Here is a 57671-nt window from a genome sequence, read left to right on the forward strand (position 1 = left end):
TTTTCTTTATTGCATAAAGCTTATACAACAGCGAATGAGAAAGGCATTAGTGTAAAAGTTGGCAATATATTTAGTGGTGATCTTTATTACGATCCCGATGAAGATATGATCCCCGCACTTGAACGTTTTGGGGTATTAGGTATTGATATGGAAGTGGCGGGGCTTTATGGATTGTCACACCAACAAGGTATCGAATCATTAGCCATTTTAACGGTATCGGATCATTGTTTAACCGGTGAAGAAACAACGGCCGAAGAACGCCAACTCTCTTTTAATAATATGATCGAGCTCGCGTTAGAAACCGCCCTCAATTAGGTTTAAAGCCATCCTTTGAACCCTTAGCATTTCACTTATGGAATGACATAATGAATAATAAAATTACTTTAACAGCTATCAGTTTTCTCGCCAATTTTATTATGGCGGGCTTTGCGACCCAATTTGGGATGTTGATTGAACCCATAGCTGAGAAATTTGCCGCTAATGTTAACGAAGTTGCATCAATCTTTTCATTGCTCAATGGTGGTGCTCTCGCGGGGACGATTGCAGCATTTTTCTTTATTGAAAAAATGGGTATCAAAAGAATGACCTTGATAAGTTACAGTCTGGTTGCTCTTTCTGCTCTGGCTTTACATCTAACCAGTTCTCTACAAGTTGTGATGGTAGCAATGACCTTAATTGGTTTTTGTGGCGGTATCGGTTTATGTATTGCTGGTACGATTGTGGTGTCTGTGTGGCAGGAGAAATTACAAAGCACAATGTTAGTGGTGCAAGATGCGACATTTAATATTGCAGGCGTTATTTTTCCATTGATAACGACTTATGCATTAACAAGTTCATTATCATGGAGTTATAGCTATTTAGCCGTAGGTTTAGTGGCGTTCGGTACAGTCATTATTGCCTTGTTCACTCATTTCTCTATTTGCGAGCAATCTTCTACAACACAAGAGAAACAACAGTCTGAATGGAATCTCGGCATTATTAGTGGAGGTATTGGTTTATTTTTAGGAATGCTGGCTTTATATACTTTTTTAACTTGGGCACCTTTATTTGTAAAACAAAAATTTGATATTCCGTTTGAAGATGCCGGTAATATTATTACCCAGTATTGGTCCGCTGCGCTAATTGGGGCGTTAATTTCGACTGTGATTGTGACTCGTGTAAAAATTCACCATTTCTTAGTCGGTATTATTGCTTTAGCTATGGTGATCACCGCTGCCATTGTCAGTACCAATAATCTTAATTGGATAGCTTATTTAACCTATGGTTATGGTTTTGTGTGTGCTGCTCTTTATAATGCATTTATTGCTTATGGCGTGTCTTTTGTAAAAAAAGCTAGCAGCAAAAATGTGTCATATATTCTTATTAGCGGAAGTGCAGGGGCGATGTTTAGCCCAGCCATCAGTTCTTTCTTTGAACGTATTATCGGATTACAAACAGTGATGTATGTGATACCTCTGCTTTACGCAGCGATATTTATGCTATTGATCGTTTCAAGTCGGATGAAATCGGCTATGGAACAACACTCGCCATCCGTAAGTTAATTTACCTGTGCATCCATCCCACACTCGGTTGTTAAATTAAGTCGAGTGTGGGTTATGTTGAAAGCGGTTATATACCTGCTTCAACAAATTTCTTGAGTGCGTTGAGATCACAAATCCGAATGCCATCTTTTTTCCGCTCAATTAAGCCTCGTTCCTCAAGATTTTGTAGCGCCCGACGGTAGACTCGGTCGGTAGTGCCAAATCGTTCAGCCTCTAAATAACGTTTACTAAAGCCATCTACGGGCAAGTCATTTAAGTATTCATGGTAAATATCAAATGCCACGTTATAACTGATGGGATAGAGCAGTCGCCGAGTAAAAATATCCACTGTGTCTTGGTAGTCAATCGCAATTGCACTAGCGAAAAATAGCGCGAGTTGAGGATGCTGACCGAGGCAATGTTGTAGTTTTTCAGCGCTAATCAACATGATTTCTAAGGGTTCACTGGCAATAATGTCTAGTTGACAGTGGTACTGGGTGAAGAACTCCATTTCGCCAAACAGTTGTGAATCACAATCAATAGTACCTAATTGAAAACACCGACCATTTCTCGCGGTATGGCCGAGCGATACTCGGCCTTGCTTCACCAATACAAGTGATGCCATCGCTTCTCCCTGCGTCATGAGGTGAGCGCCTTTTTTGAGCATTTTTATTTCGCTGATGCAGCTAAGTACAACCGCTTCAATAAGTGGATAGTCTTGCTCCCATCGCTGGCTATAACGTCCTTTCGATAAAGGTTTTAGCTGCATCGACTATGATCCTCTTACTGTGTTCTAAATTGCGACCTTCTATAGCATTATCATGATAGGCGGTCAAATGGACGAAAGGATTTAGGCGGCTACTAAAGACATTTTCATCATACGAACTGAAGGGCAGTGGTTTTCGCGACATTTAATTGAATCGCAGAGATAAGAGTGCCCACTTTTTATTTCCGTCATGTATACTAGGCGCCGCCAAGGGGTGTTTGTTGTGCATTAATGTTACTCTGATTTTAACGTTAACGGCTGCAAACTGAGATGTCATCTGACGAACCCTTAGAACCTGATCCGGCTAATACCGGCGTAGGAATGGGCCAATCAACAGCACACTTCTGAATCGCTTATTCGTTGCCGGATCTCAAACATTATATTTGAGGTCCTATGTCAAACCGTAAAACGTCAAACCATCAATCTCCATTTTCAACCGTATCGCCAAGCTTATTTTTAGCCCGAGCGCCGCTGGCGTTAGCCATCGCTGCAGCGATGAGCACCCCTGTTTTTGCACAAACTGACGCTATTGACAGACCCGATCCCAGCACTGAGATGGAAGTCATGGTGGTGACGGCGGATTTTCGCAGTTCAAGCTTAGAAAAAATGCCTTCAAGCATTACCGTTATCGACAGTCAAAAAATTCAGGATGAAAGTGCGCAACACTTTGAAGATCTGCTTAATTCTATCGCCAATTTTAACTGGTCAGGTGGAAGCTCTCGGCCGAAATATTTTCAAATTCGCGGCGTAGGTGAGCAAGAGCAATACCAAGGCGCACCTAATTCTTCCGTGGGTTACATCATAGATGATATCGATTTATCCGGTATTGGTATGGTGTCGAGCATGTACGATTTACAGCAGGTCGAAGTGCTTCGTGGACCGCAGGGGACGCGTTACGGCGCGAATGCCTTAGCGGGATTGATTTATCTGAAGAGTAACGATCCAACTGATGTGTTTGAGCATGGCGGCGAAGTGTCGTTAGGCGATGATGATTTACGCACTTTTAGCGGGTTTAGCTCGGGCCCATTAACGGATTCTGGCAAGCTGCTTTATCGTGTGTCAATGCAGCAGCACCAGCAAAATGGTTACCACGATAACCTGTATTTAGACCGTGATGATACCAATGGTCGCGATGAATTCAGCGGCCGCGCTAAGCTGCGCTGGTATGCGACTGATGATTTGCAGTTTGATTTAACTGTGCTGCATGCCGATTTTGATAATGGCTATGATGTATGGAGTTTAACCAATTCACCAACCCAGACAACATCGGATCAACCGGGTGTCGATAGCCAACGCACCACTGGCGCGGGTTTTAAAGCGACCTATTCCGGCGCCGAAACCTTTGAGCTAACCTCGTTAACGTCCTTTGCGAATACCGATCACCATTACAGTTACGATGGCGATTGGGCTAACTCAGAATATTGGGCCTCTAAGCAATGTAATGATGACAATGGCAATCTGGCGCCGTGTCAATACGATTATTTTTGGGATAAAACGGGTCAGCGTAAAACCGTGTCGCAGGAGTTTCGCCTAAGTTCTACCGAGCAGGGCCGTATTTTTGCAGAGAGTACTGATTGGTTGCTTGGTGTGTATGCCATGAATCTGAAAGAAGATAACCAATTGTATTCTGAGTACAATACTTCGCTAGATGAAGTCTTAGACTCAGAGTATGAGGCGACAAACTATGCACTGTTTGGCCAGCTTGATACGGATTTGGGCTCAAATTATGCTTTATCTGTGGGGCTACGTTTAGAGCGTCGCAACAGCCATTACTCTGATACGAATAACGATAATTTCGACCCGAGCGAAACTATGTGGGGCGGTCATATTGCTGTGAGTAAAGTGCTGAACGACTCACACAATGCTTATGTCCGAGTCGCACGCGGTTACAAGGCGGGCGGTTTCAACATGACTTTGCCAGTCGAATTGAACGATAAAAAAGAGTTTAGTACTGAGACGCTCTATAACTATGAAATCGGCCTTAAATCCCATTGGTTAGCGGGACTTATCGATACTAATTTGGCGCTGTTCTATATGGACAGACAAGATCAACAGGTGGCTGCATCACAGCAAGATCCCGATAAACCACAGCGTTTTATCTTGTTCACTGAAAATGCAGGCAGTTCGAATAACTATGGCGCTGAGTTAGATGCAACCTGGTATGCCACGGATAATCTGCAAGTTTACTCAAGCTTAGGTTGGTTAGAAACGGCCTACGGTGACTATCAGTATCAGGACAAATATGGCACTGAGGTGGATTTAACTGGCCGCGATCTAGCCCATTCTCCACACGTTACCTACAGCCTTGGCGGGACTTATCGTGCTAATTCGGGTTGGTTTGCTAACCTGAATCTTAGCGGTAAGAGTGAATTCTATTATTCAGACAGCAATGAATCCCGCTCTGAACCCTACACTATCGTCAATGCACGCGTAGGTTATGAGGCGAGCGCATGGTCGGCATATTTGTGGGGACGCAATCTGTTTAATGAAGAATACGGTGTGCGTGGCTTCTATTTTGGCAATGAGCCAGATAACGGCTGGGCGGAAAAGCAATATATTCGTTACGGCGATCCGCGTCAGATTGGCGTAACCTTTAACGTTAAGTTTATGTAATAGCTCATTTTAAAGTGAGTATAATCATTTAAGTGTTAATTGAACTGTAGCCCAGTATTTGGGCTACAGCCTTACTTCAGAATATCAAGGAATTAAAATGAAACTGACCGCAGAAATTAGCATGTATCCCTTTAATGAAAATTACCTCGATCCTATCAAGTGGTTTATTGGCCGCGTGGATAGCTATCCCAATATCGAGCGCGTGACTAATGCGATGGCAACTCAAGTGTGCGGCGATTATTTAGATGTGATGACTATGCTGGCGACCGAGATGCAAGCTGCCCATGAGAAGTGGGGCAAGGCAGTATTTGTGTGTAAGTTTATCGGTGGTGAGCTGAATTTAGCCCACAGCGAATAATGATTGACCGCCATGTAAGCGACAAATAGGCAATGAGAACAACACTATGACAGATTTATGGTTAACCTTGGTCGAGAGCGTTAATACGGCCTTTGGTGAAGTCCATGTGATGACCGTATGGGAAGCCCTCGCGGTGTTGCTGGCGATGGCATATTTACTGCTGGCGATGAAGGCCAGTGTGTGGTGCTGGGCGGCGGCCTTTGCCAGTACCGCCATTTACACTGTGTTGTTTTGGAAGGTGTCGCTACTGATGGAGTCTGTGCTTAACGTCTATTACATGGCAATGGCGCTCTATGGATATTGGCTCTGGACCCAAGGTGGTGATAAGCATCAAGGAGTAAAAGTGACCACTTGGCCATTGAAAACCCATTTAAAGTTGATCACAGCGACGGGCGTGATTTCGCTTTTGGTTGGTCACGGTATGGCGACGTATACCCAAGCCGCATTCCCGTATCTAGATGCGGCGACAACCTGTTTCGCCGTGATGACGACTTATTTAGTGGCAAAAAAGGTCCTTGAGAATTGGCTTTATTGGGTGGTTATCGACATAGTGTCGATTTACCTTTATCTCAGCAAAGGCTTGATGCTGACATCCTTGTTATTCGTGCTTTATGTGGGTCTGGCGGTCGTGGGGTATTTCCTGTGGCGAACCGCGTTAGCCGACGCCCGTGAAGCTAATACCTTGAAGTTACTCAGTTAATGCTCGATATAAACGCCTCGATGCATCGCTCAGTGGGCGAGCCATTCAAAGCACTTTACCCCATACTCAAAAGTGCTGGGCTAGTTAACGTGTTAAGTATTCATGAGCTTGCGGGTGGCTTAAGTAATCACAACTATAAAATCACTACGCCCACAGGCAGTTATGTGTTGCGGGTGAATGCCGATGCGGCGGACAGTTTTTGCAACCGCCAGCAGGAGCGTTTTTACTGGCAGCAATTGGCTCAAGCTAAAGTTGCTCCTGAACTGTTGTGGGTGAGCGAAGATGAGCGTTATTACCTCAGTGATTTTATTGAAAGTGATTATATTGAAAGTGACGATATTGAAAACGAGGTCTTAATCCACTGGCCAGCGTTAGAGCGCCAAACGAGTGCTGCTGATTTTGTGCTGGGGCAATCGACGTTTAATTATTTACAGTATCCGGCAGCAGAACAAGAAACGTATCCTAACCAAGCCCATTGTTTGCTATTGGCGTTATTGCTGCAATTACGCGATCTGCCTACAGGGCCTTATGCTATTAGTATCACTGAGCAGTGGCAGGAATATCACCAGCAAATGCTTGCCTATCAGGCTTCTGCAACATTTAGTGAGCCAGTATTAAGGCGTGCTGTGCCATTGAAGCAGGGTAGTGATATTGGTGATAGCAATACTCGTGATTGGAATGAGCGGGTGGCTAAGCTGCTTGCAATTCAAATTGAAATCAAACATTGGTGTGATGAGTTAGCAGCCTGCATAATCAAGCCGCAGTTTTGCCATCGCGATCTTAATCCCCATAATTTGTTACTCAAAAATAACCGCTTGTGTTGTATCGATTTTGAGTATGCGACGGCGTCGCATCCACTGTGTGAGTTAGCTGTAGTGTTAGCGACCCATGGGTTAACGCCCTATCAGCAAAGTGTGTTGGTGAAACAGTATCTGAGTGGACATCCTTATGTTACTGCACAAGCCGTAACGGCAGTACCTGCCGCTATTGACATGTATTGGGTATTTGCTTGCTACTGGGCATTATTGATGGCAGCGCAAACAGAACCCTGTCGTAGCGCCGACTACCTTGCTTGGTTTGATTGCTTCTGGCCGCTGATCACCCCCAAATAGCCATTATTGCGTGTGCTTAGTTTCCATCTGATGATAATGGCTCATTCCCTTATGGCATTGACCGCTCGATTGGTGGGACATGCGGGTAGAACATACTGAAAACCTTTATTAGACAAACTTGTTTGATATAAAAAGCAACTTTATATAGTCTCAAGCGTCTTATTAGCAACAATTCTAGGATGGATTATTCAGTATGAAAAAAGGCGTGATGCTACTTGTGTGTCTCTTAGGCTTAAGCGCCTGCTCCACTAAATTCAGTTACCATTTCCTCGACTGGGCCATCGGCTGGGAGCAAGAGGATTATGTTACCTTAGATAAATCTCAGCAAAAGGCATTCGATTCCCTCATTGAAAAATTTGTCATTTGGCACCAATCCAAAGAGTTAGCTCATTATGTGGTGCAATTGACCGAAGTCGAAAGCCTCATAAAAACCAATACGTTAACGCCAGTGCTATGGGCAGATCATGTGAATATTGCTAAGCGGCATTGGTTTCGATTGTTTGAGTTCGCCTTGCCCGAGCTTCTACCTATCATAATGTCTTTGTCCGATGAACAGGTGAAGCAGATCCTCACAAAATTACGGGAGGAAGAGCAGGAGCTCGTTAAAGAATTTGCGGGTAAAACCCCTGAACAGTTACAAAAAGATGCCGATGAAAACCTTCAAACCCAATTTGATGATTGGCTTGGAAGTGTAACTGCGGAGCAAAAAGTGCTTATTCACCAATATAATCAACAGCGTTTATCCACCTTAGATATGTGGCTTGAGTACAGACACGAATGGTTACGCCAGTTTGAAGTTGCATTGGGTCAGCGCGCCGATAAAACATTATTAACCGAGCGTTTGACCTTGCTGATGACGCAGCCCGATGAGCTTAAGTCAGAACAACATAAAGTGTTTTTACGTAAAAATACTGAGGGATTTGGGACTTTGTTGTTGGCGATGAATGCGAGCTTATCGAAACAGCAGTCTAAGCATTTTTATAAAAAGTTAGGTGGACTCATTCAAGATCTCAAGGAACTGAATCAAGAAGCGATTGAAAAAGAAGCCTAGGCCATGAAAGATTTATTGCCTTGCTTGGGTCTATTCCTGCAAGCCAATAAATCAGCCTACTAACGACTAAATAGAGACCTTATGCCACTCGTATCCCTTTATCAGAAACTGCTCAATATGAGCCGCTATTTCGAAGGCTTAGCGCCATTAGCCCTTAGGATTTACCTTGCACCTGTGTTAATGCAAGCAGGCTATAACAAGCTCGCTCACTTTGAAGATACGGTTGCTTGGTTTGCCAATCCCGATTGGGGTTTAGGCCTGCCAATGCCGGCGGTAATGGCAGGACTGGCGGCGGGAACTGAGTTCTTTGGCGCTATCTTGTTACTGCTTGGGCTCGCGACGCGACTGATTTCTATCCCTTTAATGGTCACTATGTTGGTCGCCGCATTGACTGTGCATTGGCCAAATGGTTGGTTAGCGATTGCCGATGGTAGTTCTTGGCTAGCCAACGACAGAGTGCTTGAGGCAGGGGATAAACTGATAAAAGCCAAAGAGTTATTGCAGGAGCACGGTAACTATGACTGGCTGACCAGTTCAGGTAATTTTGCTGTGCTTAATAATGGTATTGAGTTTGCGATCACCTATTTTATTATGTTGCTGGCGCTTTTTACCTTAGGCGGTGGTCGTTACACTAGCCTAGATTATTTCATCGCTAAGCGCTGTGGGATTAAGTAAGCTTTTCTTAAACGGACCCAATTGTTAACTGTATCGGATTTTCAAGCGCATTTAATTTTGAAGCCCACTCGATTGTTAAGTGCACTCAACAAGTTAAATCCCACTCAAGCGGTGGGATTTTTTTATGCCTCTTTGTCAGCAATTTGCTATGCTTGAGCGCAATTTATATCGAACTAGGATAAGAACTTGGACGCTATTGAACTTTTACTCACTCGCCAATCAACCCCACGATTAACTGCTCCTGCTCCAGATGCGAGTCAATTAAAAATCATCTTAGATGCTGCCATTCGTGTGCCAGATCATGGCGCCCTAGCGCCATGGGAATTTATTATTGCCGTAGGAAAAGGGTTAGATACTTTGGCTGATATCTTTGTTGAGGCAGCGAAAGCGAACGGCGCCGATGAGGATTTTGTCAATAAAGCTAAGGGCATGCCAATGCGCGCGCCTATGGTGATTACTGTCGTGGCGAAAACGCAGCAACATCCTAAAGTCCCCGTGCTTGAACAGCTCATTGCAGCGGGTTGCGCGACCATGGCGATGCAGCAGGCGGCCTTTGCCTTAGGTTTAGGTGCCGTGTGGCGTACAGGGGATTTTGCCTTTGATGCGAATGTGAATATTGCTTTAGGTCTTGAGCCACACGATCAAATCGTCGGCTTTTTGTATGTGGGTACGCCAGCCGTTACTGCTCCTAAGAAACCGCAAAAGGACGGCAGTCAGTACGTCCGTTATTTATAAATCCGCCTCTATTTTTAGTGGAGAAATTCTATGCAAGTTGCGCGTACTCCTAGACTCATCCTGCGGCAGTTAACCCCAGCCGACGCTTCTTTTATGTTAGTCTTGCTCAATAGCCAAGGCTTTGTAGAGAATATCGGGGATAGAGGAGTACGCACACTTGTGCAGGCTAAGGATTATATCGTCAATGGACCGATGAAAAGTTATGCCGAGTGCGGTTTTGGTTTTTATGCTGTAGTGCTCGCCGAGAATGGATTCACCATTGGCATCTGCGGTTTAATCAAACGGCCGACACTGGACAATGTCGATATAGGTTATGCTTTTTTGCCGCAATATTGGGGCAAGGGCTATGCATTCGAAGCGGCTAAAGCCGCTTTTGACTTAGGTAAAAGTTTAGGTATTGAGCGTATTGTCGCGATTGTGAGCGCCCATAATAGTGCTTCAAAAGCTTTGCTGAACAAACTTGGATTACACTTTGAGCGTTGTTTGCAGCTTAGTGATCATGATGCGCCTGTTGAACTGTTTGGTTAACGTTAACGTGTTGTTTATATAGGTTTTTATTTTGTTGTAATTCCGTCTTCTTTATTCTAGAATTTCGCAAAATTTATCGTTGAGATATGGCAATCATATCTCTTATCGACGCCCCTCGAAAATCAGGCTCACTTAATCCCTCCTTGAGCCCTTGAGTACAGCAAAAGCGTAGCCCTTTTTTGGATGTAGCATAATGGTTTCGCAATTAAGTGAAGCAATGCTGGACGTGATCGCTGATGCCTTGGTAGACAAAGGCTATATCTTTTTATCTGACTTAGTTCCTCTCTATATTAGCCAAGTACTATTGGAAAAAATTCAATCAACTGAAATATATGAATTAAAAGCTGCCTCTATTGGTCGAGGTTCTGAACAGCACTTAAATCCAGACATTCGCCGTGACAGAATACAGTGGCTAGAAGAGCAAAATGAGCCCGATGCCCAGTATCTTGAGTTGATGACACAACTCAAAAATGGCTTGAATCGTCGCTTGTTTATGGGCTTATTCGATTATGAAAGCCACTATGCGGTATATCAGCCTGGGGCCTTTTATAAAAAACATGTTGATGCACTTAAGGGCAGCCAAAATCGTATTTTAACCACAGTGTTTTTCTTAAATCCTGACTGGAAAGCGGCAGATTGTGGTGAGTTGATTATCTATGATGAAGCCGATATTGAGATTGAGCGCATCGCGCCTAAAATGGGCCATTTTGTGATTTTCCTCAGTGAGCGTTTTCCCCATGAAGTGACCAAAACCTTGGCCCAGCGTAATAGCATTGCGGGCTGGTTTAGGGTCAGTAACAGTGTTCATGGCTTTTAACTTCGCCTTATAACAAACGCCTAAATGCTGCCCACAGGTTTAGGTGTTTTTGCTCTTGATTGTCGCTTTTGGTCATAGTCATCACCAATCACCAATCACCAATCACTTATCGCGACTGCGCAATGTCATTGGCTATTTCTCGGATATTGATTGGCCATCACTGCGTGTTCTTCCGCAGCAGTATTTATTCCAACCTGTTTTAACTACCTTCTACTCATTTTTTCAAATTTTTTTACACTCTTAAGCTTTAGGTAATCTAAGCCACCGAAAATGGAATGAATTTGTCCAATCATGCTGAAAATAGGGTATTTTTTTATTCTCGTTTAATGTTAGGCTAGATAAAAACGTGCGCTACAACACACTTTTCTATCATCTAACGGAGGCGATACTGTGGGCTGTGAAGATAACTTAGGTTGTTTAAGTGGTGAGCATATTGTACTTGAGCCCTTATCTTTGTCCCATGTGGCGGCATTGAGTCTCGCCGTGACAGATGGTCAACTTTGGCGTTTATGGTTTACCAGTGTCCCTGAGCCAACTGAGATGAAGCTCTATGTAGCTAAAGCACTCGAAGAAAAAGCGCGGGGCCTGAGTTTTCCCTTTGCGGTGCGGGATAGAGTGTCAGGGGAAATCGTCGGATGCACGCGAATTTGCAACTGGGAGTCTGATAATCGCCGTCTTGAGATTGGTTACACTTGGTATGCAAAACGTGCCCAGCGCACTGGGATTAATACTGAAGCTAAACTGCTGTTATTGACCTTTGCTTTTGAAACCTTAGACGCCATTGCCGTTGAGTTCCGTACTCACTGGCATAATCAAGCTTCGAGACAAGCCATTGCAAGACTGGGCGCTAAGCAAGATGGTGTATTGCGAAATCATAAGATTCTTAAGGACGGCACGATCCGCGATACCGTGGTGTATTCCATTATTGATACCGAGTGGCCAACGGTGAAAAACAGTCTGCAATTTCGATTGCGACAACGACCGTCAACACTCTAATGATAAATAGGAAATGCCCATGGCAAGCATCATAACTCGAGTAGATGTGACTCATGTCCATGAGGTTGCAGTGTTATTCAATGAGTACCGACAGTTTTATGGGCGTAGGGATGATCTCGCGGCTGCGGAGCAGTTTATTCATTCAAGAGTGTCAGATGGCTCATCGGTGATATTTATAGCTAAGGATAATCAAGGGCTTGGATTAGGTTTTGTTCAAATGTATCCCAGTTTTTCATCGTTACGTTTGGCCCCTATGTTGATCCTCAATGATGTGTATGTGACTCAACATGCCCGATGTGTCGGTATTGGGCGGGCATTAGTGCTACAGGCCGCCAGTTATGCCAAAGCGCATAATATGAGTTATTTGATGTTAGAAACACAGCAAAAAAACCAGCGCGCGCAGGGCTTGTATGAAGGTTTAGGGTTTGTGCGTAACCAAGATTTTTATATCTACGAACTTGAGCTCCACCGAGGGCTTGAGTAGGTTTATTTATGGCGATTAAAAGGAAAAGTAACATGTTAACTCAGGTAAAAACGTTAGTATTAGGTGGTTTAGTCTTAAGTGCCAGTACTGCAGTTTGGGCTGATGAAGCAGAAAAAGCGTTTAGTAAAGAAGCCATTGAATGTGCCGCTTACTATCAAATTAGCTCAGAAGCCATTGGGGCGATGAATGCACCGCAAATGCAGGCCGTGGGTGAGCGTTTAAAAAGTTCTAAAATTGAGTCTGAGAATTTAGCTAAGAAATACAGCTCTGAAGCAGAGGTCACTCAAGCGGTTGCCGATGCTAAAGCCCGTCAAATCGAGAGCTTAGGTGGGTCAAGCAACTTAGGTGCGTTAATGGGTAAATATAAAGAAGAATGTAAAAACCTGTTAGCCGATCCACAAAAGCGCTTAAATTATTGGACTATGGCGACTATGTAATCGTAGGTTTTAGTCAGGGTAATCGTTTACGGATTGTGAAGAGAAGGAGCCTGATGGCTCCTTTTTTTCGTTAAAGTACAAGCACTAAGGAGCTGATGGGGTCATTCATATTGAGTCGGTTTCCCCATAGATTTTAGCCTCGTTTGGTTTAGGGGCTTAGAACCAAGTTGCTTATTTTCGCTTGGCTGCAACTCAACCGCAGTTTTTAGGGTCTTAGTTACATGGTCAAGTATTTAAGCCTTGGGTTTAAATTCTCCCCAGTTTTAAATTCTTAATTCAGTTTACGATATTCAAAGATAATCACATATGAGTACTAAATGGGAGCACTATGGTATTAACAATAATGGCAGCGACTGTTTTGAGTGCTGGAGTCTGTGGCTACCATTTAATCTATGGTAAGCGGGTTTTATTGGCGCCGCTCTTGAAGGCAAATGTGTCACAGCAAAGCAAGCAAATGCTACTGTGCTTATTTCACTGCCAATCGGTATTTTTTGTGGTTTCAACGGCTGCACTTTTAGCCTGTGCACTAAAGGTGATCCCTGGGATGTATGCCTTTAGCCTGTTGTTATTCCTCGGGATGAACTATGGGATCTTTGCGATTTGGCAGTTTTACATTGCCACTCTGAGTCCACCCAATAGTGGCCAGATGATCATAGTGCAAGCGCTGATTTTCTTACTCATTGGTATTTTGGCTATGCTAGGGCCACTCTTGTCTGCCGCGTAAATTGCTCATGATAGTTTGTAAATCATCGCGATTGAAGCATCAGAGTTTGAAAAACAAACAGCGAATTATGGGGTTAATTGAATACCGTATTGGGCGGCGAGTTCAGCGAGTTTACCATTATTAATGAGCAGTTCAATCCAGTGTGAGAGCCTTTTGCTATCGAGCTGTGAACTGGGGTTGAGTAAAATGCCATTGGCGTATTTTTGGTCCCATTCATCTGATATTAAAAGTAATTTCCTCTCTTCTGGATGAGCCTTTAAATAATACTGTAGGTAAGAGTTAGTCACGGGCGCTAGGTCGGCGCGTTCACGTAGAATGCTTTCGATAGAGGCGTTATTGTGACTGACGAACAAGGGGCGAAATTGTTTTGCCAGCGTGTTCGCATCGGTTTCAAAGTGGGCAAACTGGTAGTGATATCCTTTGATGAACGCAATTGACTTGTTGGTTAAGTTTTTGAAATAGCTTTGGTTATGAGCTTTAGTTTTAAGTGCAATAAAGACTTCACCATCTATCATATGTAGCGGAATAAAATGAGTCGCTATTTTTTGCCATCCCCAAGCGGGATTCTCAAAGAGCATCATGTCGAAGCGACCTAAGGAATAGGCTTTATATCTGTGCTCAATACTGGTGACGGCAAATTTAAAGACAACTTCTTGTTGTACTTGATTTAATGCATTAATGATATCGAGTGTGAGACCTGTGTAACGGCCGTCTTGTTGTTGATGGACATAGGGAGCAAATTGATAACCACCGACATGAATTGTCGGAATTGACTTGGGAATCGCTGGCGACTGAACTTTATCTTGGGCGATAGCCGTGGTAAATGCGCTAATGCTTAAGGCTAAACAAAAGAGTAGACGACACAACTGGCTCAATATCATAGTCACCCCTTGTTATTTTTAGCATGAATGATTTTTTACAAGTATACACAATTTAATTTGTTCAATGCTGTCGATAAAGTGCGAATTTTAAATCTGTCATAGTAAGCTAGCGCAAACAGGATGAGGGAGATTTCACATTGAGCAAGATAAAATCTCAAGTGTGTGGTTGGGTTGAACAGGGACATATCACGCAAGAGCAGGCGAATAAGCTTTATCGACAGGTGACAGTCTTGCCGGATGGGTCGAGTTGGCGTCGCTTAATCGCTCATTTATTACTCTGGTTCGGTGCGTTAAGTTTTGCCTGTGGGGTGATTTTTTTCTTTGCCTATAATTGGCAATCTTTGGGGCGATTTGCCAAATTTGGACTGATTGAAGTGGCGATAATACTCGCTATCAGCGCATATGCTTGGCTCTATTATCGTGCCAACATTTATTCCCCTGTTAGTTCTTATCGTAAAGATAGCACTTTTGGTGCGACGAGCGCCAATGGCGTGCTACTGGCCGCAAGTGTGTTAGTTGGTGGCTTATTAGCGTTAGTTGGGCAAACCTATCAAACGGGCGCCGACCCTTGGCAGTTATTTGCGCTATGGGCATTTGTTATCTTACCCTTTGCTTGGGTGGCGGGATTTGATGGTTTATGGCTGTTGCTGGTGGGACTGCTAAACCTTAGCATAGGGATATTTCTGGATTCCTTTTCCCATTTCTGGGGATTATTTTGGGGCGCTCAAGGACAATTGCTGATCTTTATCTGTTTGAATTTATTTATCTATTATGCTTTTGTACTTTTAGACCACAAAGTCGCGGGGCGCTGGCATGCGCCAATCCTTGAATATGCCTGTTCATTGTTTGCTATGGGCTGTTTTACTTGGTTAATCACTTGGCTTATTTTCGACGATTTCCTTGAACGTGATAGCTTCAGTACTGGGATCTTCTGTGGTTATTTTACCCATCTGATATTCGGATTCGTTATTTTTCGTTATAGATTACCACGCATATATCCCTTGGCCTTGGGCGGTTTTAGCCTGATTGCCGTAGGCGCCGCGTTACTGATAAAGCTGATGTTTGAGGATAATGACCCCATAGGTGGATTTTTGTTTATTGGGCTTTATATCATTTTGGCAAGCACAGGTTTGAGTATTTGGTTGAGGGAGCTAAGCCGGAAACTTAAACCACAGTTTGTAAGAATCGCCACCCAAGGGAGCGTGGGCGTGGGAGATGTTCATGAGCAACAATAATGGTTTACAGGATAGCGAAATGATCACTCGACCCTGCACTGATAGTGTTACGTCAATCGACGCTTCGAGTGAATTAAGTCTAATCAAACACTGGCAAGCTTTGTATGCCGAAGGCAATGTTAGTGCAGCTCAAATGCCAGAAGACCATGATATCCCTTGGTATATTGCCACTATGCAGGCGTTTGCTGCTTGGATAGCGGCGTTGTTTTTATTGAGCTTCATGATGGCAGTGTTTGGTGCCATTTTTGAGCATGTTGAAGAAGATGTCATTTTATTTATCGGCTTAACCTATTTAGCCTTGGGGATTGGGCTGTATTTTTTACCGCGGCAACAGATTTTTATTGAACAATTTGCTTTTGCTGCCTGTTTGAGTGGTTTGATCAGTGTGGCATGGGGATTATTTGATTTAATTAACAATGATTTTAGCCTCACATGGTATCTCTGTATGGCGGGTATTACATTGTTATTGTGGGGCTTGATTGCCCATGGGCTAGCCCAGTTTGTATTCGCTTTTTGCTTAAGTTGGTGTGTGATTGGCCTGATGGCAAAATTTGAACTGCTCAATTTTAGCCCGAGTCTTTTTGCCGTAGTCATTAGTCTAGTGTTATTAAATATCAATCAGTTCGGGCGTCATTATCGCAGGGCTCGGATGCTCATCTATGGTTTCGCACTCGCGTTGCTTTCGTTGCAGTTGATGCACGCTTTTAGTATGGACAGTATTTTTGAAGCCTTATTTAGCCCTTGGCAGCAAAGCCTATGGCTGACACTGACTCATCTGTTGATTATTTTCGCTATTTGCGGATTTTTATTGGTGACAATCTTGCGCGAGCGCCAGCAATCACTAAGCTCACCAGCGGCGCTAGGATGTGTTATCGGTTTAGTCATCGTTAGCGGTTTATCCTTACCTATGCAGGGTTTATCAACGGCTATTCTATTGATCTTGCTTGGTCATTATTGCAACGAGTCTTGGTTGAAAGGTATGGGAATGGTGTCGGCGCTGTTATTTGTCAGCGGGTATTATTATTCCCTAGAGACGACTCTGTTACTTAAATCTGGTTATTTGATGGGCTTAGGCGCCTTGCTGTTGGTGGCAAGGTTAGTGATGTGGTGGTTATTTCCTGCCAATGAAAATGCCAAGGAGACTGTGTGATGGGCAATGTGATGGGAAAACTGTCGGCTTCACATAAATGGGCGCTTGGGCTCGTATTATTCACAACAGTGGCGATTCTCGCTGGCGTGAATTGGCGCATTTTCAAATTCGAACAACTGCTTAATCACGGCCAAGTGGTGCGTTTTGCATTAGCACCGGTCGATCCGCGCTCATTAATGCAGGGTGATTACATGGCGCTTGAATATGCAATCGCGCGCGATGTGCGTAGCGCCTTAGCGCCGCAACAAATGCAGGGGCAGTTATTGCTGGCTGTCGATGGGCAAAAAGTGGCGCGTTTTGTGGACTTTTATACCGACCAAGCACTCGGTAAAGATCAATTACGAGTGCAGTTTCGTGTCCGTGGTAATCAAATTAAATTCGCATCGAACAGCTTTTTCTTTGAAGAAGGACAAGCCGATCATTTTAGTGCAGCAAAATACGGTGAGTTTAGAGTGAATTTGCAAGGTGAGTTACTGCTCGTCAGTTTACTCGATGAAAAGCTTCAGCCCTTATAACCCAGTGTCATGATTGTCAGGATTGTCATCCATTTGTTCTGCTTACTTGATTAACCTTGATTTATTTCTAGCCGCACTGTGTAGTGCGGCCAGCATCTCCCGTACTGCTTTCTTCCTAGTTCTGATCGCTAAATCGCACGAATAATACCCACCTTAAGTTGCAACTTTGATGCAACCAATTTGTAACCTTGACCGCCTATAGTATTGTCAGTCTTCGAGGTGATATCACCTTGAAGCATCTAAGCGCATCAATTAAATACCAAATATTAAAACAATACATTTAGGGGTCTCAATGTTTAACACTAAAACTGTGCTGGCGTTAGCCATCAGCAGCGTTTGTGGGCTTGCCCATGGCGCGGATAATGTGATCATTTCTGAATACGTCGAAGGCAGCAGCAATAATAAAGCTATCGAACTGTATAACCCAACCGCGGGCGCTATTGATTTAAGCCAATACCAATTGCGCTTCTATTTTAATGGCAGCACAAATGTCGGCACGACCATTGCGCTCACTGGCTCATTAGCGGCGGGGGCGACTTATGTGGTTGCCGATAATGACTCTTCTGCCGATATCCTTGCGGTCACAAATCAACAGAGTAGCGCCAGCTTCTTTAACGGCGACGATGCGATTGAACTGACCTATCAAAATCAAGTCATTGATAGTTTGGGCCAAGTCGGTGTTGATCCCGGTGCCGAGTGGGGCAGTGGTGATCTCTCCACTCAAGATAATACCCTGCGCCGTAATCCTGATCTGCTAATTGCCGATCCTATCAGTACTGATGCAGTAAGCTTTAGCACTTGGCTAGGTTTTGCTAAGGACGATGTTTCTGATCTTGGTAAGTTCAGTGCGGGTACGCCAACCGATCCAGTCGACCCTCCACCAAGCTCTTTAGTATGCGGCGAAGAAGCCACAGCAATTCATGCGCTTCAAGGCGCGGGCGCTGCCAGCCCTCTCAATGGTCAAATTTTGGTGGTTGAGGCGGTTGTCGTCAGTAATCAAGAAGCCGGTCTTAAGGGCATTTTCGTGCAAATGGCTGATAACGAAGCCGATAGCGATCCCCAAACCTCGGAAGGGGTGTTTGTGTATACCGGCACTGCGCCCACAGCTTATGTGGCAGGCGATCGTATTCGTTTAAAAGCCAAAGTCACTGAATATCAAGGCTTAACTGAACTAACGACTTTATCTGATCACAAGTTGTGTGCCACAGGACAAACGTTACCAACGGCCGCGCTAGTGACCTTACCTGTTAACAGCAGTGATGATTTTGAGCCCTTTGAGGGCATGCGTGTTCGTTTTAGCCAAGATTTAGTGGTGAATGAAGTCTATAACCTAGGCCGTTATGGCGAGATTTCATTAGGCAGTCAGCGCCACTTTATTGGTACGCAGGTGGCTGCGCCGGGCGCGGATGCGCTGGCGGTGAGCGCAGCCAACCAACGTGACAGTATTTTATTGGATGACGGTTTAACGGCGCAGAATCCTGATCCTGTGCAATTCCCCGCTCCTGGTTTGAGCGCATCAAACACAGTGCGTGTAGGCGATAAAGCCACATCGCTTACGGGTGTAATGCACTATGGCTTTAATCTGTATCGCATTATGCCAATCGAAACGGTGAACTTTGTGGCGGAAAACCCACGCCCTGTTGCGCCCACATTGAATGAAGGTGGTAATTTAAAAGTCGCTAGCTTTAACGTGCTTAACTACTTCAATGGCGACGGCCAAGGCGCAGGTTTCCCAACCGCCCGTGGTGCCAATACCTTAAGCGAATTTGAGCGTCAAAAGGCGAAGATTGTCAGCGCCATGGTGGGCATTAGTGCCGATGTATTTGGTTTGATGGAAATTGAAAACGATGGCTTTGGCGCCAATTCAGCCATTGCTGATTTAGTCGCAGGTTTGAATGCTGCTGTGGGTGAAGCGCGTTACGCTTATATCGCGCCAACAGGCATGAATGCGATTGGCACCGATGCCATCACAGTCGGCTTGATTTATCGCAGTGATAAAGTCACGCCGCAGGGCGCTGCACGTATTCTATCTAGTGTAAATTCGCCATTAGATAGCGATCAACAGCCCCTGTTTGACGATAGCAAAAACCGTCCAATGCTGACGCAAGCCTTTAGCGTGAACGGCAGTGAAGAGGGCGTGGTTGTTGCGGTTAATCACCTTAAATCTAAAGGCAGTGAATGTGCGGGCGAACCTGATCTTAACGACGGTCAAGGCAACTGTAATATCACTCGTACCCGTGCTGCGACGGCTGCAGGTCAATGGATTAGCGAGCAATATCCAGATCAAGGCGTACTGCTGATTGGTGATTTGAACGCCTATGCGAAGGAAGATCCATTAACGGCGTTAGGTAACGCGGGCTTTAGTGAGCTGTTTGCCAAACTTGAAAAGCCAAATCCTTATTCCTATGTGTTCTCGGCTGAATCGGGTCAGTTGGATCATGCTTTAGCAAACGCTGCCCTGTTGGATAAAGTGGTGGATGTGACGCAGTGGCATATCAATACCGACGAACCACGTGTATTGGATTACAACGAAGAGTTTAAGACGCCCGCTCAAATCCAAGACTTATTCGCAAGTGATGCTTACCGCTCATCGGATCACGATCCTGTGGTGATTTCACTCTTACTTGAAGCGGAAAAAGTCGCGCCAGTGGCCAGTTTCACTCAAGTGGTGAATGGCGCTGCAGTGCAACTGACATCTACTTCAAGTGACAGCGATGGACAAATCGTGTCTGCCGAGTGGAGCTTTGGTGATAACACAGTGGCAGTGGGTGAGGTAGTGACTCACAGTTACAACCAAAGCGGCGAGTATCTGGTCACGCTAACTGTGACTGATAATGACGGCCTAACCCATAGCACGTCGCAAATGGTGACAGTGGTTGCTGATAATATGAAACAACCACCCGTTGCGCAAATTCAGCGTATCAATCTCGGTGTTGTCGATATGTTTATTTCGACTAGCTTTGATACCGATGGCGTAATCAAGCAACATAAATGGACGTTCGACAATGGCACTCGCGCTAACGGTCAAGTGGTATTACGCCTTGCCCGCCGTGGACAACACACAGTTGAACTGACCGTTAAAGATAACGACAAGTTAACGGATACTACGACGCTGACGTATCGTTAAGCCAGTCTTTTTATTCCGTTGATTCTTAAGTGATTCAAAGCCCGCAGCCGCGGGCTTTTGTTTTTGCCTAAAAGCAAGATAACTTTGTCGTCAGTTGCTGTGACGCATCAATTGTCATTGTTTCCCCAGTGACTCGTCACCTCTTTATTTAACAAGAAGCCTCCCTGAGGGCTCTAATAAAATATCCCTGTTTTAGAAGGTTACAGGTGCAACAATGCCAATCTTAACTAACCCTTCTGCTGTTCGTTTAGCTAAAAAGCTATTGCCCCATTGCTCGTTAGCAATGTGGCATCTAGCTCACTTCAACATCTGTATAATGGCCCAATTTTAGTAATGTTACAGAGCTCTAGCCTTATCAATTACCTTCGCCTATGAGAAAATGTGGTATGAGTGTTAGCCTGAATGCTGTTATTCAAGGTCGATAATTAGTCTGACGTGAGCATGTAAAAATGAGAAAGCTAAAACAATATCAAGTTATTACCCATCAAACTGTATATAAAACGCTACCGAAAAAAAGCAAATTCCTATAGCATCATTTGTACCAATTGACATGGATGTGGCAGCTGCTAAATCCAACAAGCGATTTATATTCTGCAAACAGCGCAGAGCATAAATACTAAGACGTTAAGTGCTTAAGGAGTGAGTTTGGAAATTACCGATTTCTTTCCCGAACAAGGGCATATTCAGAGACTTTATTGTGATGCATGCCAAGGTCATTTAGATCTTGTTTTTTCTGATTTCCATGAACTTGTTACAGGTGTGGATATTGAAATAAAGGGGCTTCCGATGCTCTACTGTGGATTATGTGACAAAAGCTTATTTCCTGATGATTCTAAGTTCGCAGTGATCTATTTGCATGAGCAGGCATTTAAAAAATCTAGTAACAAGGTGACTGTTACACGTAATAAAACAAACCAAGATTTCGGTTTTGGTGTTGCTCCATTCATTTACGATTCAGACGACTATAAATATATTCCTGGACTTAAGCGGCCATGGGATGAAGGTTTTCTTACACCAGTATTTTTTAATCGAGAAGTACTTTTAAAATATGATTCATCCCCAACTTATCGATTAAGCTTTGCTTCAACCACATATGGACAGATACGGAGAGGTGATGATTTTTCAATGCCATTTGGCATTAATAAAAACGGTAAGGTTGTTATGTGGCTGGGCGACATTGCTCGCCTTCCTGATGCTGAACAATATTATCTCCGCTCTGAAAATATCGCATCAGATCACTCTATAGGTTCAGAATTTTACGATGGGCAAATAGAATGTATTTTTACCGACTTATCTAAAGAAGATGCATTATTTAAAAGTCGCTCAACGTTTCTGGAAGCCTGCTTCAATAAATTTGGTATAAAAATAGCCCACCTAGATAGTGAGGTGTTTGATCTTTCAGTGTCTTTTAACACGCCTGTTGTAGACACTGAAAAAGAACGAAGACACGTAGCGGATACGCTTAATAAGATATACCTTGAGTCGTTTGATAATGAAGCGTTGGGCGATGTGATTTCGCAATTAGGTGGAGATCCCAAAAACCTTGGTAGTATTAAGCGATTGCAAAAAACGATTGAGCTGTAGTGGCACACTAATTTTGGCCACCTAAATAGAGGTGATATTATTACCTCGTAGATGACTTTAGGTGAACACATGAGATCGACAACCAGAAAAACATTTAGTGCTGAATTCAAACTTGAAGCAGCCCAATTAGTCCTCGATAAAAACCATAGCATCATCGAAGCTGCAAAGGCGATGAACGTAGGTAAGTCCACTATGGATAAATGGGTGAGACAGTTAAAACTAGAACGCCAGGGTGGCACACCAAAAGCATCTCCGATTACCCCTGAACAAATTGAAATCCGTGAGCTGAAGAAGCAAATAGCTCGTCTTGAGGAGCACAATCTTATCCTAAAAAAGGCTACCGCTCTCTTGATGTCAGACTCGATGAACAATTTACGCTAATCAGCGCACTCAAGCAGAGCCACTCTATTCTCACAATTTGTAATGCATTCAAAGTACATCGAAGTAGCTATAAGTATTGGCTAAAAAGAAAAGAACATATTGATGCAGACTTTACTATTTTATGCAGTGAAGTGAAGGCCGCACATCATATTAGTCATGGCTCTGCCGGTGCTCGAACGATAGCGCAATTAGTGACTAATAAAGGGATTGGTCTCAGTCGTTATCGAGCCCGTAATCTAATGAAAAAGCTTGGGTTATTAAGCTGTCAGCAGCCTAAGCATTCTTATAGGAAAGCGACACAAGAGCATGTTGCAATCCCCAATACGCTAAATCGACAGTTTGCAGTAACTCAACCAGATCAAGTGTGGTGTGGCGACGTGACGTATGTTTGGGTCGGTAATCGCTGGGCCTATCTAGCCGTTGTTTTAGACTTATTTTCCCGCAAACCTGTTGGATGGGCTTTGTCATTATCACCAGATAGTGAGCTGACCTGTAAAGCTTTGAAAATGGCATTTGAGTTAAGGGGTAAGCCTGAGAATGTGATATATCACAGCGATCAAGGTTCGCATTACACGAGCTTGAAATTCAGACAATTAATATGGCGTCTTCAGATTGAGCAAAGTATGAGTCGTCGCGGGAATTGTTGGGATAACGCACCAATGGAGCGTTTCTTTAGAAGTTTGAAATCTGAGTGGATACCCGCCAATGGTTATGGGAATTTTACAGAAGCAGATAAAGAGATCACAAATTACATCACTGGATATTACAGTGAGACCAGACCCAATCAATATAATGGTGGGTTAACGCCAAATGAGTCAGAACGTTTATATTGGAATGACTCTAAAATCGTGGCCAATTTTACTTGACCACTACAAACTCATGAAATAATATCTCTTCGTTATCCTATTGGGGATATAGTTGGAGGCTCTGATATACATTTTTGCCATACATCGGAGTGGCGGGAAAGCCATGTAGATGGTCTCCATATATACTACAACCCCTTTGCGGAAGTGCCGCTCGATAGAAAGTTGCTCAATACCATGCAAATAACCCAAAACAGCTACGATACAAAGGCTAACCACTCAATTCAAATCCATCATGATGGGTGTTTGGTTTCTAGGCAAGTTTACACAAACGACGGACAATAATTCGCCTAACACAGAATTATGAACAGCCTCTTAGACAATGAATTTCGCGCGCTGTTGGGTGCCCGTTAACAAACGAACTGGAAACTCGCGGCGTTTCCAGTCCCATTGAGGCGTGGTGGTTGTTGTGTTTGAGTTTGGGGGAATGCGTTGTCAGTCCCTTAGGCGAGAGTTAACCCATAGAAATTTTTATCCGAAATTCACCTGATACAGTCGACGTCCTGACACGCTTTTGTCCCAAAGCGTGCTGCGTAACGCTTTTAAATCTACAGATTACGCGAATGCACGAAAGGTGAGCCATGGTGATTTGTGAGACGACCGTCCGCCCCATGGACGGGGCGGTCGAGCATCCAAGGATGGACTGGCTGCGAGTCGACGAGCGAATGCCATGGCAAGCCTGTGCGAGTGGATACCCGTAAACGCTAAACTTCTAACAACTGAAATTACTGCTCCCCAAACACTACTTTTCAACACATTTCTGTCCCAAAGTATGTTGCGTATGTCTTTAAATCTACAGATTACGCGAATGCACGAAAGGTGATCCATGATGATTGGCGGACTTGAACAACATCCATGCTTAACTGCCAGTTCGCCCTCCATGGCTCTCGTTCATAAACTTAGAATCCCTAGGCTTCTATTCACCCTGTCGACGAGCAAATACGATGGCAAGCCAATATGAGTAGGTCAAACCAATAAGCGCTCCACGATTTAAAATGGCTGGCCTAATTTATTACCCATCATTTTATCTGTCATATTAATTAGTTTTTATTGGCAATATATATCTATTAAAGCTATATCATTTAGTTTTTCACTGAGTCGCTTGGGACACTAAAAAATGAATTCTGAAGTTTTGAAGTATGTGAACGAGCATCAGCTTTCGTCTGTAATGAATAAAACAAAGTGGTGCGAGCTTGAAAAGGCATTAAATGGATCTGAAGACTTTATTCCCTATGTGCGATACAAATTGATTTATGATGAAAACCCTAATGCAGGTTTTACTGCTGTGTGGTGGCACGAGTTACTTGAAATAGCAGAAACCATTGAGTGGTTAGAAGTTGATCCATTCAAAAGAGAATGGCTAGGCCGATTAGTGGCGGATCGAGTGACGGACTTTTCTGATGTTGTAAGCGCGCAATTAGCCCAATATTCAATTCCTTATTCGATAGAAAATGGTATGTTTCGGATTTGGGGTTATCTGAGGAGGGATGAATCTCCAGAATTTATCTAACTGAAGAGTTTTATCTCTGTAAGTTACTTATTTTCAAGCTAAAACCACTCAAAACTGAGACGTCAATACTGATTGTTGGGATTGAGCATAGAGACAAAAGACATTAAAAAAGTGCTTTATTTTTCAATAAAGCACTCATTTTAAAGCGACTCAAGCACTCGTTAACCTACTGAACACACTACTGATTAAAGTACCGATCAAAGTACTATGTAGAGTGGCCAGCCGAGGAGGCCGACGAGACCTTCTTTATGTTCGAATCTTTCTAAGCGTTCGGGTGAAGCGTCGCTGAGTAAGAGTTCGCGGTAGCTTTTCGCAAAGTGCAGAGTACGCAGTAGGGCGGGGGCAAAGTTTTTGCCGAGATCTTTACTGATGGTTTCAGCGAGTTCTGCGGGTAATTCTGCTAACGCTTTCTGGGTTTCCAATTCGATATGCTCACGGGTAAACCATTCCTCTTTTAAGGTGATTTTGCCGATACGCTTTTTCAAATCCTGTCTGACTTTGGCGCCATCAAACAACAATCGATACAGTACCGCTTCTGCTAATACACTCTCTAGATTGAGAAAATCTAGTGGATCATAGCTCGATTGCGCGTAAAACTGTGCCAATAGGGCCGCTATCGACTGTTGGCGTTGATGTTCAAGCAGGGCATCTTGATAGGCTTCATAGCCTAACCATTCTTCCGCATCGGGTGGGCTGGACACTTGTTCAAGCAAGAACTTGTCGACATCGCCGTACAGTGACTTGCCGTTGACGAGTTTATGCTTGCTGACAGTGCTGAGCATGCTCCAGCCTTTTTGGAAGCATTTGACTACGCCATCGGCGGTGATCAACAGGCGTATCGCCTGCTGCAGGTTTTGGTTTGATAATTCCATCAAACCAAGACTCACCACACCAATGACATCGTGCGCCGCTTGTTCGAGCAGGTGCATTTTGTACTTGTTGTAAAACTTATCGGCCAGTTTGAGGCTCATCAAAATGGCTTTGGATTTGATTTGTGACAGCTGTTCACCGCTCAGCGTTTCGTCTGCTTGGCCTTGGATCAATACCTTGCTCAGGTAGGGTCCTTGATCTACATCACGCAGTACCAGTTGCATCAAATAATTCCTTAATCCAAAAAGCTAAACATATCATCGACTTCAGCGTATTCATCCGTCACTTGGTTTTTCTCTTTGGCTTGAATAACCAGCTCGTTGACAAACTTGCTGATGATCATTTCCCAACCTGAGCTTTCGTTTCGTAGCAGACTCTTAATGGCTTTTTCAACATCGGGCGCGAGCTCGTGGATCAAGGCCATTAGGCTGCGTGGGTCGTCTATGCTAAGGCTGTGTGCATCTTCACTGGCGACGCGGCTGTCGTAGCCGATGGTTTCAGTGTCTTCTTCATCATCGTAGAGATCTGTGTAGCCGTCTTCATCTTCATGCTTTTCGCCTAACATCATTTCGATGAAAGGGATCGACAGGTAGAAGAGGCCCGCTGGATCTTCGGCAATACATTCTAGAATCGCAGTTTGCTTTTCTTCGCTATCTTGGATGCGAATTAAATAGGTCAAAAAATCAAAGGTATGCTGAATAAGTTCTTCGGCATTGTTTTTGATTTTTTCTTCCCAGTACAAAGGTTGCTGACAGACGATGTCGCGAATTTGTTCTGGGGTCATGAGTTCAGACATGATCGAAGGGCAAGAGATATCATGGTGACTGTTGATTTGGGTCAGCGTGACGATATCCATGTGTTCGATAACTTCGACTAATTGCTCGTCGCTCATGGTATTTGCAATGATTTCAAAGCGTTTGCTCGCTTGTTTTGGCTCTACGTCCGCCAACTCTTTAATTTCGGCGACGGTAATCTCAATGAGACTAGTGTTCATTAGCGGTCCTCATCATCGTAGTGATCGTAGTAGCCATCTTCCTCTTCACCTTCATCATCGTCGTCGTTATCTGAGGTGCCAACATAATCGTTGTCATCATCTTCATCGTCGTGATGTTTTGCTGCTGGCGTTGCTTTACCTTGAGTTTCAAGTAAATACAGCACGGCGCAGCTTTCAATCAGTAAGGTTTCCGAGTAACCACGCACGGCTAACACTAAAGGTAAATCAGCATTGTTAAAGCCAATCGTGACTTTAAACTCATCCCACTCGGGTTGAGTTGCCGTGTTTATCCAATGTGCCCACTTGAGTTTGGCTTCGGCGGGAAACTTAATTCGACCGTAAAGCGCGACAGGCAGGTACTCAGGCACAGTATCGAGCATCTTAGGATCGGCTTCTAACACCTTTTTGATTTGGCTAGTAAATTGTTCTAGCGCTTTAGGTGTATCGGGATCGTCGTAGGACTCGATATTGTCGTAGGCATTATTTTTTAGCTCATTAATGCGTGAGATATTCAGTTTTTTGACCATTTGACACTACTCTAGAAAACGCTCAAGGATAAAATTGATCCCACAGCTCGCGCATGGCGCTCGCGGGATCGGTCACTATGACGTTATTGAAATCTTTGATAAACGCATTACGTCGCTTAGGATCGGACAACACATCATAAGCATTTTTAACGCGTTCAAGTTGTACGGCGGCTTGCTGCTTTTCCTCTTCCGAGGCGCCTAACAACTTGTCGGGATGATATTTGTTTGACAGCCGTCGATAGGCTTTTTTAATGTCGTCTTCTTTGGCACTGGGTTTTATACCAAGCACACTAAAGTGGTTAATCATACTTGTACCTGCAGGCGATGGGGCTGATATCGCGAGATAAAAAGGGTTTGACTCTGATTATCTTTAAATTCGTGGAATTATGATTAGTCAGCCGTGGATGATAGCAGAAATCCCCACCCAGCGGCAAACGCGCGAGCAGGAATTTGTGCTTTAGTGGAGGGCTAAAAATCCTTTAAACTTTAATCTGTTGTGGCGCATGGATTAAGTCAACCGCTATGCTGTTGAAATCCCGTTACCTAGCCAGATTGACAGCTAACTTAACCTTGTTTTTAGGCGAGATAATGGCCCTCGATTAAGGGCATGTTTTAGCGCCGAACAGTGCCGAATCCTCGCTAAACGCATTCACACAGAGCTAACCCACACTCGGCTCGACTACGTTCGGCTGAGTTAACGCCGTAACCGCTAAGTCAGACTAGACACTAAACGTAGGTTCATCCCAAGGGTGAGCATTTGTTTTTGTTCTCGCTGTAAATCTTTCATAAACAAGCTGATTTTCCGCTTATGGCTTGGTAGTACTAGCATGAGTCCATCGGGGATCACTTTAATATGATCTAAGGTCAGCGTCTTAGCGATACGGCCAAGATTGAGCAAGACAGCGAGCCTAAGCAGGCAGAGTAGGCGATTGAGCGTGAGCTTATGGTTGGGATCGAGTTCAGCGAGCATTAATTCGTTAGGCTTCTTTCTATGATTGGTGATAAGCCGCGCTAAATCCAGCTGTAATGCTTCGCTAAACCCAGGTAAGTCACTGTTACTGATAATGTAACCGCCGTGTTTGTGCAGGGATTTTGAATTAATGTGTAATCCGATTTCATGTAAAGTCGCGCTATAGGCGAGCAAGCGCGCATGGGGCCTTAATTGCCATTCGTCGGCGACCTGTTCAAACAAGGCCATAGCAGTGTCGCGTACCTTAGCGGCGTGGGCCATATCGATATGATAAAGCTGGGCAATACTGTCGACGGTGCGGTGGCGAATATCCTGATACTGACCAATCTTTGCCAGTTCATAGAGTACGCCTTCACGCAGTGCGCCTGGGCTAAACTCGAGCTTTTGTATCGGTAAGCGCCTAAAAAAGCTGATTAAAATGGCAAGTCCGGCGGGCACTAAGGGAATGCGTTTATCATCGACATTGGCAAATTGAATTTGGCTAATATGACCACATTTGATCAACTTGATTTTGAGCTGTTTGAGTCGTGGCAGCGTGATGGTTTCATCGCCGTGCTCTTCTTGAATTGCTTCGCAGATGGCTTTCACTGTACCTGAACTACCCAAGGTGAGTTCCCAGCCGCCCGCGAAATATTCCTTTGAGAGCGACGCGAACTGCTTATCAGCCGCACTTTGGGCATCGCGAAATGAGGCTGGGGTGATGAGCCCATCAATAAAGAAACGCTCATTGAAACTCACACAACCGCAGCGCAGGCTAGATAACTGAGTTGGGGTATTTTTCTGGCCGATCACCACTTCGGTAGAACCGCCACCGATATCGATGACTAAATTACTTTTTCCTAGCACTTGGCTTTGGGCAATACCGTTATAAATCAAACGCGCTTCTTCATGGCCCGAAATGACCTCCACCGGATAGGGCATGATGGCGAGCGCCGCCTCGATAAACTGATCGCGGTTTTTGGCGATTCTCAGAGTGTGGGTGGCGACTAATCGTACTTGCGCTTGGTCGAGATTGGAAAATCGTTGGTTAAAATCCCGTAGGCAATTGAGCCCACGTTCTATGGCGTCATTGTCGAGAATATTTTGCGCATTGAGCCCTGTGGCGAGCTGAACCTGTTGTTTTTCTTTATGTAAAATCTGCAAGCTGCCATCTTGCTCGCGGGCGATGACCAGATGAAAACTGTTCGATCCCATATCAATGGCGACAAAATGGCGCGATTTAGAGTTTGCGAGTACATTGCTGGGCGTAGCGTGTGACTGTGTGTGCGAATATGTGGTTACCAATCGGATTATCCTTAGGCAATCAAAGCGATATAAAGCCAGCGGTTAGCTGGCTTTGGCCCGTAACTCAGGTGTTATGTCAGGCTGAGTTTTCACTTCTCGCTCAGCGTCACCCTCATGGGTGGACATACGTAAGGCATTAAATTCTTGTAGTTGGCGCTTCTCATAATTAATCAGATATTGATAAATGGCAATTTGAGAACGCACTTTTCGTTTGTTACCGCGATTCCGATAAGGATTACTTTGTTCCTTGTTAATGACACGTGCTTTAGTGTTGTCATTGAACTGTAAGGATAAAATATCCATTATCATCTGTTTTAGGCGCAGATCATAAATCGGCACACTCACTTCAACGCGATTATCTATGTTGCGGCTCATCCAGTCGGCGGAGCAGATGAAGAGTTTGTTCTCTCCACCCGCGTGGAACAGCATCACCCGCGAGTGTTCGAGGAATCGGTCGACGATACTATAGACTTCGATGTTGTCGCTGATCCCCGGAATTTGCGGAATAAGCGAACACATGCCCCGAATAAGTAACTTGATTTTGACCCCAGCCGCCGAGGCTTCATAGAGCTTTTGTACTAAGGATTCATCGAGTAAGTTATTTAATTTTAAGGTAATCGCCGCCTTCATATGGCTCTGGGCATTAACGATTTCATTATCAATTAAATGGCTCAGTTTTTGTCTGGCATCGTAGGGCGACACAATTAAATGCTGGAAATTATCGCGGCGATACGGATGTTCAATCAAGTCAAATACTTGCTCCACTTCTCGGGCAATTTCTTGATTGGCGGTGAACAGCGACAAGTCAGTGTAGACCCGCGCTGTGCCTTCGTTAAAGTTGCCAGAGCCGACGTGACAATAGAGTTTGATTTCCCCTTGTTCTTCGCGGCCAATCAAGCACAACTTGGAATGTACTTTTAAGCTGGTGATACCGTGGTGAACTTTGACGCCCGCTTCGGCCAAGATGCGGGTCCATTCGATGTTGGATTGCTCATCGAATCTGGCCCTGAGTTCAATTACGGCGGTGACTTGTTTGCCGTTTTTCACTGCATCGATAAGCGATTGCATCACATGGGATTTTTTCGCCACTCGATATAAATTAATTCGAATAAAGCGCACCGCCGGATCGTAGGCCGCTTGGCGCACCATTTCGGTAAAGTGGGAAAACTTATGGTACGGATAATTGAGCATGATATCGCCCATCCGAATCGCATCGAAACTGTTGGCACTGCGGCCAAAACCTGCACTATTGAGCGCCGGTAGTTTTTCGTTTTCGAGGTAGTCGCGGCTCGGGTTGGGGAAGGCGATAAAGTCTTTAAAGCTGTGGTAACGCCCGCCTGGGATCAAACATTCGGTCGAGCTGATGTTCAGGTTTTCTTTGAGCATCACTAACATGTGTTCAGGCATTTCTTTGTCATACACTAAGCGCACAGGCTCTGCGGTAAGACGTTTTTTCAATCCCTTGGTCATTTTCTCAAGCTGGGTTTGTTCAAGCTCGTCAGTGATATCAAAATCGGCATCGCGGGTTAACTTCATCGAATACACTTCGATAGCATCGTACTCGAAGAAGGGGCCAAAGAGTTCATCGACGCAGTGGCGAATAATGTTATCTAATAAAATCAGATATTTTTTCGCTTTACTCTTTTCGGCTGGGAGTTCGATAAACCGCGGTACATTTTTAGTCGGCACTTCGACTAAGGCGTATTGGCGACGCGCCTTAGTGAATAAACACACGCATAAATAGGTGGCGTCGTCGTTGATTTGCTTGATCAGATCGCGATTATTATTGACCATAAGCGGCGCGATATGGCGTTTGAAATGGTCTCTAAAATGCTTTTTCAGCCAGTCGCTGTGGAACTCGCTTAATTGTTTCTCATTGATTAACAAAATATTACGACGTACAAGTTCGCGCATTAAATCCGTGTATATGCCATCGAACCTTTCTTGCAATGCCATCACTTTCGATTGGATCTTGGCCATTAAATGGCGGCTATTACTGCGACCTTCCTGCAGGGATGACAGCAAAATGGAGCGTCTGACCGCAGCCACACGCACCCTAAAAAACTCATCCATGTTATTGGAAAATATCCCTAAAAAGCGGACTCGCTCCACTAAGGGAACATTGTGATCGCAGGCTTCTTGCAATACCCGCTCATTAAAAGACAACCAAGAGAGTTCTTTATCAATCGAAAGTTTATCGGTATTCGGGGACACTGCACAGCTCCTTTAAGCAAGCGTCATGGCGCAATATACAATAGCATTCATCCGCCGTTGTGCAATCAGATTTACTGCCGACAAGTGAAGGAATTTCAATGATAAATATTGCGTACACGCCAAAATCAGTCTGGGATTTATCTGGGATAAAGATACGAGGGAAATATGTCAACTTGATGACGAGTGTGACAGAAATATGACCTTATGATGATCATCTTGGATTGAGCTCAAACTCAGTTCGTGTTACTGCGATTTAAGTCTTGAGAAACTGTGCAAGCGCGGCTTCCTTGAGGATAAATCCGTCAGTGTTAACTCCTTGGGCATTATCGCAAACTATGTTATCTTGCTCGGCTTTTTTATCGCGGGAGTAAAAGGTATGTTTGTTGGATTTGATTATGGTAGTGCTAACTGCGCCGTAGGGATCATGCTGGATGATGGTGTGCAGTTATTGGCGTTATCAGAGGAATCAGCTTATTTGCCTTCGACCTTATACGCGATGGACAGGGAACTGATCGCCGAGGCGGTTTATCGTGGCCTTCCCACTGAATTGAAAGCCGATTACGCCAAAAAGCGCGCCGCGCAATTGAGCCGTGCCCGTATGGTGCGCCATGAGTTAGATCTCGATGCTGATGTTCAGGCTGTATTTGTTGGCGAGCAGGCGGTGAGCGCGTATTTAGAGATGCCGGAGGAGGGATTCTATGTCCGTTCGCCAAAATCCTTTTTAGGCGCGACAGGGCTTAGACCCGAACAAGTGGCCCTGTTTGAAGATATTGTTACCTTGATGATGCAGCACATTAAAGTGCGCGCCGAATCTGTGTTGGTTGAAAAAGACCTTGTGAAACAGGGTAGCACTGCGATGATCACCCATGCGATTATTGGTCGTCCGGTGAACTTTCAAGGCATAGGTGGTGAAGAGAGTAACCGTCAGGCCGAAGCCATTTTGACCTTAGCGGCAAAACGCGCGGGTTTCATCGACGTTGATTTTCTGTTCGAGCCGTTAGCGGCGGGGATGGATTATGAAGCGACCTTGACCGACAACAAAACGGTATTGGTCGTTGACGTAGGCGGCGGTACAACGGACTGCTCTGTGGTAAAAATGGGACCCGCCCATAAACAAAAAGCGGATCGCAGTGAAGATTTCCTCGGTCACAGCGGCCAGCGGATCGGCGGTAACGATCTCGATATCGCCCTTGCAATGAATGCCTTTATGCCGCATTTTGGTTTAGGTTCCTTGATGATCAATGGCAAACCTATGCCCAGTAAAACCTTTTGGAATGCGGTCGCAGTGAATGATATTAGCGCCCAGCGAGAATTCAGTACCTTAAGTAGCCGTAAATTGATTGATGAATTGGTTAAAGAAGCCGAGCAGCCACAGTTACTGAAGCGATTGTTAAAGGTGCAACAGCAGCAGTTAAGCTATCAACTGGTTCGCCAAGCCGAGCGTGCGAAAATTGCACTGTCAGATACCGATAATACTGATGTTAATCTGGATTTTATCGAAGCGGCGCTGCACGCAGGTGTGAGTCGTGAATTGTTTGAAAATGCCATTGAGCCGTCGCTGACGAAAGTGGAAGCTCTGATGCACCAAGCGCTCGCGCAAGCTGCAAAAACTTTGGCTGCAACAAATGTCGCGGTAAACCGCTCAGCAACAGAGGATTTATCCGCTGAAGCAGAGTGTAAACCCGATGTGATTTACGTGACGGGTGGTACGGCACGAAGCCCTGCGATTTATGCGAAAATCGCTGGTATCTATCCCGATATTCCGGTCGTGGTCGGCGATCACTTTGGCTCAGTGACAGCCGGATTAACCCGCTGGGCACAAAAGCTATTCGCTACGCATTAATATATAAGCGCTAACATATCAGCACTAATGTAAAAGGATGTATGAATGAAAACTCTGTTGAAGTGTGCGTTTGCGGCCTCTGTAGGTCTATTGCTTGCGGGTTGTGGTGACGATGTGGGTAAGGTGAGCTTAGGGCTTTTTACCACTAAAGATGTGATTATTGATGCTAAAAACGATCCTAAAATACCTGGGGTGACTTGCCATATCAGTCGTATCGAAGCCAATTTAGATTTTGCTGATCCGTCCGATATGGGGATCAGTTGCCGTCAAACTGGGCCAATTACTGCGGCCGATCTGGCGAAGATAGACATGGGGAAACACGGCGAAGTGATTTTCACTGAATCCCTGAGTATTTTATTTAAGTCATTAAAAGTGCGCCGGATTTATGATGCACAAAATCAGACTCTGTTGTATTTGTCCTATTCGACGAAAGAGACCAATGGCAGCCATAAACATGCGCTCTCAACAGTGCCGCTTTATGGCTCTGCGGCTTGGGTCGATCCTGCATTAAGTATTGGAACGAAAGCGCATTAATCGCCCTAGAGTTTATGATTTAGCGGTTTATTTGCTATAAGCATAATGATATTGCAGTAAACATTCGTATTTGTGTCAGTATCGATAAGAGAAGGGGCGGAATATTTATTCCGCCCCTTTTTTATATTCAGCTAGCACTTAGCACATTAAATATCGTTACTTAGCTTTGGCCGCCAATACAGCGTTAAAACGTTCAAACCCAGCACTGAGATCGGCGATTAAATCAGCGGGATCTTCTAAACCAATATGTAAACGGATCAAAGGTTTGCTCGCATCCCATTGCGTTGCTGAGCGGATTTTTTCAATACCGAAAATGCCGAGGATTAAACTCTCGTAGCCGCCCCAAGAAAAGCCCATCTTAAAGTGACTCATATTTTCAACCAGTGCGGTGACGGCATCGGCATCGCCCTGTTTTAAGATAAAGGAGAACAAGCCGTTGGAGGCACTAAAGTCGCGTTTAAAGAATTCGTGCCCGGGGCATGTATCGAACGCGGGGTGACGTAGATGATCGACTTCTGGCCGGGTTTTCAACCAGTTGGCTACTTGCAGGGCATTTTTTTCATGTTGTGCCATACGCACGCCTAAGGTACGTAGGCCGCGGGCAGCAAGGTACACATCGTCTGGCGATGTGGTTTGTCCCATCAAATAACTGTGTTCACGTAATTGTGGCCAGTATTTTTCGTTGGCCGTGGCCGTGCCTATCATCACATCCGAGTGACCGACGATGTATTTGGTCGCCGCTTGAATTGAGATATCTACACCCATTTCAAAGGGTTTGCTATTGATGGGCGAGGCCCAAGTATTGTCCAGCATAGTGATCAACCCATGTTTGTGGGCGATGCGGCACAAGGTCGGTACATCTTGCACTTCCATGGTGATGGAGCCCGGAGACTCTAAAAACAGAACCTTAGTATTGGGGCGAATGAGGTCGCGAATGCCTGCGCCAATCAGCGGATCGTAATAGGTGGTTTCGATACCAAAACCGCCGAGAATATGGGTACACAGATCCCGCGTTGGCTCATACACGCTATCAACCATTAACAGGTGATCGCCCGTTTTTAAAAATGACAGTAGCGCCGCACTGATCGCCGCAGCGCCAGAAGGATACAGCGCCGTACCGACGCCACCTTCTAGTTCGGCAATCGCGGCCTGAAAGGCAAAATGGGTTGGAGTGCCACGGCGGCCATAAAACATCTCGCCATTGGTTTTATTTTTCGCGGCGTGGCGCATTTCATCCATGGTTTCGAAGACGATAGTCGAAGCACGAAAAACGGGCGGATTGATCACGCCTTTGGTCCATTTTTTGTCTCGACCTAAGCTGACGATTTGGGTGGCTTGATGATGTTTATCTGTCATTGGATCATTACCTTGGCATTTAGGTTGAACGAATAGGTTGAACAATTAGGGAGAATAATTGGCGTTTCTTATCGATTGTTATGGCGGTCATCTTAGCATCTGCACGCATAAATGACAGGAGGCGCGTGATGAGTTTGGCTCATGTTATTGGCCTCCTGTATTTTAGCTGTTGAGATTATGACGCAGGGCTTAAAAGCTGTAACACGCTTAACTTAAAGCCCGCATGTTCTTAATTTAAAGGTAAGGTAACAAGGATATCCACACCATTATGTTCGCTGCGATTACGGGCAAGGATTTGTCCTTGGTGGAACTCGGCGACCAATCGCGCGATATACAGACCTAAGCCTAGGTGGGGTTTATCTTGGGCTTGATTTATCCGCACCGACACCATGGAATCGAAAATCTGCTCCGACATATCAATGGGCAGTTCAGGCCCTAAGTTACTGATAAGCAGAGTCGCTTGCTTACCCACTTGTGTGAGCGTGACTTCGATAGCACTGTCTTTATGGCAAAACTCAATGGCGTTGGCGATAAGTTTGTCCATTAACTGGGCGATATATTCTGGCACACCTTGCATCATCAGTGGTTGTTCGGGCACTTTCACACTAAAGCCTTGTTCTGGATAGGTCATTTGATAACCTTGCATACAACCGCTGACCACTTGGGAGAGTGGGAACTTAGTGATATCGGCCTGCGTTAAACTCTGTTCTAAGCGTGTTGCCTCGCTCATGTTGTTTAAAATCATGCTTAAGCGGCTGACACCTTCTTGGGCGCGGTCGACATATTTTTGCGTGTCTTTATCTAAGGTCTGCAGGTTTAAATGCTCAAGGGATGAACGCACCACAGCCACGGGCGTGCGCAACTCATGGGACAGGCGCGACGACATGTTTTCTAGATAGTGAGTGTACTGACCCAGTCGCCCCACAATGCTAGAGAAGCTACGGGACAGATCGCCAATTTCATCCCGAGCCTTCGACGGTTTGAGGTGATTACGGACACGGCCTTGGCTATCGATGGCGTTTTCGGCTTCATCGCGCAATTTACGGATGCGGTTAGAAATACTCGAGGCGAAGAAGAACAGCGCCAAGGTGCCCATACTCATTATGGTCAAAATCACGTTAAAGAGTTTTTCCAGCGCTCGGTTACGTAGAGTTCGAATTCCGTGGGTGGTTTCTTCGGCGACGACGGCACCCATCACATTGTTATCAATCCAAATGGGGCTCGCGGCGGCGAGTACCACAGCTTTGTTGTCTGGGGTTAACCGCCAAGTCGAACTTTGCTGACCCGCGAGGGCTTTTTGGATATGACTGCCGTCAAGCTCGGTGGAATCTTGTAAGGAATCAATAAAGTCTTTGGGCGGTTTAGTGAGAATTTTATAGTACAGCGGATGCAGATAATCACGCTTGAAGGTATCCCACAGCGCGGTACTCTTTTCATCTTCTAAGGTGCGGGTCCATACACTGTCATTAGCGCGAATGTCGCCGGATTTTGCCAGTACGCGACCGTGTTTATCGACTACCCAAATACGTGAGCTATAGTGGCTCATGCCTTTGATAATACTTTCAATTTCCGGTGATGGTACCAGCACAGTGCCGAGATTGTCGACCGTATCTAAGGCCGAGGTGCCGACAACTGCAGCGACATCACGGTATTTGCTGTCGTTGACATCGGCAATGGCAAATCCGAGTTTGCTGCCGACCATGTCTAAGGGAATACGCAGCTCGACATTGTAGCCCACATCTGTCGTCGCCCATTGTCCTTGGATACGTACCTCAGGTGTAACAGGCACAGTTTGCTTAGGATTAGCGGGTAATTCGAAGGCGCTGATCCAGCCGGGTTGAGTCGTGGCAACGATATAGCGTTTGAATTTATTGTCGGGCGCGAGTGTTGCAATCGAGAGATGATCGTTTCTATCGACACTTAGGGCATTTTTACCCCGCAGTACCACGGTTGGATCAATGACTTGAAAAAAAGCATACAGATAACCATCGTATTGGCCGACCATGTGGGTAAAGCTTAAGGTCAGGGGAGCGTTCGGATCGGCACGCATAATTTGGTGCGCCTCACCGTATTGGATAAATCTGTGCTGATATTCCTGCCATTCGTTGAGTTTGCCGTCGAGTAGAATCGCCCCCGCCAGTGGATAGGCGTATAGATCGCGGCTTTTTTCCACTTGCTTTAAAAAACTCGCTTGTCCATCGAACAATTTCGGCCGCTCGTGCAGCGCGGTGGCCAGTGCTTGAGTGGTGCCTTCTAAGGTGCGTTCTTGGCCGTGGCGAAGATACTTTTCCATTTCCCACACATATTGATACCCCAGCCAAGGTAGGCAGAGCAAGAACAGGCTAAGGCCGATGACTTTAGTGCGTAGACCAAAGGGGAAACGTGTCATAAGTTAGGGATCAGCATTAATGGGTTTAAAAGTTCATTCATCCAAGGTTATCTGGTTCAACGCCGCGCTTAAAGGTTGGTTAAGCCATAGATCAGGCCAAGCTGTCCCAGCGATAACCCATACCATAGACAGTATCAATACAATCAAACTCTGGCGCGGTAGCGATAAACTTTTTGCGAATGCGTTTCACATGGGAGGTGATAGTGCTGTCATCGACAAAGATTTTAGCCTCTTGCATTAATTCATGGCGACTGCGTACATGGCCTGGATGTTTGGCTAACGCATGCACCATCCAAAATTCGGTCACGGTAAGTTCGATTGGTAACTGGTTCCAATAGACTTGCATGCGATTGGCATCAATGGTCAGTGGGCCACGTTCGAGCAGATTTTCCTGCGCCGTTTGGCTGGCCGCAAGTTCAGAGCGTCGAAATAATGCGGCTAAGCGTGCGGTTAAATGGGGGAAACTCACTTCTTTGCTCAAGTAATCATCGGCGCCTAAACGCAGGCCACACACAGTATCAAAGTCACTGTCACGGGCGGTTAAAAAGATGATCGGCAGCGTGCTCGACATGGCGCGCAATGACTGACATAGCATAAAGCCGCCGTCAATTTCATTACCTAAGCCGATGTCGATAATGGCTAAATCCGGTAAACGGGTATTAAAGGCTAGCATGGCCGATGGTCTGTCGGCGTAGGTTTGCACGCTGTAACCGTGTTGTTGCAGCACGTCCTTGTAATTCTCGCGAATGGCCGCTTCATCTTCCACTATGGCGATACGCTTCATAGAGCCGTATTCCTATTGACTTGGGGGAGTAAGTTTTCGTGACTATACAGGATTTTACCCGAGAAAAAAGGCCACAAATGCAATTGCCATTTTGTTGCCACAATTGATAGTTGCATTGCCATTTTCCATCCCTGCTCATGCCATTCCACTTGTGTTTAATAGCCCCATTCAGTTTTGTACCCGTTTGACCTGATGTGGTGTTGAGTGGATTGCTTCAGGTACGAGTCCAAGCTCAGCTAATAATCAAAAGGAATGAGATGATGAAAAAGACACTAATTAATCTATTGGTTTTGAGTTTATTAAGCGCACCTGTAGCCAGTGTGTCAGCGCGGGTTTCACTGCAAAACCAAGTGATAGGACAAGACCTCACCCTAGAAAATGATGCCTATGTTAGCGGTATCGCGATGGATGACGAATACGCAAGCGAGGACGAACAACCGGAAGCCTTAATTGGCCTCGGTGGTGGAGCCTTAGTAGGGGCGTTAGTCGGTGGTCCAGTGGGGGCGATTATTGGTGCGTTCACAGGCACCTTAATTGGCAAATCGGTCAGCGATACAGACACACTGCACGTTCAGCAAAGACAGATCCATTTGCAAGAGTCCCAGTTATCCGAGTGGAGTGTAAAACAGCAAGCCGCCGAAAAACGGGCGAGCGAATATACCAAGGCGCAGCAAGAGCTGGATGAGTTGCTGTCAGCGCAACGTCAATTGCTCAGTGAACTCGCCTTGGGGCTTAGCGTACAGTTTCGTACCGGTTCCTCTGAGGTTGAATCGCATTTTTTGCCCCAATTAGATGATGTGGCTGAGGTGATGAATTTGTCACCAGAACTCAATCTTGAGCTGAAGGGTTATGCCGACCGCCGTGGTGATGAGAGTTACAACCAAGCCCTTTCTGAGCAGCGTCTACTGGAGGTGCGTGGCTACCTGATTAAGCAAGGCGTCACTGCCGAGCGTATGACCACTCAAGCCTTTGGCGCTTTATCGCCTTTGCAAGCCGACCAAGACAGAGAATCGGATGTGTTCGACCGCCGCGTGACATTAACACTACAGCCTCATTTGGCCTTGACGGCCAGGCACGCTGCTGACTAGCGGTCAATTTAAGTAGTCCATTTTACGTCGTTCATATTAACGACAACCAACATCAGTTCATATTTGTTAATAAAGGAAGCCTTTGTGATGATCACAGGGAAAAGGGTAAAAGAAGTGAGTGAAGCGGTAGCGGTATTGCTGATCAGTGCCGCCGTGTGTTGGGGTTTGCCCTTTGTGGCATTGGCTTCGCCGAATAGTACCGGCACATTATCTGCGCCACAGAATATGGCTTCGGCATTGGTCGGGCAAAATAGTGCTCACAGAACGGCAGAGTCACACATCATTAATTACGATGATATTACGCAGGGGCTGTTGCTTTATCGCCAGCCGAGCGGTGCATGGGTGCCATCTTTGCCGCTCGATACACAAGTGTCGATGCAAGTCTCTGGCTTAAGTAATCGCGTGAGCGTGAAACAGGTTTTTCGCAACAACACTGAATTTGTGTTGAATGGGCAATATTTGTTCCCGCTGCCCAATGAGGCTGCGGTGGATTCGTTGCGATTACATATAGGCCAGAGAGTGATCGAAGGGCAAATTCATCCTAAGGCCGATGCCAAGCAGATTTTTGAGCAAGCGAAAGCTGAAGGTAAACGTGCCAGCTTAGTGAGCCAAGAGCGGCCTAATATGTTTACGACCGAAGTCGCAAACCTAGCACCTCAAGAGGAGCTGATTGTAGAAATCAGCTATCAGGAGACCATTAAATATGAAGATGGTTTGTTTAGTTTACGTTTTCCGCTGGTGGTCGCGCCCCGTTATATTCCGGGATTAACATCGGATTCAAGTGCTAGCGACTCACATGATCCTATGGCACAGGTGCGCCAATCAAGCCGAGTGACAAGTTCGCAGGTGTTTGATGCTGACCGGATTGTGGCACCAGTGCGGGACGGCGCCAGTGGACGCGATCCTGTGCTGAAGGCAGACATTCAAGTCTTACTCGCAAAGGGGGTTGATAAAGCGTCCATTGAGAGTCCTTACCATGACATCAAACTCAAGCAAGACAACAGCGGCGCGGTCGATGTATCGCTGGCGCAACGTGTGCCCGCTAATCGGGATTTTGTGTTGCAATGGCGAGTACAGCAGGGCACTAGCCCAATGGCTTGGGTGTTTAATCAGCAAGGTAAAACCCATAAGCTCGATGGCGAAAATCGGTCTCAGGATACACTTGAGACAAGTAAAACCAGCGGCGTAAATGATGATAATTACAGTCTCGTCATGGTGTTGCCTCCTAAGGTTGAAAAGAGTACTCAGCCGAGTTTGCCCCGTGAATTAATTTTAGTGATTGATACTTCGGGCTCTATGGCGGGGGATTCTATCGTTCAAGCTAAAAATGCACTGTTATACGCGTTAAAAGGACTGAAGCCGGAGGACAGTTTTAACATTATCGAATTTAACTCCAGTTTGTCTCAGTTCTCGGTAGTGCCACTACCGGCGACCTCGTCGAATTTGTCACGGGCCCGTCAGTTTGTGAGCCGTTTACAGGCCGATGGTGGCACTGAAATGGCGTTAGCACTGGACGCTGCCTTGCCAAAATCCTTGGGCAGTGTATCGCTTGATGCAACGCAGCCTTTGCGCCAAGTGATCTTTATGACCGACGGCTCTGTGGGCAATGAACAAGCGTTATTTGACTTGATCCGCTATCAAATAGGTGAAAGCCGACTATTTACTGTCGGTATAGGTTCGGCGCCTAATTCTCACTTTATGCAAAGGGCGGCTGAACTCGGTCGTGGCACTTTTACCTATATTGGCAAAGTGGATGAAGTCGATGAGAAGATTAGCGCCTTACTCAGCAAAATTCAATATCCAGTGTTAACCGATATTCAAGTGCGTTTTGATGATGGCAGTGTGCCCGATTACTGGCCATCACCGATTGCCGATCTGTACCGCGGTGAGCCAGTGCTCGTGAGTCTAAAGCGCAGCGCCCGTGAGCCACAGGAGTTAGTGATTTCAGGACGCCAAGGGCATCAAAACTGGCAACAGTCGCTCTCGCTGCAGGACAACTCCGCAGGATTGATGACCCATCAAGGTGCGGGTTTAGATTTGCTGTGGGCGCGTAAACAGATTGGTGCATTGGAGTTGAGTAAAAATGGCGCGAATGATGACAAGGTCAAACAGCAAGTGACGGCCTTATCAATGAATTATCACTTAGTCAGCGCCTATACCAGCTTAGTGGCGGTGGACTTAACCCCAATTGATTCAACTGCAATGAGCCGTGATGCCGTGGTTCGTCAGCACTTGCCCTTAGGTTGGCAACCTTTTGGCGCCTTGCCGCAAACCGCGACGTCAAGCCGTTTGGATATGTTATTAGGTGCGCTGACCTTGCTACTCGCTTTGATTCTTACGGGATCGATTCTTCGACAAAGACGGGAAGAGAAGGCGGCCTTGGTGGCACTTACCAGTGAACGATGAGTTAAGCGCGATGAGCAAAAGCAGAACACAGCGATTTTTAGTGGTGGGATTATTTTTAATTGGCGCAACATTGTTAGGAAAGGGACTCTATATGCAAGCTAAAGCACACTTTGCCCAGTATTTGATTGAACAGGCGTGGACTAAAACCTTGGCTGATGGTCAATCCCATAAGCCTTGGTCATGGGCGGATACTTATCCCGTGGCAAAGCTGTCTATTCATCGTGAACAAGTGGCGGCTAATAGCGATATTGAAGCCGAGCTTAATGACAGTTTATATGTGTTGGCGGGGGCTTCTGGGCGAAATTTGGCCTTTGGTCCGAGTCTGGTGTTGTCCAGTGCGCCAGCGGGGCAAAAAGGCAATACTGTGATTGCCGGCCACAGGGATACGCATTTTGCGATACTCAATGGCATGGCGGTGGGGCGTCGATTATCGTTACAAACGCTTAAAGGCAATCACATTATTTATGAAGTGGTGGCGACTCAGGTCGTACATGAAACCGAAACTCAATTTATGGCGTCATCCGATGATAATCGCTTAACGTTAATTACGTGTTATCCCTTCGATTCACTTCAAGGTGGTGCTGAACTGCGGTTTGTGGTGCAGGCGATCCCCGTCGAAAATGAGTCGATGGAAACACTCGGTACGAATGCATCCGTTTCAATAGGGAGTGGCGTGCAAGGGAATATTGGAACTGTTTCACGCAGTTTCAAACATTAATCTGAAATCTAATTTAAATCATTCACTTAGCTTTCAAAAAAATGCTATTTTGTTAATCATCTTAGCCTGAAGCTGAATTATCGGCTTCAGGCTAAGTTATAACCATCAGTTACTGATAGGCAGCACACGATTTCGTCCTAAGCGTTTGGCTTCATAAAGTAATTTGTCTGCCGCTTCAATCAATTGCATACCCGTTTGTTTTTCTTGCCATTGGGCGACGCCAAAGGAAGCACTGATATTATTGATGCGTTCGTCTTTGCGTCTGTCTTTTAAACTGAGTTTTTCGAGTCCACGGCGCATAGCTTCGGCCAGTTGCCTTGCGATACGTAGCTGACTTTTAGGGACAATAATCGCAAATTCTTCACCACCAAAACGATACAGTTTCGTGCCATCGCGGCAGGATTCCTGTAGCCGTTTCGCCACGGCGCGTAACACTTGGTCGCCGAGCTGGTGGCCATAGGTGTCGTTAAACACTTTAAAATGGTCGATATCGGCCAAGATCACACAAGTGCCTAAGGGGGCTTGGGCTATCATTCCTGCAAAATCAGTGTCAAAGGCGCGGCGATTAAAGCAGCCCGTCAGTGCATCGTAGAGAACGTCTTTTTCTGTTTGTTCAAGTTTTTTCTTTAGTGCGTCTATTTCGGTTTGAGCCTTCTGCAGCTGACCGGTAAAGAACTCTGTGCTCGAGCGAATATTGTCCGACTCTTTCACTAAGCTGCGGACCAGATCGAGTACTTGCTCAACGCTAAAGCCTTCGTCTTCGATGCGGTTGAGCTTTTCAAAATTACTTTCGATACGTGACTGGAAGTCATTGGCATCTAGATTGGTATCTTTGAGTGATTGGGAAAGCTCAGTCACCATAGCATCCAGATTTTGGCGCATTTCTCTGACATCGAGTTCAACTGGGTCGGCAACATATTGGCGATACAAGATTTCGCTACTGACAGGAGGGCAAGTATTGTATTGGGCAATAACAGTATCGAGTTGTTGATTTAACTCCGGATTTTGTTCACCAACATAAGTGTACCAAAGCGCATAGTTAACGGGGGTGGTCGGAATTTTATGTTTGAGCATCAGAGGCACTGCTTTTTTGAGGTTCAGTGCAGCGGCTTGTAATAACTCTAGCGACATATTGTTACCTTACTCAATGAAAATACACGGATATTTTAAAATTTTCGCTATTTTTTATTCTGTTGCAGTCAGATTTAGGTCAACGACAAGAATATCGGTCAGATGGAGACATGATTACCGTTTACTCTTGGATGCAGCGACTCCGTTTGCGCTAAGACTTCCATCATAAATTAAAGATGATATGGTAAAGTCTATCCTTAAAACCAAATAATGATAATAACTTGGGAGAAAGTTGTGAAAAATTTAATCATAACCACAAGTCTGTTGGCCACTATTTCATTACCTGTCTTTGCTGAAACGGCATTTGTGAAAAGTCTCGATCTCGTGCAATACCGAACCGATGTGAAAACCTTAGCGAGCGATGCTTTTGGGGGACGCGCGCCCTTGTCTGAAGGTGAGACGTTAACTTTAGACTATTTAGTGACAGCATTTAAAGATATGGGTCTCAAACCCGGATTTGGCGATAGCTATTTACAGGCGGTTCCTTTGGCGCAAATTAGTGCCGATCAAAACATGCAGCTTGATATCGGCGGACTTAAATTTGCCAATGGCAGTGAATTTACCGCGAGAACCCAAAGAATCGCTGAAACCGTGAGCCTGAATAAAAGCGATGTGGTATTTGTTGGCTATGGTATCAATGCACCCGAATATGGCTGGAATGATTATCAAGGGTTAGATGTAAAAGGCAAAACGGTCATCGTTCTCGTGAATGACCCCGGCTTTGCGACCCAAGATCCAACAATATTTAAAGGCAATGCTATGACCTATTATGGTCGCTGGACTTATAAATATGAGGAAGCGGCGCGTCAAGGCGCTGAGGCCGTGTTTATTGTCCATGAAACCGCGCCAGCCGCCTATGGCTGGGGAGTGGTGCAAAACTCCAACACGGGCACTAAGTTTACTCTGGTCGATGCCAATAATAACCAAGGTCAAGTGGGCGTGATGGGCTGGGTTCAGCACGAAACCGCACAAAAAATCTTTGCCAAAGCGGGATTGGATTTTGATACCTTAAAACGGCAAGCAGCTAAGCCAAACTTTAAGGCTATCCCACTTAAGCTGAGCGCGCAGTTCACGTTAAACAATAAAATTGAACGCGCCGAGTCCCATAACGTCGCGGCCTTACTGCCCGGTAAAACGCGCCCCGACGAAGTGGTGATGATGCATGCCCATTGGGATCACCTTGGCACTGTGATTGAAGACGGTAAGTCAGAGATTTTAAACGGTGCGGTCGATAATGCCAGCGGTGTGGCGGGGGTTTTAGCGTTAGCGCGTTACTTCAAACAGCAGGCTAGCACGGCGCCACTGGATCGCTCGGTGCTCTTCAGTGCCTTTACTGCAGAAGAAACGGGTCTGATTGGTGCACAGCATTTTGCTCAGCATCCCAGTGTGCCAACCAAAAATATCGTCGCCTTTTTAAATATCGATGGCATGAATGTAAATAAAGGCGTGGATTACATTTTGCGCTATGGGGAAGGGGTATCTGAGTTGGAGCAATACTTAGATAAAGCCGCCAAAGCCCAAGACCGTTCGGTAAAAGCGGATCCAAGACCACAGAATGGATTGATGTTTAGATCAGACCATTTTGCGCTGGCCCAGCAAGGTGTACCAGGATTGTTATTTATGAGTCTTGGAGATACAGATCCTGACTATATTGCGCATAAATATCACCAAGGAGCCGATGATTATGATCCAAATTGGACGTTGGAGGGGGTGAGTCAAGACCTAGACTTGATCGCCAGTATGATAACCACCTTAGCGAATGGTTCAGATTGGCCCCATTGGCTTGAATCATCAGACTTTAAAGCCAAACGTGAGCAGGATGGCCGTAAATAGGTTTAATGGGTTGGATCATGAGGGCGTCCAGTAGGCGCCCTTATTTTTTCGCACTAATTTGGGCCAGGGTTCGGGCAACTGTTTGAGCGAGAAGGGGTGTTTAATACAATATGGGAAGAGATTTTTATTGAATTAAAAGGAATAGCTGATAGAAAGCATAGGGCCAATAAAATTGTAATAGATGTTGTAATCGGCGATTTGAGTATCTTTATTCGGCGAATTTTGGGCGATATCAACGTCAACTTTATAGTAGTTATAGGCCACGCTCATTCGCCAGTTTGGGGTGATTTGTGCATTAACCCCCACTTTAATATCAACCAGTTCGCCTTTGACATCATTGAGTTTGATGTAAAAATACTGTGCATGGCTGGTGATTTGCCAACCGGGAACAAATTCATACTGACCATATATGCCAATGTCGGGCAGTGGCGCAGTGACATTTTCGTCAACAATGCGCGGAATTGCTTGGCTACCGCAGACATTATTGAGTAATTCCGATGAAGCGCAAACACCAATCACCCCTTCAAAACCTGTCTTGATAAACATAGTATGTAAACCAAGTGATAGACCGACATCATAGTTACTGCCTTGAAATACATCATAGCCATAGCCGAAGCGCAGTACATCAATGTTTAAGGTTGAATTTAGATTACCGCCTGCTTTGATATCGTAAATGGTGTCGTTAATCTCGAGCTGGAAGGGTTTGGTTAAGGCTTGGGTTTCGGCGTTACGATGAAGCTGTTTCCAGTCTAGGTAGATATTGTGCCGTTCGTTAAAGTGATAATTTAACTCGATAAATGGTAAAAATTCGTTTTCTGCAAGTTGTAGATCGGACTCATAATCTAAGGTGAAATTATTACCCGAAACAGGGTTAGTGACTTCCATATTGGTGTCTGATTGCGAATAAAAGCCGCCTAACTGAATAGTAAAATCATCGGCTTGCACTTGAGTGCTGAGCAGTGACGCTATGATTAGGGGTAATAGGCGGATCGACATGTTAAGGAGTGACTCCTGCATTATTCTTATTATGTTTAGCGATAAGGTCAGAATTTAGTGCCATAAAAAAACAACATTTGGAGTTTAACAGCAAATTTTTCAATGTGAACAAAATGTTTTAAAAAATGCAAAAAATTGTGATTCAAAACAAAAGTAGGGCTGGTTCTCGTGAGGTTGAATGAAATTTGAGTGAGCGATCACATCAATTGTGGATTGAAAGACTAAGGACAAGTGTTTCCTTCCTGAACGGCTTTAGGATTGTTGCGTTGTTAATGGGGCTAGATACAAATGGATATAGACACAAACATGGTGGAGAATCATCGATATTGAGAATATCTAGCGGTACGATCCCGCTAGATATTGATATGTCCTAGTGCTTCTATTTCGTCTCGATAGAGGACGCAGACGATAGAAGTGACGGGGTAGAAGTCTCAGCCTCTACGCTATCAGCTACGATTTTTGGGCTACTTGGTTCATCTTTATTAAACATGCCTAAACGGATGCGAATAAAATGCAAAATTTGCGCGGCAATATCCACATTCAAACAGGACTCTAAGCCCTCAAACCCTGGAGATGAGTTAGCCTCACAAATTTTGTAATGGCCGTTATCAAACAATAAATCGATACCTGCAACATCAAGATCGAGAATATTGGCTGTTTGGGTGGCAAGCCATTCAATTTCAGGAGTGATCTGAAATGGACGCGCTGAACCACCGGCACTGACATTGGCTTTGAAGCTGTCTTCTTGACCACGTCTTTCATAGCAACCCGCCACACGACCACCAATAGTGAATACGCGTAGATCGCGCCCATGACTGTTAGCGATAAACTCTTGCAGAATGATGTTAGCGTTTTTATTGGTCGCTTCAATCAACTGCATTAAATCGTCAAATTCACGCGCCTTATGGGATAAAAACACACCACTGCCCTGTGAGCCTGAAAGTGTTTTTATCACCACAGGAAAACCGAGATGGCGTTCTACGAGGGCGATATCGACGGGGAATTTAACCAACATGGTTTTAGGCGTAGGCAGATTTTTCTCGGCCAACAATTGTTGGGAGAATAACTTGTCTTTAACGATTTCAATGGCTTTAGATGGATTGAGGCAATATACCCCTAATCTTTCTAAGTGACGAATAATGGCTAAAGCAAAGTAGGTCGTGCCTGAGCCCATTCGCGGAATGATAAAATCGGGCAGCTCGACGGCTTGCCCATTCAATAAAATACTCTTGTTATCTTCTCTGGTGACAGTCAGATCAAATTCATCAGGTGCGTAAACTTCCAACTCTATGTTATCGGCTTTTGCTGCCGCCAGTAGACGCTCAATTTCATACCATTCAGGTTTTAGCTGAGTCGCGGTTTCTTTATATAAAATCCAACCACGCATTTAGTAGCAAACCTTAATCTTCATTCTTTATCCTCGGGTTCAGGTTCATCCTGAACATCATCTTCAATATCAAATACAGCCTCAGCCTCTATTTCTATCTCGGGCTTGGTTGCAGGCAAATGCACTGTACCAACCACGGCATAAAAGGGTTTCCCCATGGCGAGCCTGCGATACTTTACCCAGATCTGCTCTAACAAGCTACTGGGGGCGATATTTCCTTTGGCGACTTCCACAAATTGGGCTTCATCAGAGGTGCAAGGCAGCGTTTTCCCTTCCGCTAAATTCTTCATCGCATGACCATGCAATTCAAGGAGTTCAGCTTCTTTATTGGTAAAATCGCCGCTTCGTTTAAAGCCTTTGGGGAAATTAGCGTCGTCGTAGAAACGTTTTTGAGAGACAAAACTGGCAGCAACTGAGCCGTTAAACGTCTCAGAACCCTTGTTAGCGTTAAAAAAAGACTGTTCAGACATGGCAGATACCCTCTAGTTTTTGATATACAAAGATTTGCAACTGGAGTATTGGCTAGTATTATTGATTTATAAATCAAAAAAATTTGCCTATGTTGGTCAAGAATTTTTATGGATACCGATTTACTAAAAACCTTTCTCGAAGTCTCCCGTACTCGCCATTTTGGTAAAGCGGCTGAGAATCTTTACCTCACCCGAAGCGCTGTGAGCTTTAGGGTGAAACAGCTTGAGAGCATTTTGGGTGTCGCCTTATTTGAACGGCAACGTAATAATATTCAGCCCACGCCAGCAGGCGAACGTATGCTTGGTCATGCCGAGGCGGTGTTAACAGCATGGGAGCGGGCTAAGCAAGATGTTTCCCTCAGCCAGTTACAGACAACGCAGCTTGCCATCGGTGCAGGGCCGAATATTTGGGACGCTTACTTGCAAGGTTATTTACAGGGACTGCATGTCGGTTTACCTGGCGTGGCGTTGCGCACCGAAGTGCTACCCGCGAATGCAATGACGCGTCAGCTAATGGACCGTACCTTAGATATTGCGATTTCATTCGATCCGCCAAAGCTTGATCAATTTGAGATAGTACAACTGGGGCAAATTAATTTGTTGTTGGTGTCGAGCTTAAAAGGTCAAACGGTAAAAGCGGTTGTGCCGGGGCAATATGTAAAAGTTGATTGGGGTACGGCGTTCAATATTGTTCACGCGCAGGAATATGCCTCGCTGCCAGTGCCAACGCTGCACACGAGTTCAGCACGTATTGCGTTAGATTTCATCTTGAATAATGGCGGCTGCGCATTTTTACCTGAGCATCTAGTGCAACATGCATTGCGCGGCGGCGAATTGCATCTCGTCAGCGGCGCGAATGCCATTTCACGAAATGTGTATCTTGCGTATTGGGCTGAGAATGACCGCTTAGCCCAGATCAAACAAGCCATCGACTTTTTAAGGGACGATGGCTCAATGGTTGTTCATGCGACGGTTTAGATACTAAGAATTAAAGCACTAGCGGCGTTAATACAACCAGCCAAGTTAATCCACAAAGCGCAAGACTCATAAAGACGGCAGCCGAGGCAATGTCCTTGGCTTGGCCACTTAACGGGTGTATTTCACTGCCGACACGGTCAACCACAGCTTCAATCGCCGAGTTTAATAGCTCAACAATTAACACGATAAACAACGTGAAAATCAGCATAAGGCGTTCAATAGTGCTGATATCAACCCATAAGGCTACGGGTAACATGACTATCGTCAAGATTAATTCCTGTCTGAAGGCGGCTTCGTGGATCCAAGCGGCCTTTAGGCCCTTCATCGAAAATCCCGTCGCTCTGAATATGCGCTTAATACCGTGATTATTGGCTGGTTTCATAGTGTTTCCAATTGACGTTAGCGACAAAGCGCTGAGGTTCTGCTCATTCAAAACAGGGTGAATAAACCCTACTGTTGTCTTTGTTAATATTTGACTGAGTTATAAATTTGGCCGCAGTATAGCCTGAGATGAAAAGTGCATAAACAATTAACTGAGCAAATTTGATCATCAACATTCGTTGTTAACTTAGGGTGTTAGTGACTTTTGCGGTTATTTTAGTGCAACTTTAGCCGTGCGGCCTAAGCTTGATGAAGGATATATTGCAGCGTGGGCAAGGGAATGACTCATACAAACCCGTTACGAAATTTAACATTTAATCATTTCATCCGTTTTAATATTTTTAAGCTCAGCTTGCTCATACTTTGCGGTTTAACTCTTTCGGTTAACGCACAAACCTCACCACCTGCCATACAACTTGCTACCGAGTTTGATGCGACTCGAACTTCGCAAGATATTAATATTCAAAATTTTTTGATTAGTGAGAAACTCGACGGGGTTCGAGGTTACTGGAATGGCAAGGAATTATTCACTCGGCAGGGAAATGCCATCGCCACACCCATTTGGTTTACTGCGAATTTTCCGAATTATCCCCTCGATGGTGAATTATGGCTTGGGCGAGGTCAGTTTGAGGCTATGTCCAGCCTTGTTCGACAAACCTCAGCTAAGGATGATGATTGGCGCAAAGTGCGATTTATGGTGTTCGATGTCCCCAAGGCGAGTGGCGACTTTCAGCATCGCTATCAATTTGCGCTGACTGAACTGAGTGGCAAATCGAATTATCTTGAAGTCATAGTGCAGTTCCAAGTAGAAAGCCTTGAAGCCCTTTATCAAAAACTCGATGCTTTAGTTGCAAAAGGCGCCGAAGGCTTGATGCTGCATCGCAGTTCTGCGACTTATATCAGTGGCCGCAATCCTCATTTGATGAAGCTAAAACCTTATTATGATGCTGAAGCTACTGTTATCGCTTATATCCCTGGTAAAGGTCAATTTGCAGGGCAGATGGGCGCATTAAAAGTGCAAACGCCAGACGGCCGAATTTTTAGTATTGGCACAGGTTTTAGTCTCGCAGAGCGCCAACATCCCCCCGCAGTGGGCACTATCATCACCTATAAATATCTTGGTCTTACTGTCAATGGCTTACCCAGATTTGCCAGTTTCCTGCGGGCACGCAGTGATGTCGAATCAAGTAATAAAGCCACCGCAAAGTAAACATCATCATAACGTTATTAATAGATATAACTTTGCTTGCTGTCTATTAAGCCTGCCGCGAGTTGTGCTGATACTGCGTACAAAAGCGATGGCGGAGTCGTGTTTGCACTGAGCGCTAATCCAGCTCAGATGGATTGCATAACTTTGATGTAGGTTGTAGTGCTGATGACAATCGCGATTTTGTAAGGAATAAGGATAACAAACTGATGTTTCACTTATGGCGGTTTGACAATATGAAGCCACTGCCAAGATTTATTGAGGATGTGAACGTCGAAACACGGTAACCCGTTGCGGTCGAGTTTGACTGTGCTTCATTAATGGGAGGCGATTCAATTAGCAATATAGTATTTTCGGTCTGGCGTGGTGAGATTATCGGAACAGCAATCAAAGTCAGTGGAAATCCCAGTATAGTTTGACTACAAACATCAATGGTTGTGGGCTGCTTGCCTTGCAAGGTTAAGTTGGTAATATGTTGTTCATAAAGAAAATCAAATCGTTGTACATCTAAGGACATATATGGAAATTTCATTACTTGCCGATAATCCCTCTGCGATAGACACGGTAGCTAGTTGGTATTTCAACGAATGGTGCCAAGAGAATGGTAGTTATACCAAGGAGGAAGTCGTTGAAAAAGTCTCTGCTTCAATAAATCGAGATACCGCGCCTATTCTGATCATTGGAAAAGTAAATGGTGTTCTTGCTGGTTCTGCAGAGCTAAAAATTCGAGAAATGGACATATACCCAGAATTTGAATTTTGGCTTGGTGGTGTTTACGTCACTCAGCAGGCTAGGGGACAGGGTGTCGCCTCAAAACTTGTGAAAGAGATAATATCGCTAGCACATAAAATAGGTGTGAAAAAATTATATCTTCAAACAGAAGATTTAACTGGAGGTTTGTACTTACATCATGGGTTTAAGCCTATAGAACAAGTGAATTATAAAGGTATAAATGTATTGGTTATGGGCACAAACATCGGTGAATAACAAGTTTGTGAAGGTACACTGCGGCTCAATTGTGGGAAGCAAGTGGAACGATATGATCATATTTCACAGGGCTACCTAAGTAGGTCAAAGCATCCCCAAATGGCATTATTTTTAATCTTAGAGTTTTCGTCAGTACAAGAAAATAGATTTCCTGTTTCAACAGTAAGAACAAGTTGTGTTCTGTTTCAGTCAAAGTGTTTATAAAGTCATTAGCAAGGCCATATAATCAGATGCTGAGTGACTCTTTACAGAATCTAATGATGAAAATGAGTCGAAATCTTCCAAACTTTGACAGTTATTGTTGAATCAATGGCTACCAAATAAGAATAGGCCGCGCGTAGTTGCGACCGATTTTACGATCGCTTAGTTAGTTCCTGTCCACGCTTGGTCCTCGCAGACTTCAGACCAATGTTGAACTCTTGATATCACATTATGCTTTTTACCGCTGTTATCGTCGTGTCGTGCGGCGAGCTTTTTTGCAAATAAAATAAACCTCCTGCCTCACGCTTGACAATAAGTGAAACGTAAACAATCTTTTAACATGGAATATTTTCAGAAGGTTACTTTTATTTCTGCAGAATAGAATTGTTTTCACTACGGGAACACAGGAGTGTTTAACCCTTCCACTGAGATTACTAGGTTCATTTGAGGTGATCCTCAATGAATAATCTAGACTCAAGGTATCGTGATAAAACGCAATCATGAAAAGGAATTTCAATGAAAGACGTTAATATTTATCCGTATCAATCAATCTGTTCAGACCTGTTCAGTAAGCCAGAGACTGCGATCAAAACAGCAAATTTCAATTTTAATATCGAAACCCATTTATTGGGATTTGGTTGAGGTCAAGTCTTGTTCGCTATTTGTATTGTGACATCACGCCTGCAGTGGCGGGTGTTGTGAAAGCCCTGATTTTAAGTCGTTAAAGAAAGTGGAGTCGTAAACGTTTTAAGCATTGAATAAGTCCCAATAACAAGGAGAGTTAATTTCATGTCTATCAAATCTTTTAGCTATAGTACGCTTTTTTTGTGTATGAGTGCTGCTGTACATGCAGAAGCACCAGTAGAGACAAAAGCAGCTATAACGCAACCAACGTTAAGCCCTGTTATGCCGCTGGAAATCACAGCAAAGCCCCCGTTCTCACTCGAAAGCCTGCAACATGATTTTGATGATTTTTCTTGGCAATCGTTTATTGCACTTAACTGGCCAGCAAATGCCGATGGCACACCCAATACTATGTCTACCATTGGGCAAAAAACTAACCAGCCAGTCGTGTGGCTGCATTGGAAGGAAAGCCGGGAGATTTTTTTACCCGATGGCGTAAAACCACCTGGGTGGGATCAGTCCAATAATGTGCCGGATGTTTGCAAAAGTATTGATCCCAAGTCCATTCCTCAAGGGACTATTTATTTAACGCAAGTAGGGAAGACCCCGAATGTGTTGGATGAAAGTGGTGAGCCTTTTACAACGGGTCCATTGATTGATCAAAACGGGCTTTATACCCGTTATGAAATATTAACCAATGAAACTATGTTCAATTTTATTTTGGACAATAACCTCTACAGTAAAAAAGGTCAGAAACAGTTTAATGCCGATGTCGACTTTACCGCGAGCGACAGTAAAACCGGGCAGGTAGGTTCTATCATGCTTAAAGCCTCATGGATAAAAATGGGCGGCAAGTTTGATTCGACGAATTACTATACAACTTACGCGCTAGTTTATAACAATCCCGAAGAGCAACACGGGGTCAAGCCCGCGTGTGCGCTTGAACAAGTCGGTCTAGTGGGGTTTCACATTGCTCACAAAACCACGGGTGAACCACAATGGATTTGGTCTACCTTTGAGCATGTCGCTAACGCGCCAACCCAAGGTGAGTCAGCATCATTGTCGGCATATAATTTTTACGATGCTAAATGTACTGACTGCAAAGTGAATGAACCCCCTGCACGCCCGTGGGATCCGGCAAACCCGCACACTAAACCAACTCAAGTGGAACGCGTTATTCCTATCACTGCCGACGCTAAAGCCTTAAATGCTAGTTATCACGCAGCACTCGACGCTGTAGTGCCGGGATCGGTATGGAAGAACTACGAATTGATCAGTACGCAATGGCCTACCGATGCCAAAAATCCCACCGATCCAACGGGCGTGCCTGCTCCCTCATTTTTAGCGAACACCACGCTCGAAACTTATATCCAAGGTTCGGTAAAGCAAACATCAAGCAGCTGTATGGCTTGTCACAATAATGCGGCAACCACTAACGGTAATTTTGCAGATTTCACTTACTTGCTGCAACGCGCGCAATAATTTACGAAAGGAACTCATTATGACTGATATTACAGGCGCGACTGCCGACACTATGAATAACTTTATTGGTTTGAGCGCGGTATTCACCGGCTTTGCGACCAGTATTATTGCCCCGACGTTGGATCCCGTGGATATTAAATCCGAATACTTAGCCGTGTTTACGCAAAAAATAACCGAAGAATCGAAGGACTCAACTTTAGTTACAACTATTCTGCAAAAATTTGCGGCGTTAAAAGCGCAGCAATTATCAGATCAACAAATTGGCACGCAAATGCTGGCGCCAGATAACGGGGCTAATTTTGTGTTGGCCTGTCGTAAATTAATTTTTATGTGGTACTCAGGTGCATGGCCAACCATTATTCCCGCGACGGATACAGAGCCGGAAACCACGGTTAGCGATATGATTTCGGCTAAAAGTTATACCACAGGTTTAGTCTGGCAAGTTATGCAGGCGCATCCGATGGGGGATTCAAATTATCGCTATGGCTATTGGGCGAAACCACCCGCTGCACTGTCGGCATATACGGGTCATCAAGGAGGTGCAGTATGAGCACTCAAACCAATTATGATGTCATTATTGTGGGATCAGGTATTGCCGGTTCTATCATGGCTTATCAACTGGGGATGGCGGGGAAAAAAGTATTAATCCTCGAAGCAGGGCAGGAAGTGCCGGTTGACCGCAGTGGTTACATGGAAACCTTTTTTAAAGCCAATGCCAAAACACCTGAATCACCTTATCCTCCTACTACGCAAAATCCAGCTGCATCGACGGCGGATAATCCACTCGGATTGCCTGATCCTGCGAAGGAAAATGTGCCGCGTTATACCGTGTTGCAAGTTGGCGCATGGCGTAATCCAAAGCAATGTTATTTCGATTACACGCCGCAGTCTGAGCATTTGAAACCTGACAGCCCTGAAGCAAAGTTTGCTTTTGCTAGTTCCTATGAGCGTATTGGCGGCGGCACAACTTGGCATTGGCTAGGAACCAGTTTGCATTTATTGCCCAATGATTTTGAGTTGCAAACCCAGTATAAGCAGGGCGTGGATTGGCCCGGTGGAAAACAATTTTACCAAGCGCTGGTTCCTTACTATGAACAGGCGACCAATGAGATTGGCGTCGCCGGTGACAAAGAGGCGATGGATCAGCTCTATCGCGGATTTAATGTTTCACCGGATGGCGTTTATGGGCCGAATTACGATTACCCAATGCCTGGCATTGTTTCATCTTTAGTCGATCTACAATATGAACAAGCGGTGAGCGATATGGTGTATGACAATATTCAATTGTCGGTTACGCCAACTCCTCAGGGGCGCAATTCATTACCGGGTGAACGCCGTCAATGTGCGGGGAATACGAATTGTATTCCTATTTGCCCTATCCAAGCCAAATACGATGCTACTGTGACGCTCGGGCGAGCATTGCAAACTGGTAATGTTGATGTGTTTTATCGTCACGTCGCGACAAATGTTCAAGTGGATGAAAATACAAAGGATGTTGTTGGTATTGATTATGTGACCTATCAAACTCACGGGGGGATAGCGACGGGCGGCGGTACAGTTACGGGTAAAAAATATGTGATTGCAGCTCACGCGATTGAGACGCCTAAATTATTGCTCATGTCTAAACGTAATAAAGCTTGTCCGAACGGCGTCGCCAACCATAGCGATCAAGTGGGGCGTAATTTGATGGATCACATTATGTATTTGGCCTGGGGTCTGGCGAAAGATCCTGTCTACGGTTTTCGGGGGCCTTTATCTACTGCGGGTATCGAAAGTTTACGTGATGGCGCCTTTCGTAAAGACCGTGCCGCCTATCGTATTGAAATCGGCAATGAAGGTTGGCAGTGGGCAGCAAATGATCCATTCACGACCTTAGCTGATTTTGTATTTGGACAAAATAATTCGCAATTAAATGGGGATTCTGTCAATCAGCAGGGGACTCCATTACGGTTTGATCCCGCCATGTCTGCGAATAGCGCCTTATTTGGTGCCTCACTGGTGAATACCTTGAATGGTATTTACACACGGCAAATTCGTATGGGCTATTTAATTGAACAATTACCTGATCCGGACAACCGTGTCGAGTTGTCGGAGACGCTGAAAGATAACTTAGGTTTGCCTCGCCCCAAATTAACCTATCGTGTACGCGAGGATTATGTGCGCAATGCGTTCGTGTCGGCTAAAGATATTTCGACAAAACTCTTTGACGCCCTTGATGCGCGGGAATATACCAAGGCTCCGCCTGCGCCGGTATTTTATGGTGATAAGAGTCAAGTAACGTCGAATAATTTTGAATATCAGGGCCATAATTTTACGTTTTACGGTGCTGGACACATTGTGGGGACGTATCGAATGGGGGACTGCAGAGATACGTCGGTGGTGAATCCTCGTCAGCAATCTTGGGATCATAGCAATCTGTTTTTAGTCGGTAGCGGAGTGTTTCCAACGGTTGCAACGGGTAATCCAACCCTCACTTTGGCAGCGTTGGCATTCCAGGCAGCAGATCATGTTTTGGAAGACCTTAAAATAAGTTAAAAAGTTGTAATTATTCATTAGCTTGCTGTTAATTCCCATTGAAAACCGCGTGCAAATTGGCGCGGTTTTTGGCTAACTGAATATACCTTCATATTACGCTAACGGGCATTTTCCTACTCATAATGCAGTTTATTGTCATCGTATTTAAAATCAAAATATTACAGTTTTTTATGTTGATAATTGGTTTGAAAACTGTGCATGCGTGTGTTGTCGGATAGTATGTCTGATAGAAAACTGATAAGTTTCACTCAAACCGAGCGTTAATTGGGCGTGCTTTAATAAGCGAACAAAGTTAATTTTTACGAATATTTATCAAAAGGTTAGCTGAATAAATGACTACTAAGAAATATATCGTTGTCAATCGACATGAAAGTGAGTTTCCTAACCCCATTACGTTCAAAAAAGGTGATCCTCTAATCGTTGGAGAAAAATATGCAGGTCCTGAAGGCTGGGATCTCTGGTTCCTTTGCACTACGCCTGGGCAAGATGCTGGTTGGGTTCCTGGTCAAGTGATTCAGCGCCTAAAAAATGCCAACGGGCTGGCGCTTGAGGACTATACGGCAAGAGAACTTAATGTGCATGAAGGGGGACAACTCATTGGCACACGAATGTTGAATGGCTGGGTATGGTGTATAAAAGCTGTCAGTGAAGAATCAGGGTGGGTACCATTAGAAAACTTGAAAGAAGTGGTAGATCCATCCCGCGACTAAAGCACCTTTG

General features: G+C 45.0%; 51 protein-coding genes and 1 riboswitch (1 of these 52 only partly in view). Of the genes, 35 read left to right on the forward strand and 16 right to left on the reverse strand.

Annotated elements, in window-relative coordinates:
- On the forward strand, window positions 1-315 hold the final stretch of the coding sequence (deoD, locus tag KFE26_RS04785) for a purine-nucleoside phosphorylase (protein ID WP_212599796.1). 390 nt of this gene lie to the left of the window's left edge; the window shows 315 of its 705 coding nt (coding positions 391-705); its start codon lies off the left edge, out of view; its stop codon occupies window positions 313-315.
- A 50-nt stretch (window positions 316-365) separates the two neighbouring features.
- Window positions 366-1541: an MFS transporter TsgA gene (gene tsgA / locus KFE26_RS04790; protein ID WP_212599797.1), complete on the forward strand. Its 1176-nt coding sequence runs from the start codon at window positions 366-368 to the stop codon at window positions 1539-1541.
- A gap of 67 nt (window positions 1542-1608) precedes the next feature.
- Here the strand turns inward: tsgA and KFE26_RS04795 are convergent, their stop codons facing one another.
- Window positions 1609-2289: a Crp/Fnr family transcriptional regulator gene (locus KFE26_RS04795; protein WP_012196926.1), complete on the reverse strand. Its 681-nt coding sequence runs from the start codon at window positions 2287-2289 to the stop codon at window positions 1609-1611.
- Between the two features lie 197 nt (window positions 2290-2486).
- Window positions 2487-2625, forward strand: a riboswitch (TPP riboswitch).
- Between the two features lie 54 nt (window positions 2626-2679).
- On the opposite strand from KFE26_RS04795, the gene KFE26_RS04800 reads away from it, so the two are divergent.
- The 13 genes from KFE26_RS04800 (at window position 2680) to KFE26_RS04860 (ending at window position 13516) form a co-directional block, all read left to right on the forward strand.
- A complete protein-coding gene (locus KFE26_RS04800) occupies window positions 2680-4899 on the forward strand; it encodes a TonB-dependent receptor (protein WP_212599798.1) in 2220 nt (739 codons plus the stop codon).
- A 97-nt stretch (window positions 4900-4996) separates the two neighbouring features.
- Window positions 4997-5257 carry a hypothetical protein gene (locus tag KFE26_RS04805; RefSeq protein ID WP_028760297.1) on the forward strand — a complete coding sequence of 87 codons (261 nt, stop codon included), beginning with the start codon at window positions 4997-4999 and terminating at the stop codon, window positions 5255-5257.
- Window positions 5258-5303: 46 nt separating this feature from the next.
- Window positions 5304-5957, forward strand: a complete 654-nt coding sequence (gene pnuC, locus KFE26_RS04810; protein ID WP_212599799.1) for a nicotinamide riboside transporter PnuC — start codon at window positions 5304-5306, stop codon at window positions 5955-5957.
- Window positions 5957-7069 carry a phosphotransferase gene (locus KFE26_RS04815; protein ID WP_212599800.1) on the forward strand — a complete coding sequence of 371 codons (1113 nt, stop codon included), beginning with the start codon at window positions 5957-5959 and terminating at the stop codon, window positions 7067-7069. The genes pnuC and KFE26_RS04815 overlap by 1 nt, the downstream gene beginning before the upstream one ends.
- Window positions 7070-7262: 193 nt before the next feature.
- Entirely contained in the window at window positions 7263-8120 is an 858-nt protein-coding gene (locus tag KFE26_RS04820) for a DUF6279 family lipoprotein (RefSeq protein WP_212599801.1), read from the forward strand.
- 81 nt (window positions 8121-8201) lie between these two features.
- Window positions 8202-8795 carry a DoxX family protein gene (locus KFE26_RS04825; protein WP_212599802.1) on the forward strand — a complete coding sequence of 198 codons (594 nt, stop codon included), beginning with the start codon at window positions 8202-8204 and terminating at the stop codon, window positions 8793-8795.
- 186 nt (window positions 8796-8981) lie between these two features.
- Window positions 8982-9530, forward strand: coding sequence for an NAD(P)H nitroreductase (locus KFE26_RS04830; RefSeq protein WP_212599803.1), 549 nt, complete (start codon window positions 8982-8984; stop codon window positions 9528-9530).
- Window positions 9531-9560: 30 nt separating this feature from the next.
- Window positions 9561-10058, forward strand: coding sequence for a GNAT family N-acetyltransferase (locus KFE26_RS04835; protein WP_212599804.1), 498 nt, complete (start codon window positions 9561-9563; stop codon window positions 10056-10058).
- A gap of 193 nt (window positions 10059-10251) precedes the next feature.
- Complete coding sequence (locus KFE26_RS04840; RefSeq protein ID WP_212599805.1) at window positions 10252-10875, forward strand: 2OG-Fe(II) oxygenase; 624 nt, start codon at window positions 10252-10254, stop codon at window positions 10873-10875.
- 390 nt (window positions 10876-11265) lie between these two features.
- Window positions 11266-11871 carry a GNAT family N-acetyltransferase gene (locus tag KFE26_RS04845; RefSeq protein ID WP_028760289.1) on the forward strand — a complete coding sequence of 202 codons (606 nt, stop codon included), beginning with the start codon at window positions 11266-11268 and terminating at the stop codon, window positions 11869-11871.
- A gap of 19 nt (window positions 11872-11890) precedes the next feature.
- Entirely contained in the window at window positions 11891-12355 is a 465-nt protein-coding gene (locus KFE26_RS04850; protein WP_028760288.1) for a GNAT family N-acetyltransferase, read from the forward strand.
- A 32-nt stretch (window positions 12356-12387) separates the two neighbouring features.
- On the forward strand, window positions 12388-12792 hold the full coding sequence (locus KFE26_RS04855) for a hypothetical protein (protein ID WP_105252762.1): 405 nt from the start codon (window positions 12388-12390) through the stop codon (window positions 12790-12792).
- A gap of 328 nt (window positions 12793-13120) precedes the next feature.
- The gene (locus KFE26_RS04860) at window positions 13121-13516 is read left to right on the forward strand and encodes a hypothetical protein (protein WP_105252761.1); all 396 of its coding nucleotides are present in this window, start codon (window positions 13121-13123) and stop codon (window positions 13514-13516) included.
- A 65-nt stretch (window positions 13517-13581) separates the two neighbouring features.
- Here the strand turns inward: KFE26_RS04860 and KFE26_RS04865 are convergent, their stop codons facing one another.
- Window positions 13582-14397, reverse strand: a complete 816-nt coding sequence (locus KFE26_RS04865; protein ID WP_212599806.1) for an ABC transporter substrate-binding protein — start codon at window positions 14395-14397, stop codon at window positions 13582-13584.
- A 137-nt stretch (window positions 14398-14534) separates the two neighbouring features.
- On the opposite strand from KFE26_RS04865, the gene KFE26_RS04870 reads away from it, so the two are divergent.
- The 7 genes from KFE26_RS04870 (at window position 14535) to KFE26_RS04900 (ending at window position 24762) form a co-directional block, all read left to right on the forward strand.
- Window positions 14535-15632 (forward strand): DUF2157 domain-containing protein, encoded by a 1098-nt coding sequence (locus KFE26_RS04870; protein WP_212599807.1) that lies wholly within the window; start codon window positions 14535-14537, stop codon window positions 15630-15632.
- Window positions 15619-16782 carry a DUF4401 domain-containing protein gene (locus KFE26_RS04875; RefSeq protein ID WP_212599808.1) on the forward strand — a complete coding sequence of 388 codons (1164 nt, stop codon included), beginning with the start codon at window positions 15619-15621 and terminating at the stop codon, window positions 16780-16782. Before KFE26_RS04870 ends, KFE26_RS04875 begins: the two co-directional genes overlap by 14 nt.
- Window positions 16782-17297, forward strand: coding sequence for a GDYXXLXY domain-containing protein (locus KFE26_RS04880; protein ID WP_212599857.1), 516 nt, complete (start codon window positions 16782-16784; stop codon window positions 17295-17297). The genes KFE26_RS04875 and KFE26_RS04880 overlap by 1 nt, the downstream gene beginning before the upstream one ends.
- 292 nt (window positions 17298-17589) lie before the next feature.
- Entirely contained in the window at window positions 17590-20424 is a 2835-nt protein-coding gene (locus KFE26_RS04885) for an ExeM/NucH family extracellular endonuclease (protein WP_212599809.1), read from the forward strand.
- Window positions 20425-21069: 645 nt separating this feature from the next.
- A complete protein-coding gene (locus KFE26_RS04890; protein WP_249195587.1) occupies window positions 21070-22008 on the forward strand; it encodes a hypothetical protein in 939 nt (312 codons plus the stop codon).
- Between the two features lie 69 nt (window positions 22009-22077).
- A protein-coding gene (locus KFE26_RS04895; protein ID WP_212599810.1) for an IS3-like element ISSba5 family transposase occupies window positions 22078-23255 on the forward strand; the annotation gives its coding sequence in 2 pieces (ribosomal slippage) (window positions 22078-22336 and window positions 22336-23255; 1179 coding nt in all).
- 1114 nt (window positions 23256-24369) lie between these two features.
- Window positions 24370-24762 carry a DUF6678 family protein gene (locus KFE26_RS04900; RefSeq protein WP_028760278.1) on the forward strand — a complete coding sequence of 131 codons (393 nt, stop codon included), beginning with the start codon at window positions 24370-24372 and terminating at the stop codon, window positions 24760-24762.
- A gap of 197 nt (window positions 24763-24959) precedes the next feature.
- Here the strand turns inward: KFE26_RS04900 and KFE26_RS04905 are convergent, their stop codons facing one another.
- The 6 genes from KFE26_RS04905 to ppk1 all read right to left on the reverse strand — a co-directional run bounded on the left by KFE26_RS04905 (window position 24960) and on the right by ppk1 (window position 31621).
- The gene (locus KFE26_RS04905; protein ID WP_212599811.1) at window positions 24960-25856 is read right to left on the reverse strand and encodes a hypothetical protein; all 897 of its coding nucleotides are present in this window, start codon (window positions 25854-25856) and stop codon (window positions 24960-24962) included.
- Between the two features lie 11 nt (window positions 25857-25867).
- The gene (locus KFE26_RS04910) at window positions 25868-26626 is read right to left on the reverse strand and encodes a hypothetical protein (protein WP_006086363.1); all 759 of its coding nucleotides are present in this window, start codon (window positions 26624-26626) and stop codon (window positions 25868-25870) included.
- A complete protein-coding gene (locus KFE26_RS04915; RefSeq protein ID WP_115015148.1) occupies window positions 26626-27153 on the reverse strand; it encodes a hypothetical protein in 528 nt (175 codons plus the stop codon). Before KFE26_RS04915 ends, KFE26_RS04910 begins: the two co-directional genes overlap by 1 nt.
- A gap of 22 nt (window positions 27154-27175) precedes the next feature.
- Window positions 27176-27460 carry a J domain-containing protein gene (locus tag KFE26_RS04920; protein WP_006081330.1) on the reverse strand — a complete coding sequence of 95 codons (285 nt, stop codon included), beginning with the start codon at window positions 27458-27460 and terminating at the stop codon, window positions 27176-27178.
- A 402-nt stretch (window positions 27461-27862) separates the two neighbouring features.
- The gene (gene ppx / locus KFE26_RS04925) at window positions 27863-29407 is read right to left on the reverse strand and encodes an exopolyphosphatase (RefSeq protein WP_028760274.1); all 1545 of its coding nucleotides are present in this window, start codon (window positions 29405-29407) and stop codon (window positions 27863-27865) included.
- A 42-nt stretch (window positions 29408-29449) separates the two neighbouring features.
- Entirely contained in the window at window positions 29450-31621 is a 2172-nt protein-coding gene (ppk1, locus tag KFE26_RS04930) for a polyphosphate kinase 1 (protein WP_028760273.1), read from the reverse strand.
- Window positions 31622-31997: 376 nt separating this feature from the next.
- Between ppk1 and yegD the strand changes: the two genes are divergently transcribed.
- Together yegD and KFE26_RS04940 are read left to right on the forward strand one after the other, a co-directional pair.
- Entirely contained in the window at window positions 31998-33464 is a 1467-nt protein-coding gene (yegD, locus tag KFE26_RS04935; protein ID WP_212599812.1) for a molecular chaperone, read from the forward strand.
- 45 nt (window positions 33465-33509) lie between these two features.
- Entirely contained in the window at window positions 33510-33998 is a 489-nt protein-coding gene (locus KFE26_RS04940; protein ID WP_113941505.1) for a CreA family protein, read from the forward strand.
- A gap of 156 nt (window positions 33999-34154) precedes the next feature.
- On the opposite strand, the gene KFE26_RS04945 is transcribed toward KFE26_RS04940, so the two are convergent.
- The 3 genes from KFE26_RS04945 to pdsR form a co-directional block, all read right to left on the reverse strand.
- Entirely contained in the window at window positions 34155-35354 is a 1200-nt protein-coding gene (locus tag KFE26_RS04945) for a cystathionine beta-lyase (protein ID WP_212599813.1), read from the reverse strand.
- A 229-nt stretch (window positions 35355-35583) separates the two neighbouring features.
- Window positions 35584-37743 (reverse strand): proteobacterial dedicated sortase system histidine kinase, encoded by a 2160-nt coding sequence (gene pdsS, locus KFE26_RS04950; RefSeq protein ID WP_028760269.1) that lies wholly within the window; start codon window positions 37741-37743, stop codon window positions 35584-35586.
- A 91-nt stretch (window positions 37744-37834) separates the two neighbouring features.
- On the reverse strand, window positions 37835-38527 hold the full coding sequence (gene pdsR / locus KFE26_RS04955) for a proteobacterial dedicated sortase system response regulator (RefSeq protein WP_006081337.1): 693 nt from the start codon (window positions 38525-38527) through the stop codon (window positions 37835-37837).
- A 257-nt stretch (window positions 38528-38784) separates the two neighbouring features.
- Here pdsR and pdsO point away from each other — a divergent pair, with 257 nt between their 5' ends.
- From pdsO to KFE26_RS04970, 3 genes are all read left to right on the forward strand, one after another.
- Window positions 38785-39615, forward strand: a complete 831-nt coding sequence (pdsO, locus tag KFE26_RS04960) for a sortase-associated OmpA-like protein PdsO (protein ID WP_212599814.1) — start codon at window positions 38785-38787, stop codon at window positions 39613-39615.
- A gap of 87 nt (window positions 39616-39702) precedes the next feature.
- Window positions 39703-42021, forward strand: coding sequence for a marine proteobacterial sortase target protein (locus KFE26_RS04965; protein WP_212599815.1), 2319 nt, complete (start codon window positions 39703-39705; stop codon window positions 42019-42021).
- Window positions 42022-42031: 10 nt separating this feature from the next.
- Window positions 42032-42739: a class GN sortase gene (locus KFE26_RS04970; protein WP_212599816.1), complete on the forward strand. Its 708-nt coding sequence runs from the start codon at window positions 42032-42034 to the stop codon at window positions 42737-42739.
- A gap of 105 nt (window positions 42740-42844) precedes the next feature.
- On the opposite strand, the gene KFE26_RS04975 is transcribed toward KFE26_RS04970, so the two are convergent.
- Window positions 42845-43870, reverse strand: a complete 1026-nt coding sequence (locus KFE26_RS04975) for a GGDEF domain-containing protein (RefSeq protein ID WP_028760265.1) — start codon at window positions 43868-43870, stop codon at window positions 42845-42847.
- Between the two features lie 210 nt (window positions 43871-44080).
- On the opposite strand from KFE26_RS04975, the gene KFE26_RS04980 reads away from it, so the two are divergent.
- Window positions 44081-45703 carry a M28 family metallopeptidase gene (locus KFE26_RS04980; RefSeq protein WP_212599817.1) on the forward strand — a complete coding sequence of 541 codons (1623 nt, stop codon included), beginning with the start codon at window positions 44081-44083 and terminating at the stop codon, window positions 45701-45703.
- Window positions 45704-45835: 132 nt separating this feature from the next.
- Here KFE26_RS04980 and KFE26_RS04985 read toward each other — a convergent pair whose 3' ends face one another.
- From KFE26_RS04985 to KFE26_RS04995, 3 genes are all read right to left on the reverse strand, one after another.
- Complete coding sequence (locus KFE26_RS04985) at window positions 45836-46699, reverse strand: hypothetical protein (RefSeq protein ID WP_212599818.1); 864 nt, start codon at window positions 46697-46699, stop codon at window positions 45836-45838.
- Between the two features lie 379 nt (window positions 46700-47078).
- Window positions 47079-48086: a RimK family alpha-L-glutamate ligase gene (locus KFE26_RS04990; protein ID WP_105252744.1), complete on the reverse strand. Its 1008-nt coding sequence runs from the start codon at window positions 48084-48086 to the stop codon at window positions 47079-47081.
- A gap of 20 nt (window positions 48087-48106) precedes the next feature.
- Window positions 48107-48556, reverse strand: coding sequence for a DUF413 domain-containing protein (locus tag KFE26_RS04995; RefSeq protein WP_028760261.1), 450 nt, complete (start codon window positions 48554-48556; stop codon window positions 48107-48109).
- 108 nt (window positions 48557-48664) lie between these two features.
- On the opposite strand from KFE26_RS04995, the gene hdfR reads away from it, so the two are divergent.
- Complete coding sequence (hdfR, locus tag KFE26_RS05000; protein ID WP_212599819.1) at window positions 48665-49534, forward strand: HTH-type transcriptional regulator HdfR; 870 nt, start codon at window positions 48665-48667, stop codon at window positions 49532-49534.
- Between the two features lie 10 nt (window positions 49535-49544).
- Here the strand turns inward: hdfR and KFE26_RS05005 are convergent, their stop codons facing one another.
- A complete protein-coding gene (locus KFE26_RS05005; RefSeq protein WP_028760259.1) occupies window positions 49545-49916 on the reverse strand; it encodes a diacylglycerol kinase in 372 nt (123 codons plus the stop codon).
- A 279-nt stretch (window positions 49917-50195) separates the two neighbouring features.
- On the opposite strand from KFE26_RS05005, the gene KFE26_RS05010 reads away from it, so the two are divergent.
- From KFE26_RS05010 to KFE26_RS05035, 6 genes are all read left to right on the forward strand, one after another.
- Entirely contained in the window at window positions 50196-51125 is a 930-nt protein-coding gene (locus tag KFE26_RS05010; RefSeq protein ID WP_212599820.1) for a DNA ligase, read from the forward strand.
- A gap of 516 nt (window positions 51126-51641) precedes the next feature.
- Window positions 51642-52109: a GNAT family N-acetyltransferase gene (locus KFE26_RS05015; protein ID WP_173245294.1), complete on the forward strand. Its 468-nt coding sequence runs from the start codon at window positions 51642-51644 to the stop codon at window positions 52107-52109.
- 990 nt (window positions 52110-53099) lie between these two features.
- Window positions 53100-54416 (forward strand): hypothetical protein, encoded by a 1317-nt coding sequence (locus tag KFE26_RS05020; RefSeq protein ID WP_212599821.1) that lies wholly within the window; start codon window positions 53100-53102, stop codon window positions 54414-54416.
- 19 nt (window positions 54417-54435) lie between these two features.
- Window positions 54436-54966 carry a hypothetical protein gene (locus KFE26_RS05025; protein WP_212599822.1) on the forward strand — a complete coding sequence of 177 codons (531 nt, stop codon included), beginning with the start codon at window positions 54436-54438 and terminating at the stop codon, window positions 54964-54966.
- The gene (locus tag KFE26_RS05030; RefSeq protein ID WP_212599823.1) at window positions 54963-56951 is read left to right on the forward strand and encodes a GMC family oxidoreductase; all 1989 of its coding nucleotides are present in this window, start codon (window positions 54963-54965) and stop codon (window positions 56949-56951) included. The genes KFE26_RS05025 and KFE26_RS05030 overlap by 4 nt, the downstream gene beginning before the upstream one ends.
- A gap of 332 nt (window positions 56952-57283) precedes the next feature.
- Window positions 57284-57661, forward strand: a complete 378-nt coding sequence (locus KFE26_RS05035) for an SH3 domain-containing protein (protein ID WP_212599824.1) — start codon at window positions 57284-57286, stop codon at window positions 57659-57661.
- The last annotated feature ends 10 nt before the right edge of the window (window positions 57662-57671 follow it).

The sequence above is a fragment of the Shewanella sp. M16 genome, assembly GCF_018224605.1.
Taxonomy (GTDB): Bacteria; Pseudomonadota; Gammaproteobacteria; order Enterobacterales; family Shewanellaceae; genus Shewanella; species Shewanella oncorhynchi.

Excerpts from the sequence above, each read along its gene's own strand:
- tsgA (WP_212599797.1), top strand. The coding sequence starts at position 366 with ATGAATAATAAAATTACTTTAACAGCTATCAGTTTTCTCGCCAATTTT.
- KFE26_RS04795 (WP_012196926.1), bottom strand. The coding sequence starts at position 2,289 with ATGCAGCTAAAACCTTTATCGAAAGGACGTTATAGCCAGCGATGGGAG.
- KFE26_RS04800 (WP_212599798.1), top strand. The coding sequence starts at position 2,680 with ATGTCAAACCGTAAAACGTCAAACCATCAATCTCCATTTTCAACCGTA.
- KFE26_RS04805 (WP_028760297.1), top strand. The coding sequence starts at position 4,997 with ATGAAACTGACCGCAGAAATTAGCATGTATCCCTTTAATGAAAATTAC.
- pnuC (WP_212599799.1), top strand. The coding sequence starts at position 5,304 with ATGACAGATTTATGGTTAACCTTGGTCGAGAGCGTTAATACGGCCTTT.
- KFE26_RS04815 (WP_212599800.1), top strand. The coding sequence starts at position 5,957 with ATGCTCGATATAAACGCCTCGATGCATCGCTCAGTGGGCGAGCCATTC.
- KFE26_RS04820 (WP_212599801.1), top strand. The coding sequence starts at position 7,263 with ATGAAAAAAGGCGTGATGCTACTTGTGTGTCTCTTAGGCTTAAGCGCC.
- KFE26_RS04825 (WP_212599802.1), top strand. The coding sequence starts at position 8,202 with ATGCCACTCGTATCCCTTTATCAGAAACTGCTCAATATGAGCCGCTAT.
- KFE26_RS04835 (WP_212599804.1), top strand. The coding sequence starts at position 9,561 with ATGCAAGTTGCGCGTACTCCTAGACTCATCCTGCGGCAGTTAACCCCA.
- KFE26_RS04840 (WP_212599805.1), top strand. The coding sequence starts at position 10,252 with ATGGTTTCGCAATTAAGTGAAGCAATGCTGGACGTGATCGCTGATGCC.
- KFE26_RS04850 (WP_028760288.1), top strand. The coding sequence starts at position 11,891 with ATGGCAAGCATCATAACTCGAGTAGATGTGACTCATGTCCATGAGGTT.
- KFE26_RS04855 (WP_105252762.1), top strand. The coding sequence starts at position 12,388 with ATGTTAACTCAGGTAAAAACGTTAGTATTAGGTGGTTTAGTCTTAAGT.
- KFE26_RS04860 (WP_105252761.1), top strand. The coding sequence starts at position 13,121 with ATGGTATTAACAATAATGGCAGCGACTGTTTTGAGTGCTGGAGTCTGT.
- KFE26_RS04865 (WP_212599806.1), bottom strand. The coding sequence starts at position 14,397 with ATGATATTGAGCCAGTTGTGTCGTCTACTCTTTTGTTTAGCCTTAAGC.
- KFE26_RS04875 (WP_212599808.1), top strand. The coding sequence starts at position 15,619 with ATGAGCAACAATAATGGTTTACAGGATAGCGAAATGATCACTCGACCC.
- KFE26_RS04880 (WP_212599857.1), top strand. The coding sequence starts at position 16,782 with ATGGGCAATGTGATGGGAAAACTGTCGGCTTCACATAAATGGGCGCTT.
- KFE26_RS04885 (WP_212599809.1), top strand. The coding sequence starts at position 17,590 with ATGTTTAACACTAAAACTGTGCTGGCGTTAGCCATCAGCAGCGTTTGT.
- KFE26_RS04900 (WP_028760278.1), top strand. The coding sequence starts at position 24,370 with ATGAATTCTGAAGTTTTGAAGTATGTGAACGAGCATCAGCTTTCGTCT.
- KFE26_RS04905 (WP_212599811.1), bottom strand. The coding sequence starts at position 25,856 with ATGCAACTGGTACTGCGTGATGTAGATCAAGGACCCTACCTGAGCAAG.
- KFE26_RS04910 (WP_006086363.1), bottom strand. The coding sequence starts at position 26,626 with ATGAACACTAGTCTCATTGAGATTACCGTCGCCGAAATTAAAGAGTTG.
- KFE26_RS04915 (WP_115015148.1), bottom strand. The coding sequence starts at position 27,153 with ATGGTCAAAAAACTGAATATCTCACGCATTAATGAGCTAAAAAATAAT.
- KFE26_RS04920 (WP_006081330.1), bottom strand. The coding sequence starts at position 27,460 with ATGATTAACCACTTTAGTGTGCTTGGTATAAAACCCAGTGCCAAAGAA.
- yegD (WP_212599812.1), top strand. The coding sequence starts at position 31,998 with ATGTTTGTTGGATTTGATTATGGTAGTGCTAACTGCGCCGTAGGGATC.
- KFE26_RS04940 (WP_113941505.1), top strand. The coding sequence starts at position 33,510 with ATGAAAACTCTGTTGAAGTGTGCGTTTGCGGCCTCTGTAGGTCTATTG.
- KFE26_RS04945 (WP_212599813.1), bottom strand. The coding sequence starts at position 35,354 with ATGACAGATAAACATCATCAAGCCACCCAAATCGTCAGCTTAGGTCGA.
- pdsS (WP_028760269.1), bottom strand. The coding sequence starts at position 37,743 with ATGACACGTTTCCCCTTTGGTCTACGCACTAAAGTCATCGGCCTTAGC.
- pdsR (WP_006081337.1), bottom strand. The coding sequence starts at position 38,527 with ATGAAGCGTATCGCCATAGTGGAAGATGAAGCGGCCATTCGCGAGAAT.
- pdsO (WP_212599814.1), top strand. The coding sequence starts at position 38,785 with ATGATGAAAAAGACACTAATTAATCTATTGGTTTTGAGTTTATTAAGC.
- KFE26_RS04965 (WP_212599815.1), top strand. The coding sequence starts at position 39,703 with ATGATCACAGGGAAAAGGGTAAAAGAAGTGAGTGAAGCGGTAGCGGTA.
- KFE26_RS04970 (WP_212599816.1), top strand. The coding sequence starts at position 42,032 with ATGAGCAAAAGCAGAACACAGCGATTTTTAGTGGTGGGATTATTTTTA.
- KFE26_RS04975 (WP_028760265.1), bottom strand. The coding sequence starts at position 43,870 with ATGTCGCTAGAGTTATTACAAGCCGCTGCACTGAACCTCAAAAAAGCA.
- KFE26_RS04980 (WP_212599817.1), top strand. The coding sequence starts at position 44,081 with ATGATAATAACTTGGGAGAAAGTTGTGAAAAATTTAATCATAACCACA.
- KFE26_RS04985 (WP_212599818.1), bottom strand. The coding sequence starts at position 46,699 with ATGTCGATCCGCCTATTACCCCTAATCATAGCGTCACTGCTCAGCACT.
- KFE26_RS04990 (WP_105252744.1), bottom strand. The coding sequence starts at position 48,086 with ATGCGTGGTTGGATTTTATATAAAGAAACCGCGACTCAGCTAAAACCT.
- KFE26_RS04995 (WP_028760261.1), bottom strand. The coding sequence starts at position 48,556 with ATGTCTGAACAGTCTTTTTTTAACGCTAACAAGGGTTCTGAGACGTTT.
- hdfR (WP_212599819.1), top strand. The coding sequence starts at position 48,665 with ATGGATACCGATTTACTAAAAACCTTTCTCGAAGTCTCCCGTACTCGC.
- KFE26_RS05005 (WP_028760259.1), bottom strand. The coding sequence starts at position 49,916 with ATGAAACCAGCCAATAATCACGGTATTAAGCGCATATTCAGAGCGACG.
- KFE26_RS05010 (WP_212599820.1), top strand. The coding sequence starts at position 50,196 with ATGACTCATACAAACCCGTTACGAAATTTAACATTTAATCATTTCATC.
- KFE26_RS05015 (WP_173245294.1), top strand. The coding sequence starts at position 51,642 with ATGGAAATTTCATTACTTGCCGATAATCCCTCTGCGATAGACACGGTA.
- KFE26_RS05020 (WP_212599821.1), top strand. The coding sequence starts at position 53,100 with ATGTCTATCAAATCTTTTAGCTATAGTACGCTTTTTTTGTGTATGAGT.
- KFE26_RS05025 (WP_212599822.1), top strand. The coding sequence starts at position 54,436 with ATGACTGATATTACAGGCGCGACTGCCGACACTATGAATAACTTTATT.
- KFE26_RS05030 (WP_212599823.1), top strand. The coding sequence starts at position 54,963 with ATGAGCACTCAAACCAATTATGATGTCATTATTGTGGGATCAGGTATT.
- KFE26_RS05035 (WP_212599824.1), top strand. The coding sequence starts at position 57,284 with ATGACTACTAAGAAATATATCGTTGTCAATCGACATGAAAGTGAGTTT.